Consider the following 57,671-nt stretch of genomic DNA (forward strand, 5'->3'; position numbering starts at 1 on the left):
GCGGCATAAAAACTGCCACCAGTTTCTCGTATCTGGTGGCAGAAATAGTTTTTATTTTTTTGATTGTCTACTTGACGGGAAGCAGTTCATATATACGGAAGAGTGTTTTTTGTGTTATAATCATCTTATTTGATATTCATAACAAAAAGTCAATGGGAGTTTATAGAATGCATTTAAAAAAGATAAAATCAGCAATGCTGATCGCAGCAATTATAAGCACAACGTGTTTTAACAGTGGTCTGGCATATGCATCAGAAATAGATAACAGCCAGCAGACAGAAGGCAGTCAGGAAGCTGGAAATCAAAGCGGTACGGGAGATGAAGATTCACAGGACAAGCCGGAAGATGATAAATCTGATGAATCGTCCGATGAGTCTGAAGATATAAGTGATAGTGAAGAGCAGCCAGATGACGAAGCTGACGAAACTATGCCGGAGCAGGGCGGGGAAGATGCCCCGTATGGCATGAAGATTAATCTGCTGGAAGAACCATTTGGTGTTACGAAAGAAAAGATGTCCTTCAGTTGGGTGGATGCATCCGTGAATGATATGGAGATACAGAGTGCGTATCGTATTGTAATATCTAAAAGAGAAAACGACGTGGCAGAAGGAACATATATGTATGATACTGACTGGGTAGAGAGCAGCCAGAATACAGCAGTACAGTATGATCTTTCGCAGGTTCTGGCAGATAATGAGCTGTATTACTGGCAGGTGCAGATTAAAAATGCAGAAGGTACAGAAAGTTCTTTGTCAGAAGCACAGGCATTCACGACATCCGTGGGTAATGCGTGGGCGAATAAAAATGCGGTCTGGGGTTCGAATGGCCAAAAAACAGTCATGCTGAGAAGCGAAGTTAACAGGCCTCAGAATGTTGAAAAGGCGGTTATTGCTGTGACTGCATCTCCATCAAGTAAAACGCGGCAGTACATTTATAATCTGTATGTGAATGGAGAAGAAATTGGTGTAGGACCGGCAAGACAGAATGATTCTATTTTGTACTATAGTACATACGATATTACAGATATCCTGCAGGAGGGAAACAATGTTATAGGATTGGTTAACTATTCTGAAGAAAATGCAGGAGTATTATGCCAGCTTACTTATTATTATGCTGACGGATCACAGCAGATTGTGAATAATTCCGGAAGGGACAGTGTAGCATGGAAAGCATTTAATGCGGATTCAGTATATATTGGTTCAGACACAGCTTCCATCGGTACGTCATATTATACGGCCAAAAAGGATAATATAGATATGACGCGTTATCCGGATGGCTGGAAGAGTACAGGATATAGCAATAAGAGCTGGACAGCAGTTTCTAAGAAGAATGTTTTGTCTGCATTAACACTGCAGCCTTCTCAGACGGATAATATGAAACACTATGAGGTTCAGCCGGTTTCGGTAACTGCTGTTGGAAATGGATCATATCTGGTTGATATGGGAAAAGAAATTGTTGGATCACTGAAACTGAACCTTACTGCCAGCAGAGAGTCTGTTGTATTAGAATATGGTGAAGAACTTCAGGCGGACGGCAGCGTAAAGTATAAGATGAACACAGGTAATCAATATCAGGAAAAATGGACATTGAAGTCAGGTGCTCAGAGTATTACAGGGATTGGAATGAAGACCTTTCGGTATGTACTGATCAAAGGATGCAGTACACCGCTTACTACAGACAATGTAAAAGGACTTCAATTAAGACAGGCATTTGACGAGGACGCTTCGTCATACACATCATCTAACAGTACTTTGAATGATGTATATGAATTCTCCAAGTATACGAGTAAGATTTCTAATCAGGACGTTTATGTGGATACACAAAGCAGAGAACGTAAGCCGTATGAAGGAGATGCGCTGATCACGGCTATGACAAGCTATTCGTATTCGGCGTCATCGACGCTTGCAGGATATTCAGCAAAATATTTGTTGACGCACACAACTTGGCCGGCAGAATATTCGTTATATAATATTATGATGGTATATGAAAATTACATGTATACCGGGGATAAAAGAGAACTGGAAAGCAATTATCAGATGCTGAAACAGAAAACACTGGAACAGTATTATGATCCATCAATGGGATTGATGGCAGAAGTAGTAGATGGAAGTGTTTCGGGACAGAAAATTATGGTGGACTGGCCTGAAACAGAGAGGGATGGATATAAAATTACGGATGCGTATTATAATACTGTGTTTAATGCGGTATGTGCAGGCGGCTATGATGATATGGCACGTATTGCAGAGGTGCTGGGCTATACTGGGGATGCGGAGTATTACCAGGGACTGGCAGATACAATTCGAAGTAATATGATACGGAAATTATATAATGCAGAGAGCGGAAAGTTCTATGACGGCTTAGATAATCAGGGGAATGTAGTAGAACACTCTGCACAGCATGCGACATCCTATGCACTTGCATTTGGTATTTATACAGATCAGAATATGGCAGATGCGATGGCAGAGTCTATTGAGAATGATGATGAAATACGAATGAGTATCTATAGTGTGTATTTTCTACTGCAGGGACTTTACAGAAGTAATCACGGTGATCTTGCACGAAAGATTATGAGTAATTCGGAAAGCCTGCTGGGAGTCCGCAGCTGGGGATATTTAATGTATGGACTGGGAGCTACTGCGACGACGGAGGCATGGAACAGTAAATTGAAATCAAATATGAGTCTGTGCCATGCATGGGGCAGTGCGCCGGGAAGTATGCTGGTACGTGGAATGTTTGGTATTCAGCCGACATCGGCAGGTTTTGATACATTTCAGGTAAAAGTCCAGCCGGGAGGCGTGAAAGACGGAAATGTCAAAGTCCCTACACTGAAAGGTACAATAGAAGCATCATATTCTTTAGATGGAGCCGGCGGAATAAGTGGTACGGTCACAGTTCCATCTAATTCTGTATGCGAGCTGGCAGTGCCGTCAGATAATTCTGAGAGCGGCATATATGTAGATGGTGAGGCGACTGAGAGTATATATGAAGATGGATATATCAAGTGTACGGTTCAGCCGGGAACACATAGTTTTTCTTCAAGTACCAGTGCAGTAATTGATGGTTCGGAATGGACGAAGACAGATGCAGTCTATAGCACATATGCAAAGTCAGAATGGTCAGAAAAGGTGACAAACGGCATAGAATCAGGAAAATTATCAAGTAAGATCGAGTCGGTCAAAGTCAGCCTGCGTAATCAGAAAGAATCGGGAAGCATTGAGTATGCGGTTTATGTTCAGGGAACAGGATGGCTTGATTGGACGGGAGAAGACAGCGAAAGCGGAGAACCGGGAAGCGGCAAGAGAGTAGAGGCTTATAAGATCAGGCTTACCGGCGGGCTGGCGGAACAATATGATGTCTATTACAGGGCGTATGTACAGAGTTCGGGATGGCTCGACTGGGCTTCAAATGGAGAACCGGCAGGTACATCCGGATATTCAAAAGAAATGTACATGATCCAGATAAAGCTGGTGAAAAAAGGAGAAGAGGCACCGGGCAGTACGGCATTTGCTTATAAAACAAAAGAGAAAGTACTTTCATATTCTACTCATGTACAGAGCTATGGATGGCAGGCGTCTTGTAGTGATGGTGAGGTATCAGGAACGGTAGGCAGTGCCAAACGATTGGAAGCAATTAAGATATCACTGGGCAATACCGGCGTGTCAGGAGGAATCAGTTACTGTACGCACGTGCAGAGTTATGGCTGGCAGGGATGGAAATCTGATGGTCAGATGTCGGGAACCAGCGGGCAGGCCAAGCGTCTGGAAGCTATTAAAATTAAGCTTACCGGAGAAATGGAAGAACAGTATGATGTATATTATCGTGTTCATGTGCAGAGTTTCGGATGGCTTGACTGGGCAAAGAATGGAGAAGCGTCTGGAAGCGAGGGGTACGGTAAACGTCTGGAAGCAATTCAGATTAAACTGGTGAAAAAGGGAAGCGCGGCACCAGGTGATGTGAAGGACGTATTCCGAAAAGCGGCAATAGGTTACCGCACGCATGTGCAGAGCATTGGATGGCAGAGTTACAGATATGATGGAGAGATGAGCGGAACCAGCGGGAAAGCGAAACGTCTGGAAGCAATTCAGATTAAGAAAATAAATACAGATATAAGCGGGAACATCGAATATCGTACTCATATACAGAGTTATGGCTGGGAAAAGAGCTGGAAGAAAAATGGTGCTATGAGTGGAACCAGTGGTCAGGCAAAACGTCTGGAAGCAATTCAGATCCGTCTGACCGGGGATATGGCAGAACAGTATGATGTATATTACCGTGTACACGCACAAAGTTACGGGTGGCTTGGATGGACGTCAAATGGTGAATCGGCAGGTACGGAAGGATTGAGCAAACGTCTGGAAGCGATAGAAATTGTGTTGGTGAAGAAAGGCGGTAAAGCACCGGGAAGTACAAAAGATGCGTTTATAAAGAAATAATAACAAAGAGAGGATGGGACATTAAAAGTAGTGTTGGATCCTCTTTTTGCGTATGAAAATGCCGGAAAAGACAGGAGCCGGTCTCGTACTTGCCTGTATCTGCAAACAATGTTATAATGACAAATAGCGTAAAAAAGATAGGAATAGTTTATATAAATGAAGACAAAACAGAAATCAATATCCATTAATCTAATAGCAAACAGTATTAAGACTTTGATGGGAATAATATTCCCGTTGATCACATTTCCGTATGCATCAAGAGTGCTGGGAGCAGCAGGAATTGGAAAAGTAAATTATGCAAGTTCGATTATTTCGTATTTTTCAATGTTTGCAGCCTTGGGAATATCAACGTATGCGGTACGTGAGGGAGCAAGAATACGGGATGATAAAGAAAAATTCAGTAAATTTGCGAAGGAAATGCTCAATATCAATCTGTGCACAACTGTCATTTCATATCTGGCACTGTTGATTTTTTTGTCGCTTCCAATATTGGGAAATTATAAGAAACTTCTGGTAATAAGCAGTGCTACGATTGTATTTACAACAATTGGTATGGAGTGGCTGTTTACTATTAAAGAAGAATATGCATATATAACGAAAAGAGCGATTCTGTTTCAATGTATTTCTTTGGTCTGTCTGTTTCTGCTGGTGAGAAGTAAAGAAGATTATTACTGGTATGCGGCGCTTACTGTGATCTCAGCGGGCGGCTCTGCTATTTTAAATTTGATTTATTCGCGTAAGCTGGTGAATTGGAGACAGTCAGGAAGATTAGAATATAAAAAGCATTTAAAACCAATACTGCTTATATTTGGAACCAGTGTTGCATCAAGTATTTATATGACAATGGATACTACAATGCTGGGAGCGATGCGGGGGGATCAGGCTACTGGTGTTTATACAGCGGCAGTGAAGATTAATACGGTTGTCAGTACGATGATCGGAACAATATCTGCAACAATACTTCCGAGAGTTTCTTATTACATAGGTAATGGCTTGAAAGAAGAATATAAAAAGCTGATGAAAGTATCGGTAGATATGCTGATGATGATAGCAGTCCCGGCAGTGATTGGAATGATGTGTACAAGTGATATTCTTATACTGCTGTTCAGCGGCAGGGAATTTTTATCCGGCAGTATGGCGGCAAAGATTTTATCAGCAAAAGTTATTGTCGGTGCAGTGAATCGTATTCTGGCTTATCAGATATGTATTCCGCACAAAAAGGATAAGGAAGTGCTGATTGCGACAGTCAGTGGAGCTGTGTTTAATCTGTTTGGGAATATGGTATTAATTACATATCTTGGGGTGACAGGTGCGTCAATCGCTACATTGTTATCAGAAGTGATCGTATTTATTGTGCTGACGTATTTTACCAGAAAAATATTTGCTATGAAATCTATGTATACACGCGGCTTTTATTATCTGCTGGCAAGTATTTGGTTCTTCGGTGTAAGATATCTGCTTGATAAAATGGTGTCCGGAGTGGTTGTAACTTTATTTGGAACGGTAGGAATATGTATAGCCGGATACGGTATAATCTTGCTCATCGCCAGAGATGCTTATCTGTTGGAAGTCATCAATCAGATTAAGAAAAAGATTAATAATTTTGTGGGGAAATAATAGAATGAAAATTGTTTTTGTGATATTGCATTACCATGCAAAAGAAGAAACGATAAAAAGTGTCGCATCTATTCAGGAGAAGACAGATGTCGAGGAATATAAGATTGTCATTGTTGATAATGCGTCAAAGGATGGCTCGGGAGAATATCTTAAGAAAAAGTATGAAGCTGATGAGCATATTACTGTGCTGTTGAATGAGCAGAATCTGGGATTTGCCAGAGGAAACAATGTGGGATTCCGATATGCAAAAAATACATGGGATCCTGATTATATTGTGCTGATGAACAATGATGTCTATTTGTTGGATGATGATACCGTGAGTAAGATTGAGCAGGAGTATCAGCGAAGTCAATTTGCGGTTCTGGGACCGATGATTTATACGGTAGATGGAAGATGTAATATCAATCCGATCCGTCTGCAGCCTATGACAAAAGCAGAAGTCGAAAAAGAAATCCGGATATATTCTAACAAACAGAAATTATATCATTATCATTTGGATACATTAAGAGATTTTTACAGGAGAATAAGGCCTGTAAAAAAGAAAAAGTCATATAAAGTATTTATAGAGCGTATGGAACATGTGCAGTTACATGGATGTTTTATGGTCTTTTCGCGTAAGTATACAGAAAAGTTTGATGGGCTGGATGACCGGACGTTTCTGTACAGGGAGGAAGCGATTCTGTATAAGCATATGTGTGAGAATTCATTGAATTGCGTGTATCTGCCGGATATTCATGTATTTCACAGGGAAGATGCATCGACAGATACAATTGTTAAGACTGACAGAGAACGGGTGATTTTTGAAATTTCTCATCATTTGAAATCACTAAATGTATTGAAAAAAGTATATGAATCTTATGAAGGATCAGGGGGAGGAAAATAAAGCAAATGTCTATGTTAGAGGAAGATCTGCTGAAGCTGGCAGATAGTGATATAGAATGGAAAAAATATGAGAACCAGTCTGCCCTGGTAACGGGAGCTACGGGAATGGTTGGATCGCTGCTGGTCAGAACGCTTGTATATCGCAACCGGAGACACGGCAGTAATATCAAAGTTATCGGTCTGATCAGAAATGAGGAAAAGGCAAGAAAGCTGTATGGAACATTGTATGGCACAGGAGAGATTACATTTGTGACAGGAGACGTGAATGAAAAGACTGATATTCCGTTTGAAGTTGATTATATTTTTCACACAGTCAGCGTCACCGCGTCTAAAATGATGGTGGAACATCCGGTAATGACAATAGAGACATCCTATACAGGTACGAAGAATATGCTGGATCTTGCGGCCCGCAAAAAGGTGAAAGGCATGGTTTATGTATCTTCTATGGAAGTGTACGGAAAGCCTGATCCGGAGCTGCAGTATGTTCATGAAGGGGATCTCGGATATATCGATCTGACAAATGTCAGGAGCAGTTATTCTGAAGGCAAGCGTATCTGTGAATGTCTGTGTACGGCATATGCGTCAGAATATAATGTCCCGGTAAGATCTGCAAGACTTGCGCAGACTTTTGGAGCGGGTATATTGGAAAATGACAACAGAGTATATGCACAGTTTGCCAGAAGTGCGATTCAGAAAGAAGATATTGTGTTGCATACAGATGGAACGTCTGAGGGCAATTACTGCTATACAAGGGATGTAGTGAAAGCGTTATTGATTCTTGGATATGCAGGAAGAGCAGGAGAGGCATATAATATCGTGAATGAAAAGTCACATATGCAGATCCGTGAAATGGCTGAAATGGTAACAGAGCAGATTGCGGGCGGAGAGATAAAAGTAGTATATGACATACCGGAATCTGCAAAGGTATATGGATACGCACCGCCAGTTAAGATGCATCTCAGTGCAGACAAAATGCGGGAACTCGGCTGGGAGGCTGAAGTTGATATGAAAGAAGCATATCTGCGGATGATGCATGATATGACTGAGTAAAGGAGATTACGGTGGATAAGATCAGTGTTATTATACCGATATATAAAATCAAAGAAGAATATTTAAGAGCATGCATTGAAAGCGTGCAGAAGCAGACATATTCGAATCTGGAAATTATTCTGGTAGATGACGGCTCTCCGGATCAGTGTGGAGAGATTTGTGATGAATATCAGAAAGCAGATAGTAGAATCGTGGTGATCCATCAGAAAAATCAGGGGGTTTCAGCAGCAAGAAATCATGGGATAGAAGAGGCTGCTGGAACGTGGATTGCATTTGTAGATGCAGATGACTGGATTGAGCCGGATATGTTAGAAAAAGCTTTGAGAAAAGCGGAAAATGAACAGGTAGATATGGTGGTCTGGAATCTGTTTTATAATCTTCCGGATGAACAGAAAGTCCGGCACAACTATTCCAAATCTATCACGGTGAAAGATCCGGAACTGCTTGAAAAGATTAATCTGAATTTCTTGAGAACGATTTCTTTAAATAAGAATGAGATTCGGATTCCAACGCTGGAAAGTCCGACCTGCCATATATTTAAAAGCGGAATCATCAAACAGCATATGATTCAGTATGATACAAGCTTAAAGCAGGGCGAGGACAAGCTGTTTAATTATGAATATCATATGCATATACAGTCATTTGCATATATCAATGAGCCGTTGTACCACTATCGTCAGTATATGGAATCAACAACGCATACATTTTTTGCGGGAAATGCAGATACTTCAACGAGAATTTTAAAGAAATATTATGCATTAGAACCAAGAATCAAAACAGATGCTAAATATCGGAATACGTACAATGTACGCGTGGGAATGATTGCATATTTTTTGATTGGGAAATATTTCCTGAATCCGAATAATACGCTTCCTGGTAATAAATTTCAGGAATTTAAAGCATTGATGAGAACTGAACCATGGAAGAGTGCTATTCCGCAGATGGATCTCAGGGAAATGTCATTGTCTGTGAATAAGGTGAAGTTCTGGATGTTGAAGCATGGACTTCACAGAGGCGTGTTTGCGTATTACAGACTGACCAAATTAGTGAAGAAGTTAGTGAGGATATAGTATGCTCGGACCGAAAGTTAGTGTTGTGATCCCGGTATACCGGGTAAAAAAAGAATATTTTGATAACTGTATATTAAGCCTGCTTCATCAGACGATGCAGGAAATAGAGATTATAATTGTCTGTGACGGGGCAAAAGCAGAATATGTAGATTACTGCAGAGAGTACCAGAAGAAAGATGACAGGATCATGGTACTTGAACAGCAGAACAGCGGTGCGGCGGTTGCAAGAAATAATGGTATCGCTCATGCCGGTGGAAAGTATATTACGTTCGTTGATGTGGATGACTGGGTTGAACCAGAATACTGCCAGTTCTTTTATGATACATTTGAAGCAAATGAAGATGTTCAGATTATTTCTTCAGCTGCTTTTCTGAACCGCAGTGAGAAGGAGGTTAAAAATCCATTTTGGCCGGGAAAACGTCATATTTTTGAAGGAAAAGAAAAAGAACAAGTGGAATTACAGGCAATTTATAAAGAAGCGGCGGAATTCGTACCGCCGTTTGCAACGTTTGGTACAACCTGGGCTAAAGCATATCGGCTTGAGTGGCTGAAGCAGGAGAATTTAAGATATGAACCGGAACTCCGCAGAGGACAGGATACAGTATTTAATCTATATGCGTTTGAAAGAGCAGAGAAGATACTTTACGTAGAGCAGTATCTATATCACTATCGAACAAACGAAGATTCTACAGTTAATAAGTATACGGATAATGTGATTGAGATACTGGATCGTATTGCGCGTCATATATATGGATATATTACCGAGTACCACAAAGATGAACGGTTCTATAAAGCATATTACAATAAAAAGATTCAGCTTTTAGTGCAGTCAATGAACTGTGATTATCTGCACAAAAATAATCCAAAATCATATTCTGCGAAGCGGAAAGAGTTAAAGGCTGTTATTTCTAAAAGAGAATATAAGAAGTTTTTCAAGAATGCTGATAAGTCAAAACTTCCGATCACGAGGAGAATATATTGGATGCTGATCAGATACAGAGTGGTTGATTTGATTTTTCTGGCAAATAAAATTTACAGTTAATTGTGGCCAAGGAGGTGCTTTTATGAATTATGCGGTAATATTTGCAGGCGGAACTGGAACGAGAATGAACACGAAGACAAAACCAAAGCAGTTTCTGACTTTGCATAACAAGGAAATTATTATTTATACACTGGAACATTTTCAGAATCATCCGGAGATTGAGGGAATATCCGTTGTATGTATAGAAGGATGGATCGATTATCTTAAGGGGCTTGTTCAGAAATATCAGCTGGATAAGGTGAAATGGATCGTGCCGGGAGGCACAACCGGACAGGAGTCAATATTTAATGGATTAAATGCGATGCGCGGGAAGATTGATGAAGATTCTTATGTGTTGATCCACGATGGCGTAAGACCGGTGATTGATGCAGAATTAATCTCGGAAAATATTGCGGTTGCAAAGGAAAAAGGGAATGCAGTAACTGTGGTTGCGGCTACAGAGACGGTTATGCTTGTAAATGAGGAAGGAGAACTTGCGTCGAGTGTTAACAGACATGACTGCCGGTTTGCAAGAGCGCCTCAGACCTATCGCTATAAAGAGCTTCTTGCAGCTCATGATCGTGCGCGGGAGGCAGGTATCAATACGTTTATAGATTCTGCAACTATGATGCAGAAAGAAGGATATGCATTATATCCTGTTATGGGAAGACCGGAGAATATTAAGATTACAACTCCGGTAGATTATTATACTTTCAGAGCAATTGTAGAAGCTCAGGAAAATTCACAGATATTAGGTCTTTAGACACAATAATGCCCTCTGTCATGAACGACAGAGGGCATTGTAATATCAAACATATTAATCACGGGCAAATATATCACGGGTATATACTTTCTCATGTACATCATTCAGTTCGCTGTTGTAACGGTTAGCAAGAATGACATCCGCATTTCTTTTAAATTCGTCCAGATTATTGATGACTTTTGAATTGTGAAATTCGGAGTCAGACAATGTTGGTTCGTATATAATGATTTCTATACCTTCGCCTTTTAACCGTTTCATAACGCCTTGAATGGAAGACTGTCTGAAGTTATCGGAATTGGATTTCATGGCCAGACGGTAAATGCCGACAGTTTTAGGATTCTTTCTTAATACCTGCTCTGCAATAAAATCCTTTCGGGTCCGGTTGGCATCGACGATCGCGTGCATGATCTCGTTTGGAATATCCTGATAGTTGGCCAGCAGCTGCTTGGTGTCTTTAGGAAGACAATAGCCGCCATATCCAAAGGAAGGATTATTGTAATGGGTTCCTATGCGGGGATCCAGACACACACCGTCAATGATCTGCTTGGTATCCAGGCCTTTCAATTCAGCGTAAGTATCCAGTTCGTTAAAATATGATACACGCAGTGCCAGATAAGTGTTAGCGAATAGTTTGATCGCTTCGGCTTCTGTACAGTTGGTTAAAAGAACAGGAATATCGGATTTGATGGCACCGCCTGCCAGAAGGCCGGCAAAAACTTTAGCTTTTTGCTGCAGAATGCTGTTACCTTTTGGTGATCCGACTACGATTCTTGAAGGGTACAGATTATCGTACAGCGCACGTCCTTCCCGTAAGAATTCAGGAGAGAACAGGAAACGGCAGTTTGGATAACGCTTGGTTATCTGTTCGGTATATCCTACAGGCACGGTTGATTTGATGACAATTACAGCTTCGGATGCGGAAATGTCAGCTTTCGCGATGACATCTTCTACGGAAGAGGTGTCAAAATAGTTTTTGTCCGGATCATAATTCGTAGGTGTCGATATAATAATATAGTCTGCATCGGATATTTCATCATTTAAGGAAGTACCGCATCTGAGATTTAATTCTTTATGTTGTAAAAAGTCTTCAATCTCAGGATCACGTATCGGCGAGATGTGATGATTCAGTGATTCTATGCGAGCTTCATTAATATCATATGCAACTACTTCGTTATGCTGTGCTAATAGAACAGCATTAGATATTCCGACATAACCCATTCCGGCTACGATTATTTTCATTTTTAACTCCATTCTCCACAATAATATGTGGTATCAGTATTATTTTAATGCTATAGATTATAGCATTTTTTTGATATAAGGGCAAATGCTTAGAGCTTTCCGGAGACAATATAGCGTGCGGTTTTCTCACAGGCATGTCCGGTTTCGTAACTTCCGAGATCCGTGAAATGCTTCCTGACATCCTTCAGGTATGTTTCTTCGTTGAAGGAATGGATATTCTGAATCAGTTCACTGCCGGATTCTGCCAGCGGGAACGGCCAGCTGTGGATGTCAGAATAGAAGCCGCGTTTCAGGTCATAATGGTCAAGGTCGGACGCGTATAAGAAACATGGCTTATTTGTCAGTGCGAAATCCCACATAGAAGAGGAATAGTCGGTCACCAGAATATCGGAGGCGTACAGCAGTTCCTGCATATCAGGATATTGTGAGGCATCGATATATTCAGAACTTTTTCCTAGCTGATTTAATACAAAATAGTGCATTCTGAGAAGAAAGAACCAGGAACCGCCAAAACGGTCTTCCAGAGCGGTTTTTACCTGCCGGAAGTCAAAAGCATAGTCAGATGCTGCCTTTGATGCGCGGTAAGTAGGTGCATACAAAAGGATATGGGAATCTTCCGGAAGATGATAGAAAGTCCTGATCTTCTGGATCAGTTCCGGATGATCCTGATTTACTAATATATCATTTCTCGGCATTCCGCAGGAAAGGATCTTTCCGGTGTGCTGAAAACTCTGGCGGATCGTCAGATCAGAAAATGCCTTTGAACTGGATATATAGGTGCATGGGATCCTGCGGGCAAGTGCAGCACGGGTCTGCTTACCGGCAGTTTCTTTGTTATAAGAAGCGCCAACCTTTTTATAAGCTCCGCCGCCGTGCCAGGTGTTGATATAGACCTGGCGTTTCATAACAGGAAACCAGGATGGTATCTCTGAATTGGTTATGATGTATTTGGAAGTGAGGCATGTCCTGAGAAACGGAAGTGACAGGTATTTTACTAATTTAATATTTTTTTTGTGAAGATATCGGAATTGTTCCGGGTTATTAAAAGCCCAGACAATATCGTACTCCGGGTAATGCGCCTGCATGTATTCTGAGATGTATTTGGGATTGCATGAATACTGTGCGCCAAAATAGCTGAAGAAAACGATTCTTTTTTTATGAAATGGTCCGATAGAAAGAACTTTTAAAACGGACCGAAGTTTGGGGGCTATAAAGGTTTGAAGCTGATCTAACATAATAATTCCTCCTCGTGTTCTGCGGTATTAATGATCATCCGCGTATAAGAACGCCAATATTTTAACATATTTTTAAGAGAAGAACTATAGAAAACGCTTTTAATTTGCTTTTTGTTATGTAGTTAGTTATAATGTTTGAGTAATATTAGAAAGATAAATAAAGAAGGTATAATATGAAAGTAGATCAATATTATGATGAAGATACATTAAAAAAAGTACAGGCAGTTCAAAAGCAGATTCTGAAGGATGTCCAGGCAGTGTGTGAAAAGAATGAGATTGATATATTTTTACTGTTTGGAAGTGCATTAGGAGTCGTAAGGCATCATGGATTTATTCCATGGGATGATGATATTGATGTCGGAGTGTTTAGGGAAGATTTCCCTAGATTGAAGCATGTACTGGAAGCAGAGCTTGGAGACAAGTACGAATTTCTGACATGTGAGACGAATGGATCATATGCATGTACAGTAACCCATTTTCAGAAAAAGGGGACTAAGTTTGTATCCAGAGATGCGGCGGATTGTGATTATGTTCCAGGGATTAATATTGACTTTTTTGTGTTTGATCATTTGGCAGATGGGTTCCTTGCAAGGAAGATCCAGTTTGCGGAAGCGTGGTTTTTAGGACGCCTTCTGTTCCTGAGTGGAAAGGGCACGCTGTTTATACCATATACCGGCAGGAAGAAGCAGATTGTAGAGGCAGTCTGTGGTTTTGTGCGCAGAAGTATGAGACTGTTTGGAATCACGCCGATCAAGGTTTATCATCAGTTTCAGAAAGTATCTCAGCGCTATAACTATAAACAGACAAAATACATTGCTTCTTTTGAGCCGCCAAAGTCATGGCTGAATGCATGTAGAAAAGAAGAGATGTATCCGCTGAAGAAGATGCCGTTTGATGAGTTTGAAGTGTATGTTCCGGGGAATGTACATGAACATCTGAAGACATTGTTTGGAGATTATATGAAGCTCCCGCCGAAAGAAAAAAGGATGAATCATCGTCCGCTGATCATAGATTTTGGAGAATAATATGGGTAAAAAATATTGCATATTTGCGGCTCAGTTTCTGCCACATATGGGCGGAATTGAGAATTACACGTATAACATATCAAAGGAATTAATACGAAGAGGGAATCAGGTCGTTGTTATTACTAACAATACAATAGACAGCCCGATACATGAAAATATCGAAGGAATAAAAGTACTTCGGTTTCCATGCTATAATTTTATAAATGGAAGATTTCCGGTTATGAAATTAAATAAAGATTTCTGGAAGATCCACCGATATCTGAAAAGACAGGAGTATGATATTGTTGTGATTAATGCAAGGTTCTATCTGCATTCTATTTATGCGGCGGTTTATGCGAAGTGCAAAGGCATCAAGAGTATCTGCATTGAACATGGCACCAGTCATCTGTCTGTGCATAATAAGTGCCTGGATTTTATCGGCGGAGTGTATGAGCATATGCATACATTTGTGTTAAAAAGAGTATGCAGAGATTATTATGGTGTATCGGAGGCATGCTGTGCATGGTCGAAGCATTTTCATATTACGTCCAAAGGCGTATTGTATAATGCGGTTGATCTTGAGAAGATTGAAAAGCTGAAAGCGCAGGCAGGCAGAGATTTCCGCACAGAATATAAGATAAAAGACGATGCTGTTGTGATTGCATTTACCGGAAGGCTTTTAAAGGAAAAAGGCATCTATGAATTGATAGAAGCGGTTGAACGGTATAATCATACACAGAATGAAAAAGTATATTTGCTGCTTGCCGGCGAAGGGGAAGAAATGGACTATGTAAAGCGGCACCAGTCAGAATACATTGTTCCATTGGGAAGACTGAAGTTTGAAGATATTATATCATTATTGGTTCAGTCGGACATTTTTTGCCTTCCATCGGTTTCGGAGGGCTTTTCTACGTCTGCATTAGAGGCGGCTGCATGCAGCTGTTATATTATAACAACAGAACGCGGCGGCACGAAGGAGCTTGTGGCAGGAGAAGAGTATGGCGCTGTAATGCCGGATAATTCTGTGGAGCATATATACCGGGCAGTTGACAGGGCGGTCCGGGATGCGGAATTAAGAAAAAAGGGACAGGAGCTGTGCTATAATAGGCTGAAAGACAAATTTACATGGCAGCATACAACGGATAACTTAGAGAGGATAGTTCAAGAGTAATTATGAAAAAATTGATCATTATTCCTGCTTATAATGAGGAAAGTAATATTGAAAAGACGGTCACATCGATCCAGCAGAATGCACAGGGATTTGATTATGTGATCATCAATGACTGTTCTGCGGATCGGACAAGACAGATCTGCGAAGAAAATGGTTATAATATTGTGAATCTTCCAATCAATCTTGGAATCGGCGGTGCAGTACAGACAGGATATAAATATGCACTGGAACACGGCTATGATGTGGCGGTACAGGTGGATGGAGACGGACAGCATGATCCGGAGTTCTTAAGTGTCATGGCAGAGCATTTGATGGACAATGGACTGGATATGGTAATAGGTTCCAGATTTATCGAAAAAGAAGGATTTCAGTCATCTAAGCTCCGCCGGATAGGAATTGTATTCTTTTCAGGATTGATCACGGTTCTTACAGGCACGAAGATCACAGATCCTACATCGGGACTGCGGATGATCGGACGCAATGTAATGGCACTTTTTGCATCGGATTATCCAAGAGATTATCCGGAACCGGAGAGTGTGGTAGCTGTGCTCCGAAGAAATATGAAAGTAGAAGAGATTCCTGTTGTGATGAAAGAGAGAACGGGCGGAGTTTCTTCTATTTCTATGAAAAAGTCGGTTTATTATATGATTAAAGTTACGCTTGCAATCCTGATCGAGCGTATCAGAAAGTACTAAAAGGTGAGGATATGAATATAAGAATTCAAATCATAATTGGAATTATCGTAGTGATGGCGTTATGCGTGATTGTTAATATGATTCGGAAGAAAAGGCTGGAACTCAGATATGCGCTTGCATGGCTGATCGTAGGCGTGGGAATATTCGTGCTAGACTGTTTCCCACAGCTGATCACATGGATGGCGAGAACACTGGGGATTGCCAGCCCGATCAATATGCTGTTTTTCCTGGGATTCTGTTTTTCGTTGATGATTATTTTTGTATTGACGGTGGCGGTGTCCAGAGCATCTATCCGCATTAAAGAACTGGCACAGGCACTGGCTTTATATGAGAAGCGGATGGACGAAAAGAACGATAGTAAAAACGACTAGAAAGGAATATACATGAAAGATTATTTGGTGTGTATATTATTTTGGACCATTTTTACGGTAATGCTTTATATGTTTGGAAAAGCTGTGAGCAGGGAAGAGAAGAGTGTGTCCGGTAATTTTATTTCAGGCTATCTAGTGTATAGTTTTTTTGTGGCTACGGGAGCAATTCCGATGCAGCTGGCAGATCTTCCATGGATGGTATTTGCAGTTTATATGGGTGTTTTGTGGATCGGAATAGCAGGAGTTATTCTATATACGGCTAAGAAAAAGAAATTTGGATTTTATTCCATCAGAGTGAAGGAATATATAGCGGAAAATTGGTTTTTATATGTAATGTGTGCCGTTGTGATCTTAATGATGGCATTTTATTATGCTGGATTCTGGCTTGGCAACCATCTGGATGACGGCTATTATATCACTAAAGTAGTGACAATGCCCTATACACGGATCGGTGGAAATTATAATTATTCAGCAGGAATACCGGGAACTGGGATCAGCAGTTATATTGTAAATACGTGGGAGATTGAAGCATCGGTATATGTGAAACTGCTGGGAGCTGCACCGACACTGTATCTGCGTCTGTTCCAGTCAGCATTTTATTACTTTTTGTTTGTTAATGTGATGAAATATCTGACAGAGCAGGTGGTTAAGACAGCCGGGATCAAAGTGTCCCGGAATACAGCACAGTATGTTGCTGCAATCTTACCGCTTATTTCTACATATTATCTGTATCTGACAAATTCCAAAATACTGGTTCTGCGGGATATGTTTTTTCTGCAGACAGGAATGTTTTTGGGCGCAACGATGGTACGGCTGTGCGGAATCAGCATATTCATGATCCTGTATTTAAAATACGGAACGAGAAAGAAGACGGTTCCTATGGTGATCGGTTATATAGCGGTATCCGTTGTGCTGGTCTCTAAATCGACGATTGCACTGCCGATTATTCTGGTATCAGCATTTTCGGCAGGACTGATATGGCTGGCGTGTGAGTATGGAAAGAAAGAACGGATTGCCGGGATCCTGCTGGGGATCGTATATATTGCGGCCGGTATAATCCTGCCGAATAACGAAGGCATTGCGCAGGTCGTTAAAAATGATATCACAAGTTCGCTGACATCAATCGCGCTGTATCCATTTATTTTGATCTTTGTATGCAGCTTCCTGTTGAAAAACAAGACGATATATAAGCTGAATGCACAGTTTGTACTGATGGTTCTGCTGATCATCACGCCGGAGTACAATGATGTATTTGAACTGTGTTCCGTGTATGGTTTTGTAGGCGGAAGAGCCTGGACTGCTGTTGTGTATTACTTTATTGTATTGAATATGGGTTATCTGTGCTATATACTGTACAGGGTTACGGAGAAGGATATGCTGCCGGGAGTTGTGAGCGTCTGTATGAGTGCAGTGCTTACAGTCGTGATGTTAGGCGGCTTTGTACAGAATGGAGGCGAAGTGCTTCCGGATAATCCGGTGAAAAAAGCGGATGTGGTAAACAGCCTCAGAGTGATGAAGAATAATAAATATTTTATTCCAAATTCAACAATCCTGCTTGGAGAGGAGTTGGAGAAACTCACAGATGAAACAGGAGATCAGTTGTGCGTGGTTATGCCGAAGCTCGTGGTTGATAATGATGCACTGCATTCATTAGCCGTTTCCATCAGAGCGTATGCACCGGATATCATTTCAGCATCAGCAATGGAGCGCTACACGATGAGTAATAATCCGGCGTTGTCGGAATATAAGCAGGTAAATTATGATGCCTTTGTGGCAGATCCGAATCAGGAAAATGCAGATAAATTAGAGAAGGAATTAGATGGAACCGGAGTGAACTGTATTGTTACACAGAGTCCAGATTATAAAGAGAGGTTTGATGGAATGGGTTATTCGTTGAAAGCATCAACGGAAGATGGAAGATATTTCATTTGGTATAAAGCTGAGTAAAGAGGGGTGTTGGAAAGACATTGTGTATAAAATGAAAGAACGATGGAAATGTTTTGTAAATAAAAAGAATCTGAGAAAATGGATCATTTGTATTGCGGGTGCCTTTTTGGGAGGCATGATCCTGTCCATGGGCTATGCAGGAGCGCAGTATCTGCGTGAAGGCGGTGCACATGAGCAGCGGACAGTTGAAGCATCGGATATCCAATGTGATAAGGTTACGGTTGAGGATGGAAATTATCATATCAGCGGCGATGAATCTAAATTGACGATAACTTTTCCGGAAAAAACCTATATATCGAAATTGAAATATGCATATGCTGTGCCGGAATACACGAAAAGTAAAGTAAAGGTGTATGTGTCCAACATTTATGGAGATACCGAAGAACGTGAGATTACAGATTGGTATAAAAATATACTGTCACATTCTACTATTAATATTCATGCAAGGGTAGAAAAGATTGAATTCGATTTCGCCGGGCTGGAATTTGGCATTGATGCTGCGGACTTTACTATTGATAATGGTTTTGACTGGAATCCTTTTTTGGCGTTATTTCTTATGGCTGTGATATTTCTGGGATTGTATCTGGCAATGTTTAAGAGAGAGAATGCAAAATATCCGGAAGCAGCATTGTTTGTCAGTATTTTGATCATATCAACGTGTATGCTGGTTATGGAGCCTCCGACAATTGTTGGATGGGATGAACAGATCCATATCATGAATACATATAAATTAAGCCCGGGAGAGATGACGGGTAATAAAGCACTGGATAATTTTCAGGTACATGCTAACTGGTTTTCACCGGAACAGATGGCAAGCTTTGATGAACATGTAGAAGAAATCCATCGTACGAATGAGATGGGAAGTATTGCGACGAGTGCGGTTGCGAAAAAGAATCGTTTCTTATCCAGTATAGGTTATGTTTTTCAGATTCTGTTTCTGAAAGCAGGGCTGGCGCTTCATCTGCCGTTTTATATCTGCTGGCTGCTGGGCAAGTTCTCAAATGTTTTATTATATGCGCTTGGCATGTCTGTGGCTGCGGCGATACTTCCAATTGGCAAAAAGATATTTTCAGTGATTGCCATGGCACCGACAGCGTTGTTTATCAGTATCTGTTACACATATGATGTGACGGTTACGGTATTTATAGCGATAGGGATTAGTATTTTTCTTAAAATGCTTTTGTCTAAAGAAAAAGCGTCCATGAAATGGAAAGTTTTATTTGTAGTCTGTATGGCTGTTGGATGCATGCCGAAGGCGGTATACGCACCGCTTATGTTACTTGGACTTATGATTCCGTGTGAAAAATATGAATCAAAGAAAAGCTGTCGTATATACCGGGGAGTATTGATTCTTGGATTTTTAATGTTGATGAGTTCATTTGTGCTTCCGGTGCTTCTTCCCCACAGCGGAGGAGGAACAGTAGTTGCCGGAGATGCAAGAGGCGGTGATACCAGCGTGACGAGACAGATGGCATATGTGTTGGGAAAGCCATTTGCATATGCAGTTGTTCTGATCAGAAATGTGTGGGATACGCTGGTAGATTATACAATTGGTACAGCAGTATTTGGCACAATGGGTTATGTTGGAACGATCACACCGCCAGTTATATTTTCAGTGATTGCTGTTGTGACAGCAGTAACGGACAGTTACCGTGAAGAAAGGCTGGATAAATTATCCGGCAGACATCGGGCGGGAATTGTGATTAGTATTGTGATTACGATTGCATTGATCTGGACAGCCCTCTATCTTTCGTTTACAGAAGTCGGCAAGACACAGATCGCGGGAGTCCAGGCAAGATACTATCTACCGTTTCTGTTTTTACTGTATGTTTGCCTGCAGAATAGTAAGATTAAATGTAAGGTGAAGGCAGAAAATTATCAGATGGCAGTTATGCTGCTAACCGGAGGATTTATGTTCTGGCAGATTTTTGTATATTTTATTTTGGCACGTATTGTCTGAGAATAATAAAAGATAAATGGAGATTAACATGGAAAAACGATTTGTTGTTACACAGTGCAGATTTCATGCAGTAGACAGAACAAAGCTTATCATCAGCGGATGGATGGGAGTGGAAGAGACAGATTCTGTTGGTATCAAGGTAATGTTGGATAAGGAACCGTTGGAATATCATATTGAGAAAAAGATTAATACTGGAATCGCGATGATGGAAATGGAGGAGGGCAGAACACGCCCGAAATATATCTATGCGGTTCATGTAACACTTCCGGAGGACTGGAAGAAGAAAAGAGAACTGCAACTGACTACAAAGGATTCTGCGGATGAGAATCCGGCTAAAGATTTTCAAATTTCGGTTATGAAGCTGAAGAAGAAAGTTAAAGAGCTGGAATACCGTGCCAAATGCAAAAAATATGAAGATCAGGGCTTTATGATCAAGGGTTGGTGCGTGTGCCTTGCCCATGTGGATATTACGGTTAAAGATGAAAAAGGAAGAACGCTTCCGGTCGAGATCAGAAGAAAGAAGAATGCGGATATCTTCAGCTATTATCCGGAATGTACAGAAGAGGATGTATATGGATTCGAGATCCTGTATAGGGGAGAGCTGCCGGGAGCAGTCTATGTGTCTATGAAGGATGGAGACAGAAGTTCGCGGTATGGTGTAACGCTTAAGAATACGCCTGTAAAGAAAGTTACACAGAAGATAAAGAAATACAGTGTTAAGAGTGTGACATATCTTGAAAAGTATGGTATTCAGGACGTCTACGAACGTGTGAAGATCAAACTCTCGAAGAAAGAATTTAATTTGTATGAACATTGGAGAAGAATTCATCTTCCGGATAGCAGAGAACTTCAGCAGCAGAGAATGACCAGCTTTGAATATGCGCCGAAATTTTCAATCGTGGTTCCGCTGTATAAGACGGATCATGTATTCTTGCAGGAAATGATCGATTCTGTAAAAGCACAGACTTATAGTAACTGGGAACTCTGTCTTTCTGATGGAAGCGGTAAGCCGTCACCATTGGAGGATGAGCTGAAGAGATATACAGCAGAGGATGCAAGGATCAAAGTGGTGAGCAATGAGACTCCGTTGCAGATTTCTGACAATACTAATAAGGCACTGGAAATAGTATCGGGAGACTGGATCGCATTTATGGATCATGATGATCTGCTGACACCGGATGCATTATATGAATGTGTAAAGATGATGAATGAAGTGCCTAGTACGGATATGATCTATACTGATGAAGATAAGATATCGATGGATGGATCAGATTTCTTCCAGCCTCATTTTAAATCAGATTTTAATATTGATATGCTGCGGGGAACGAATTATTTCTGCCATTTTACAACGGTACGCAGGGATCTGTTTGAAAAAGCAGGTGTGCTGAATGGAGAATTTGATGGTGCGCAGGATTATGATTTTGTGCTGCGGTGTGTGGAACACGCAGAATGTGTGAAGCATGTTCCAAAGGTGCTGTATCACTGGCGTGCGCATAAAGATTCAACGGCAGAAAATCCGGAAAGTAAATTATATGCATTTGAGGCAGGTGCAAGAGCAGTGCAGGCGCACTATGACAGAGTGGGAATTCCGGCGGATGTAGAGTCTACAAAATATCTTGGCATATATAGAAGTAAATACCGGGTAACGGAAAAGCCGTTAATTTCGATCATTATACCGAACAAAGATCATATTGACGATCTGGATAAATGTATCCGGTCGATTGAAGATAAATCTACGTATCAGAATGTCGAATATATCATTGTGGAAAATAATAGTACTGATAAGGCGACATTTACCTATTATGAGAAACTGCAGAAAGAAAATAAGAAGGTCAGAGTTGTCCGCTGGGATAAGGAATTCAATTATTCCGCGATTAATAATTACGGAGTATCGTTTGCAAAGGGAGATTATTATCTGTTCTTAAATAACGATACAGAGATTATCAATGAGAATTGCCTGGAAGAACTGATGGGATACTGTCAGCGGAAAGATGTGGGAATTGTCGGAGCAAGATTGTTCTATGAAGATGGAACAATCCAGCATGCAGGCGTGATTGTGGGTATCCAGGGAGTTGCAGGTCATGCATTTGCCGGCCAGGCACATGAATCACCGGGATATTTTGGAAGAGCGATCATTGCTCATGACTGCAGTGCAGTGACAGCGGCATGTATGCTGGTTAAGAAAGAAGCGTTTGACAAGGTACATGGATTTGATCCAAAATTAGCTGTGGCATTCAATGATATTGATTTCTGCCTGAAGGTAAGAGAAGCAGGATATCTGGTTGTATATAATCCATATGCAGAATTGTACCATTATGAATCCAAGTCAAGAGGTAAAGAAGACAGCGAGAAGAAGGTGCGCCGTTTTATGGGAGAGATCGAGACATTCCATGAGAAATGGTTTGATATTCTGGATCAGGGAGATCCGTACTATAATCCGAATCTGACGCTGAATGAGAATAATTTTGATTTGAGACAGTAAATGGACTGAGGATATTATCATGATTAAAAATGTATTTTATATCAAGAACTGCAGATTTCATTTATATGATGAGAATGTGCTGTTTCTGTGCGGAAGTTTCAGACTGGACACGATGGCAGGTGAACGGCTTGTTGCTACGCTGGATCGTCAGAAACTGGAGATAAAAGTGGAAGAACATGACCTTCCGTTTTCGCTTATGCAGCAGAAAGGGACGCTTACGAAGCAGTATTATGCGTGGGTGCAGCTCCCGGATGACTGGCAGCAGGGAAGCAGACTCAGGATCGTACAATATGGCAAAGACGGAAAGAGACTTGCAGGAATGTATGCGGTTTCTCGATTGAAGAAGATGCAGATGGAACTGGCGTATAAGATTGAGCAGGTTCAGATGCAGGATGGACAGGTGATTGTAAAAGGATGGTATGCGGAGCCTACACATACCGAGATTACGCTTACTAGTCATGGGAAGTATATTCCGGTGGAAGTAAAGAATGAAGCAAGACCGGATGTGAAAGCGGTTATCCCGGAAGCCTGTTTAACAGATATTAAAGGGTTCGAGGCAGCTGCATGCGTGGATAAAGCCGATGCATGGAAGCTGTATCTGAACGCTGGAAACAGACATGGAATGTCAAGATTGCATCCAGATGACAGTGCTGTGTTTGGCAGGCTGGCAAAGATAGAGCGGATTGCAGAAAAGACCAGTGATTCGATGCATCAGTATGGGATCCGGGGAACGTATGATAAGATTCAGAGAAAACTGCTGAAAAAGGATCAGATTACATATAAAAATTGGCGGAAGCTCTATACACCTGATAAAAAAGAACTGCAGAGACAGAGAGATGAATATCTGGAATATCAGCCGAAGATTTCCGTGCTGGTATCGGCAGAGGAATCCGGCGGGCTGTTGACAGACCTTATCCGGTCAATGCTGGAGCAGACCTATGCAGACTGGGAACTCTGTATCGCAGCGGCGATGGATACTAAGATTGAGCTTGGCACATGTGCTGACAGTAGGGTAAGAATCATACGTATGAGAGAACAGGAAAGTCTGGCAGAGATGCTGAACGGGGCAGTACGGGAAGCGTCTGGAGACTATATGGTACTTGCAGATGCAAAAGACTGTCTGGCACCGGATGCGCTTTATGAATGTGTGAAAAGACTGAATCAGGAACCGGAAGCTGTGATCCTGTATACAGATGAAGATAAGCTGGATCTGGGAAGACGCAGATATTACGCTCCGCAGTTTAAGACGGATTATAATCTGGATTTATTAAGGAGCTGTAACTATATTTCACATCTGTGTCTGGTTCGCTGTGATATAGCTGAAAATGCAGGATATTTGGATCCGTCATTTGATGATGCGCTGGAGTATGATTATATACTGCGCTGTACGGAATGCGCAGATCCGAAGCATATTGTTCATATTCCGAAAGTGTTATATCATGTGCGGAATACTGCGGATACAAATAAAGCAGACAAATACCATGCAGAGAAGCGTGCGCTGGAAGCGCATCTAAAGCGGCTGGGAATCTGTGCGGAGGTACTTCCGGCAGAAGCAAAAGGCTGTTTTCGTGTGAAGTACAGTGTGAAAGAGAAACCATTGGTTTCGGTTATCATACCGACCAAAGATCACATAGAGGATCTGGATAAGTGCCTGCGTTCGCTGGAAGAAATAAATACCTACCATAATATCGAGTATATTATTGTGGAGAATAATAGTGAAAAGGCAGAAACATTTGCGTATTACGAACAGCTTGCGGAGAAGATGCCGAGAGCAAAGGTTGTATACTGGAAAGAAAAGGGGTTCAATTATCCGGCAATCAATAATACCGGTGTCAGGCATGCCGGCGGAGATTACCTGTTGTTTCTGAATAATGACACGGAAATCGTGAACGCAGACTGTATTGAAGAAATGCTTGGACAGTGCCAGCGGAAGGAAGTCGGTGCGGTTGGAGCAAGACTGTATTATGAAGATGGAACGATTCAACATGCCGGCGTGATCGTAGGGCTTGGCGGCGTAGCAGGACATGCATTTGTAGGATATGAGCATGATGATCCGGGATACTGTGGCAGAATCATGTTGACCCAGGATTACAGTGCCGTTACGGCAGCGTGTATGATGGTGGATCGCAGAGTGTTTGAAGAAGCAGGAGGCTTTGATGAGCAGTATGCAGTGGCGTTTAATGATGTGGATCTGTGCCTTGCGATTCGGAAGGCCGGTTATCTGATCGTCTATGATCCGTACGCTGAACTGAAACATTATGAATCAAAATCCAGAGGAATGGAAGATACAGATGAAAAAGTGCGCCGGTTCAATTTAGAGATCGCGCTGTTTCAGGAACGCTGGAAAGAGGTACTGGAAACGGGAGATCCATATTATAGTCCGAATTTAACATTGGCGAAAAATGACTTCAGCCTGGCTGTTGATGTAAGATAAGCAAAGAAAAATTGCGGTGGTTTTCAGAAAACATGGAAACCGCTGTAATTTTTTGCTTTCGTTGACAGCAGATAGTCAGTTCTGTATAATAAAATAGATTCGTATTTATCAGGTATAATATGTCTTATCGTGGAGGAAATATAGTGTCGAAATATATACAAAATTTTAATAAGTTCCGTCCGCTGTTAAAAGAATTGATCATGCGAGATATCAAAACAAAATACCGCAAGTCGATTCTTGGTGTGTTCTGGACAATTTTAAATCCGCTGTTTATGATGGTGGTGCTGTCAATAGTGTTCTCGAATATGTTTAAATTTGATGTAGAATACTTTCCAGTGTATCTGCTAAGTGGTCAGTTGATTTTCAACTTTTTCAATGAAGCGACAACGAATGCAATGGGAGCTATTGTTATGAATGGTCCATTGATCAAGAAGATTTATGTTCCGAAGTATATGTTTGTATTGTCACGAATTTTTTCGAGTTCAATTAATCTGCTGGCATCATTTACGGCGATGATCTTTGTGATGCTTGCTATGCGTGTGGAATTACATTATACAGTTCTGCTTGCACCGATACCATTGCTTTTTATTGTGTTCTTTTCACTGGGAGTGGGACTTATCCTATCAGCGATCACAGTCAAATTCCGTGATATCATGCATTTGTATTCCGTATTTGTTACTGCTTTGATGTATTTGACACCGGTTATTTACCCGATGTCGATTCTTCCGGAATGGCTGAAGAAAATTGTATTATTGAATCCACTTACAAATATTCTGACTATGTTCAGAAATGTGATGATTAATAATATGCTGCCGAGCATTTCTTCGATTCTGCTTGCAGCAGTTGAAGTTGCAGTTGTGATGGTACTTGGTTTATATGTATTTTATAAGCGTCAGGATACATTTATACTGGATATATAGGAGAAGAGAAGAATGGATCATACAGATATTATCAGCGTAGAGCAGGTGTCTATGCGGTTTGCACTTGCATCTGAAAAAGTTGACAGCTTAAAAGAGTATTTTATTAAAACGTTGAAAAGCCAGATTTCGACAAATGAATTCTGGGCATTGAAGGATGTCTCTTTTAATATCCAGCGAGGAGATGCACTTGGACTGATCGGCTTAAATGGAAGTGGTAAAAGTACGATGCTGAAGATCATTGCAGGTGTTCTGAAGCCGACAAAGGGTTCTGTAGCGGTACGTGGTGAGGTTGCACCATTGATTGAGTTAGGAGCCGGATTTGATTTTGACCTTACTGCAGGAGAGAATATTTTTCTTAACGGAGCTTTAATGGGACGTTCTCATGAAGAGATGGAAGCTCATTATGAGGAAATTATAGATTTTTCGGAGTTGCGTGATTTTATAGACGTTCCGGTTAAGAATTTTTCATCTGGTATGGTTTCAAGACTTGCATTTGCAATTGCGACAATCGGCACTCCAGATATACTGATCTGTGATGAAGTTTTATCAGTTGGAGATTTCCGCTTTCAGGAAAAATGTCAGAAGAGAATACAGGAAATGCTGGATAAGGGTACTACTTTACTTTTTGTATCTCATAGTATTGAGCAGGTAGAAGAATTGTGTAATAAAGTAGTCTGGCTTGAAAAGGGTAATGTACGGATGTTTGGTGACTGTAAAGAAATTGCAGAAATCTACAGAACGTCATATTAGAGTATACAAGGAGCGTAGAAAATGAAGAAGAAATTAAGCTGGATAATTCTTGCTGTTATTCTGATTGTATTTACAGGTCTGTATGCGGTTGTGGATAAGAATAATGCAATCTATGACAGAGAAACGGATACCAGTAATTATGTATCACTTGGACTGGAACAGGGCGAGATGGTATCTCAGATATTTACTTCCAAAGAAGATAAACTGGATGGGATCAATGTAAAAATGTCGGTATCCGGACAGGCAAAGGGGAAGAAGATCAGCTATGTGCTGAAAGATGAAGATGGTAAAACAGTAGCATCTGGAAGTGCATCGCTGGATAAAATTAAAGCAGGCAAGTTCTTTAACCTGAAATTTGATGAACTTACAGGATGTAAAGGTAAAACATATACATTTGAGCTGACGACCGAAAAGTGTGAAAAGGATGCACAGGTGATTGTATATGCAGTTCCGGGAGCGGACAAAGAAGCACCGCTTACGGTAAAAGGAGAAAAAGGCGAGGGTGTGCTGGTACTGCGGACTGTGACACACCGGTTTGATATTGAGACTTTTGTTGTTACTGCAGTATTTATCATCTATGTGTTCCTGTTTATCAGATGGCTGGGCAGAGTATTTAAATAATTATAGTGTATTGAATAGGCTTCCCGGTTTTCCGTTGTGGAAAACAGGGAGTTGCTTTATTTGTTAAAGTAAATTGATACTGCGGAGACAATAGTGATGAAAAAACCAGGCTATTATTCCTCCGGGGAGTTTGCCCGCATGGCGGGTGTAACGCTTCGGACGATACGATATTATGATAAACAGAATATATTAAAGCCATCGTTAGTAAGTGAAGCAGGAGCCAGATTTTATACGGAAGAGGATTTCGCAAGACTTCAGCAGATACTACTTCTCAAGTATTTGGGATTTTCACTGGATGATATCCAGGAGATGACGATTGACGATGTGGATTATCATTTTCTTCTGAATTCACTAGGGATTCAGTTAAAACTTGTGAAAGACAGGCTGGAACAGATGCAGCTAGTGGAGCAGGCGATTCAGGATACAATGGATGTAATACAGACAGAGCGAACGGTGGACTGGAGCAATATGCTGAATTTGATCCACCTGACTGGTATGGAAAAGAGTCTGAAGAATCAGTATCAGGACGCATCGAATATTTCGGCGAGAATTAATCTTCATAGTCTTTATTCACAGAACCCGCAGGGATGGTTTCCGTGGATCTATGAGCAGTTAGATCTGAAGTCTAATATGAAAGTGCTGGAACTTGGCTGCGGTGATGGTGAACTATGGAAAGAAAATAAGGAGAAGCTTCCAAAGCAGATAGAATTGCATCTGACAGATATTTCAGAAGGAATGCTCAGAGATGCCAGACGAGAAATCGGTGTGAGAGATAAACGGTTTCATTTTCAGACGGCGGATGCGTGTGAGATTCCGTATGAGGATGATATGTTCGATGTTGTGACGGCGAATCATGTGTTGTTTTACTGTGAAGATATCGGACGGGCTTGCAGCGAAATACGCCGGGTATTAAAACCGGGCGGAATATTTGTGTGCGGAGCTTATGGCAGCAGTCATATGAAAGAGGTAAGCCAGTTGGTGCAGAAGTTCGATGAGCATATCATATTATCGGCAGAACATCTGTATGAAAGATTTGGAAAAGAAAATGGATTCGATATCCTGAAGCCATATTTTAATAAAATTGAGTGGAGACAGTACGAGGATTATCTGATTGTTCCGGAGCCGGAACCATTGATTGCATATGTATTATCCTGTCATGGTAATCAGGGACAGTATCTGCCGGATCGGTACAGTGAGTTTCGTAGTTATGTACGGAAGAGAACCAAAGATGGATTTCAGATAACCAAAGATGCAGGAGTATTTGTGTGCGTGATTAAAAAATAAATCTTAATATTTTCTAAAAAGGCTTGAAGGTGACCTAAGGTCACCTTTTATAATGCAATCATAAGATGACAAAAGACCGGGATGTTTGTATCCCACGATCGAAGCATGTAATATGCAGGAGGTTCAAATGAAAGGAATTATTTTGGCAGGAGGATCTGGTACAAGACTTTATCCTCTGACGATGGTTACATCCAAACAGTTATTACCGATTTATGACAAACCGATGATTTACTATCCGATGTCTGTGCTAATGAATGCAGGTATCCGTGATATTTTAATTATTTCTACACCACAGGATACACCGAGATTCAAAGAACTGCTGGGAAACGGACATCAGTTTGGCGTGAAGCTGTCTTATGCAGTACAGCCAAGCCCGGATGGACTGGCTCAGGCATTCATCATTGGAGAAGAATTCATTGGTGATGATACCGTTGCGATGGTATTGGGAGATAATATTTTTGCAGGACATGGTATGAAGAAACGTCTGACGACAGCTGTGGAGAATGCAGAGTCAGGTAAGGGCGCTACCGTATTTGGATATTACGTAGATGATCCGGAGAGATTCGGTATCGTAGAGTTCGATCAGAATGGCAAGGCTGTTTCTATTGAAGAGAAGCCAGAGCATCCGAAGAGCAATTATTGTGTAACGGGTCTGTACTTCTATGATAATAAGGTTGTAGAGTATGCGAAGAATCTGAAACCAAGTGCCAGAGGAGAGTTGGAGATTACCGACCTGAACCGTATTTATCTGGAGGAAGGCAATCTGAATGTAGAACTTCTCGGACAGGGATTCACATGGTTGGATACCGGTACACATGAGAGTCTGGTAGATGCTACAAACTTTGTAAAGACAGTAGAGACACATCAGCACCGTAAGATCGCGTGTCTGGAAGAGATTGGTTATCTGAATGGATGGATTTCCAAAGAAGAAGTGCTGAAGGTATATGAAGTACTGAAGAAGAATCAGTATGGTCAGTATCTGAAAGATGTATTAGATGGTAAGTATCAGGAAAACCTGTACTAAACGAGTGATTGCCCAGAACCCTTACTCACATGTAAAGCTGATGCGTCATGCTTGCATGGGAGATTCTGTGAGCAAATAATAATATAACAACAGAAGGAGAATTAGTATTATGAATATTATTGTGACCGGAGGAGCCGGATTTATTGGAAGTAACTTTGTATTTCACATGCTGAATAAGTACCCGGATTACAGAATCGTATGCCTGGACTGCCTGACATACGCAGGTAATCTGTCTACACTGGAGCCTGTAATGGATAACCCGAATTTCCGTTTTGTAAAGGCAAGCATTACAGATCGTGAAGCTGTATACAAACTATTTGAGGAAGAGAAGCCGGATATGGTAGTGAACTTCGCAGCAGAAAGTCACGTAGACCGTTCTATCGAGAATCCGGAAGTATTCCTGGATACCAATATCAAGGGTACAGCAGTGCTGATGGATGCCTGCAGAAAATACGGTATCAAGCGTTATCATCAGGTATCTACGGATGAAGTATACGGAGATCTTCCGTTAGACAGACCAGATCTGTTCTTTACAGAGGAGACACCAATCCACACCAGCAGCCCGTACAGCTCATCCAAGGCCGGTGCAGACCTTCTGGTACTTGCATACCACAGAACATATGGTCTGCCTGTGACTGTCAGCAGATGCTCAAATAACTACGGACCATATCATTTCCCAGAGAAGCTGATTCCGCTGATGATTGCGAATGCATTGAATGACAAACCACTTCCGGTATACGGAAAAGGTGAAAATGTCCGTGACTGGCTGTATGTAGAGGATCATTGTAAAGCAATCGATCTGATTATTCATAACGGACGTGTTGGCGAGGTATACAACATCGGTGGTCACAACGAAATGAAGAATATTGATATCGTAAAGATTATCTGCAAAGAACTTGGCAAACCGGAAAGCCTGATCACATATGTAGAGGATCGTAAGGGACACGATATGCGTTATGCAATCGACCCTACCAAGATTCACAATGAACTTGGATGGCTTCCAGAGACCATGTTTAAAGATGGAATCAAGAAGACCATTCAGTGGTACCTGGATAACAAAGAGTGGTGGGAAACTATTATCTCAGGTGAATACCAGAATTATTATGAGAAAATGTATGCACACCGTCAGGAGGTTAAATAAATGAAAGTATTAGTAACAGGAGTAGGCGGACAGCTTGGACATGATGTGATGAACGAGTTGGCACAGCGCGGCTATGAAGGTGTAGGTTCAGACATCAAGGAAGAATACAGCGGTATTCAGGACGGAACTCCGGTAACCACAATGCCATATGTTCCGATGGATATTACAGATGCTGCATCTGTAGAAAAGGTAATGCGCGAAGTGAATCCGGATGTTATGGTGCATTGTGCAGCATGGACAGCAGTAGATAATGCAGAGGATGAAGATAAACAGGCGATCGTACATGCGATTAATGCAGGTGGTACCGAAAATATCGCAAAGATGTGTAAAGAACTGAATTGCAAGATGGTATATATCAGTACGGATTATGTGTTTGATGGACAGGGCACAGAGCCATGGGAGCCAGATTGTAAGGATTACGCACCTCTGAATGTATATGGGCAGACAAAGCTGGATGGAGAGCTTGCTGTATCCGGTAATCTGGACAAATATTTTATCGTACGTATCGCATGGGTATTTGGCAAGAATGGCAAGAACTTTATTAAGACGATGCTGAATGTCGGTAAGACACACGATAAACTTACAGTTGTAAATGACCAGATTGGTACACCGACGTATACATTCGATCTTGCACGTCTTCTGGTAGATATGATAGAGACGGAAAAGTATGGATATTATCATGCAACTAACGAAGGCGGCTATATCAGCTGGTATGATTTCACTAAGGAGATTTTCCGTCAGGCAGTTGCTCTGGGTCATGAAGAATATTCAGAGGATCGTTTGAGCGTTGCGCCGGTAACGACAGAAGAGTATGGCGTATCAAAGGCTGCAAGACCATTCAACAGCCGTCTGGATAAGAGCAAACTGGTAGAGAATGGATTTGAACCATTGCCGACATGGCAGGATGCATTATCCAGATATCTGAAAGAAATCGAGTTTTAATTTTAATAAGTAAACAATAGAATCTGCCTGGTATAATCAACCGGGCAGATTTGGTGTATATAACTGGAGGAAGATAAAATGGGACAGATTAAAGTAGAGAAGAATGCAGGCGGTATTGAAGGACTGTGCGTAATCGAACCGGCAGTTCACGGAGATGCCAGAGGATATTTCATGGAGACTTACAATCAGAGAGATATGGAAGAAGCCGGATTGAATATGGTGTTCGTACAGGACAACCAGTCATGTTCGGTGAAAGGTGTGTTGCGTGGTCTTCATTTCCAGAAAGAATTTCCGCAAGGCAAACTTGTGAGAGTAGTAAAAGGTTCTGTATTTGATGTGGCAGTAGATTTGAGAAGCGGAAGTGAGACATATGGCAAATGGTTTGGCGTAGAGCTGACAGAAGAGAACAAGAAGCAGTTCTATATTCCGGAAGGATTTGCACATGGCTTCCTTGTGTTGAGCGATATCGCTGAATTCTGCTATAAGTGTACAGACTTTTATCATCCGGGTGATGAAGGTGGACTTGCGTGGAATGATCCGGAGATTGGCATTACATGGCCGGAACTTCAGGGTGAATACAACGGAACTCCGTCAGCAGAAGGATATCATCTTGCAGACGGAACAGCATTGAATCTGAGTGATAAAGACCAGAAATGGGCAGTATTAAAGGATACTTTTAAGTTCTAAGGTGCAGAGAATGAAGAAAATAGATAGTACTTTTATCAGATTTGCAATGGTAGGAGTTGCAAATACTATATTTGGTACTGCAATTATGTTCCTGTTTTATAATGTGTTCCATCTGAGTTACTGGGTATCTTCTGCAAGCAATTATATTTTTGGAAGTATTTTAAGTTATTTCCTGAATAAGAATTTCACGTTTCAGAATAAAGAACGCTCGTGGCAGGTGGTATTTCGGTTTGTGATTAATATTAGTATATGTTATGCTATAGCATATGGCATTGCCAAACCGCTGGTGCGCATGCTCCTGTCTGGACAGTCTGTCAAGATTCAGGATAATGGCGCGATGCTGGTAGGAATGGTACTGTTTGTAGTGATTAATTATCTGGGACAGAGACTTTTTGTGTTTAAGAAAGAAGTAGCAGGAGAGTAGCATGGATACGTATAAGATAGACTGGTTGAAAATCGTAAAAAGATTATCACCATATAACATAAAAAAAGGCTTGCTTTATATGAAGCATTTTGGACCGAAGGAGTTCTGGATTCGATTAACGGAACGCTTTCAGGCAGATGATGTGGATTATGAAGAATGGTATAAGAATCATAAGCCGACGATGGAAGAATTGCAGAGGCAGCGTGAGACAGAGTTTGAGTACGAACCACTGATCAGTATTCTTGTGCCCGTATACAATACACCGGAAGAATTTCTGAAGCAGATGATCCAGTCGGTGAGAAAGCAGACATATGGCAATTGGGAACTGTGCATTGCTAATGCCAATCCGACTAATGAAACGGTGGCGGAGATTTTACGTATTTCTTCTACAAAGGACACACGGATTAAGGTAAAGGATGTTCCGGAAAATGAAGGAATTGCACAGAACACGAATGCAGTACTGGCAGTTGCAACAGGAGATTATATCGGACTGCTGGATCACGATGATCTGTTGACACCGGATGCACTGTATGAAGTAGTAAAGGCAATTAATGAAAATGACAGACCGCAGGTATTGTATTCGGATGAGGATAAGGTGACTATGGATCTGTCAGAACATTTTCAGCCGCATATGAAGCCGGATTATAATAAGGATCTGCTTCGGTCTAACAATTATATTACCCATTTCTTTGTGGCAGATCGTATGCTGGTAGAAGAAGTTGGCGGAGAAGATGGTGAATATAATGGGGCACAGGATTATGATCTGATTCTTAAGTGTACGGAACGGGCAAAGGGAATTGCTCATATTCCAAGAATCTTGTATCACTGGCGAGTACACAAAGCATCAACAGCTGACAATCCGGCAAGCAAGATGTATGCATTTGATGCCGGAAAGAGAGCAATCGAAGATCATCTGAAACGGTGTGGTGAAATTGGCAAAGTGAGCCACGAGAAAGATCTGGGATTTTACCGGGTAAAATATCAGGTGCAGGGCAGTCCATTGATTTCGATCATCATCCCGAACAAGGATCAGGTGGAATCACTGGATAAGTGTCTGGAATCTATTGAGAAGTCTTCTTATAAGAATTATGAGATTATCATTGTGGAGAACAACAGTACAGAGGATGCAACCTTTGCATATTATAAGAAGATTGAGTCGGATACAATTCGCATCGTGTATTGGCCGGACGAATTTAATTATTCTGCAATTAATAATTTTGGCGTAAAACATGCCAGGGGTGACTATCTGCTTCTGCTGAATAACGATGTAGAAGTGATTACGACAGACTGGTTAGAAGAACTTACAGCCAATTGTCAGCGTAAAGATGTGGGGATAGTAGGCGCAAGGCTGTATTATCCGGATGATACGATCCAGCATGCCGGTATTGTGATTGGTATCGGAGGCGTGGCTGGAGCATTGTTTGTGGGAATGCCAAGGATGTTTACCGGATATCTCCACAAAGCAGCCATCCAGCAGGATTTGAGCGCAGTGACTGCGGCGTGTATGATGGTGAAGCGATCTGTGTATGAGGAGCTTGGCGGCTTGGAAGAAGAGCTGAAGGTTGCGTTTAATGATGTAGACTTCTGCCTGCGGGCAAGAGATAAGGGATATCTTGTGGTATATGACCCAAATGTGGAATTATACCATTTTGAATCCAAATCCAGAGGAACGGAAGATTCCAAAGAAAAGATACGCAGGTTCCAGAATGAGATTGAATATATGCGGAGTCATTGGCTGGAACTTCTGAAGAAGGGCGATCCAATGTACAATCCGAATCTGACATTGACCAAATGGGATTACAGTCTTCGCAATAATCAAAAAGAATAATCAAAATGATAAAAGCCACAGCGTTTTTCTTAAGTATCAGTTAAGAAAAACGCTGTGGCTTGCTCTTTATGTGAAAATATAGTATTATGAGGAATGAGAAATAATGGAAGTTGGTGACCCCTTGATTAAGAATAATCAGCAATTATTAAATAGAATTCACGTAGTGCTGGATGCGGTTGTAATGGTGATAGCATATATGCTTGCCTGGTTTTTTAGATTCCGCTCCGGCTTTTTTGCATTAGATGCCTGGTATCTGTCATTGCAGGCATATATGCGTGCACTCATTTTTGTGGTGCCGGGATATCTGATCTTATATTATGCATTTCAGCTATATACTCCGAAACGTGTGCAGGGAAGAAGACTGGAAGCCTGGCATGTAGTACAGGCCAATGTAACAGGTATCGCATGTTTTATTATGATCCTGTATCTGCGCCATCAGACCGATTATTCCAGAAAGATGCTGTTTGTGTTCTTATGTATTAATATCTTTCTGGATGTACTGATGCGTAATGTTATTCGGATATTTCTGCGGAAGATTCGGAAGAATGGATTGAATCAGAAGCAGATCCTGTTGATCGGTTACAGCCGTGCAGCAGAAGAGTATATTGATCGCATTATCCAGAATCCGGAATGGGGATATACGGTACGAGGCATTTTGGCTGACAATATGCCGAGAGGCACCATGTATCGGGGGTATAAAGTGATCGGAAGAATCGATAATTTATCCATTATCTTACCGGAAAATCGCCTGGATGAGATTGTGATCACACTTGGACTGGCAGAATATCACAAGCTGGAACGGATTGTAGGCATGTGCGAGAAGTCCGGAGTGCATACGAAATTTATTCCTGATTATAATAATGTCATACCGACGAAGCCTTATACGGAAGATATTCAGGGACTTCCTGTGATCAATATCCGTCGGGTTCCGCTTCATGATCCATTGAATCGATTCATGAAGCGTGGGGTGGATATCTTTGGCGCAACAGTAGCATTGATATTATTCTCGCCTGTGATGTTGGGAACTATGATCGCAATTAAGGTGAGTTCACCTGGACCTCTGATTTTTAAACAAGAGAGAGTAGGACTTAAGAATAAACCGTTTATGATGTACAAGTTCCGCTCAATGGTAGTACAGACAGAGGAAGAAGAAAAGAAAGGATGGACAACCAAGAACGATCCACGAGTGACCAGGGTTGGCAAATTCATCCGAAAAACAAGTATTGACGAGCTTCCACAGCTGTTTAATGTGTTTAAGGGAGATATGAGTCTGGTTGGGCCAAGACCGGAGCGGACACAGTTTGTAGAGCAGTTCAAAGAAGAGATACCGAGATATATGGTAAAACACCAGGTTCGTCCGGGACTGACCGGATGGGCACAGGTGAATGGGTACAGGGGAGATACATCCATTCGTAAGAGAATTGATTGTGATCTGTATTATGTAGAGAACTGGACATTAGGATTGGACTTTAAGATACTGATTATGACATTTTTTAAGGGGTTTGTAAATAAAAACGCATATTGATCGAAGGGGAGACAGAGATATGGGACAGAGAGACGACCGGAGACTGGCAAGAAAAAAACAGGAGATGCGCAGACAGAAGAGAAGAAAGAAGCGCAGAAGACGGATCGTGTTTCTGATAGCAGAGATATTGATATTATGCATTCTTGGTGTGATTGCCTATGGAATGTTTAAATTAGATAAGCTGAATGTGAATCCATTGAAGAATCTGACAAATAATGGAATCAGCCAGGACGGTTATATGAATGTGGCGATATTTGGTGATGACAGGCGACCGGAGGACACAGGTAATGCACGCAGCGACTGCATTATCATAGCAAGCATTAATAATGACACAAAAGAAGTGAAGCTGGTGTCTGTATATCGGGATACGCTCCTGAATACAGAAGATGATACGTATGATAAAGCTAATTCAGCATATGCCGTTGGTGGGGCAGAAGCTGCGGTTAATATGTTGAACCGCAATCTGGATCTGGATATTCAGGATTATGTCAGTGTGAATTTTCTGGCAGTTGCAGATGTAGTAGATCTGCTGGGCGGTATAGATCTGGATCTTACGGATGAAGAAGTGGTACACATGAATAACTATTGTGTAGAGACTTCTGAAATTACAGGTAAAGAATACAAGAAGATTGAGCCTGAAGTGGCAGGAACCTATCATTTGAATGGAGTGCAGGCGGTATCTTACAGTCGTATTCGTTATACAGAAGGTGGAGATTTTCAGAGGACATCCAGACAGCGCCTTGTGATTGAAAAGATTGCAGAGAAAGCAAAAAAGGCAGACTTAAGTACCATCAATAAAATTATCGATGCGGTCTTTCCTGAGATTACGACCAGTTTTACATCGGGGGAGATTGTGAAAATGAGTACCGGTCTTCTGCAGTATTCCATTGGTGATAATGAAGGATTTCCAATGGATAATGAGACACCGGATTCGATACCGGGGTATCAGGGGTCCTATGTTGTGCCGAAGGGATTAGAAGAAAATGTAATCAAGCTTCATAAGTTTCTGTTCCCTGATGAGGATTATGCACCGACAGATACTGTGAAAGAGATCAGTGATCACATTAAGGATGTGACGGGTATTTATCCTGATGATTCAGAAGATAGTACAGAGGATAATGGAGAATAAGGAGCAGTGCATGTGTAAAGTAACGGTAATAATACCGAATTATAATGGTGAAAAATATCTGGTGCCGTGTCTTGCGTCTTTGTATGAAGAGACCAGGACAGAGATAAAAGTAATTGTAGTGGACAATGGCTCAAAGGATGACAGTTTGAACAGAGCTATAAAGTTGTATCCACAGACTAGAATAATACGTCTGGATTGCAATTATGGATTCTGCGGGGCTGTGAATGAAGGCATTACAGCTTCGGATACGGAATATGTATTGTTACTGAATAATGATACGTTGGTGAGAAAAGGCTTTGTAGAAGCCCTTCTTCGCAGAATAGAACGGAGCGAAAAGATCTTTTCAGTAGAAGCGAAGATGCTTCAGTATCAGGATGAAGCCAGAATTGACAGTGCGGGTACGTATTATAATGCGCTTGGATGGGCATTTGCCAGAGGAAAAGATCAGTCAGCAAAGAAGTATAATTACTGTGTGAAGACATTTGCAGCATGTGGTGGTGCAGCAATATACCGTAGAAAAGTATTTGACGAAATCGGACTATTTGATGAACGCCATTTTGCATATCTGGAGGATATTGATATCGGATATCGTGCAAGATTATATGGATATGTGAATGTATATGAGCCAAAGGCTGAGGTCGTTCATGTGGGAAGTGCATCCAGCGGTTCCAGATATAATGAATTTAAAGTACAGTATTCGTCTAAGAACAATATTTATCTGATTTACAAAAATATGCCAACATGGCAGATTATATTAAACCTGCCGTTCCTGGCAGCAGGATTTGGAGTTAAGACTGCCTTTTTTATAAAGAAGGGATTAGGAGTTACATATCTGAAAGGTCTGGCAGAGGGTGTTCGGATGTGTGATAAGAAATATAAAGTACATACAGAAAAAGCGGACTGGCGACAATGCCTCGGGATTCAATGGGAATTATGGGTGAATGTGATTCGCAGGTTTTCTGATATGGGTGAAGAGGAATAGGATAATTATGAAGAGACTACTGTTGATTGCTCCGGTATTTTTTGGATATTATAAGGATATGATACTGGAGGCAGAAGAACTGGGATATCATGTGGATTATCTGTGCGATGCACCGAGCAATTCCAACATATCCAAAGCACTTGGCAGGATTAATAAAAAGCTGATCAGTGGATCAGCAAAAAGATATTACAACGAAAAAGCACTGCCGCTGGTTGAAAAAGAGCAATATGACAAGGTTCTTTTAGTAGCTGGCATGACTTGTGCGTTCACTTCAGATATGTTTTGTGAGATGCGGAGATTACAAAGACAGGCAGAATTTATTTTGTACCAGTGGGATTCAGAAGTGAATCTCCCATATTGTAAGAGTATACATCCATATTTTGACAGGATCTATACATTTGAAAAGGCAGATGCAGAACGGAATTCGACCTATCGGTTTATGCCGACGTTTTACACAAAAATTTATGAAAAAATCGGAAAAAAAGAGCGGCCGATGCCAAGGTATGACTGCTTCTATGTAGGAACCGCACATCCTAAGAAATATCTGGAAATCAATCGGATGGCGGAAGATTTGAAACCGGAACTGCCAAGGCAGTTTATATATCATTATATTCCGTCGGTCTTGAAATATGTATATCATAAAGTGACGGCGAAGGAATACCGGCATGCGAGATATCGAGACTTTCAGAAAGTTAAGCTGTCCGGTGCGGATATCATGAAGGGGATGGAAGTATCTACCTGCATTCTGGATGCTCCGCAGGGAGGACAGACTGGACTCACACTTCGTTGCTTTGAATGTATGGGGGCGAAGCGGAAATTGATTACGACGAATGTCGATATTGTGAATTATGATTTTTACAGAGCAAGTAACATTCTGGTGTATCCGGGGACAATAGAAGAACGGAAAGCTTTTTTCGAGAATTCTTATGAGGAGCTTCCAGAAGAATTGTACAGAAAATACAGCATGAACAGTTGGATGAAACGGCTGTTATCAGGCGAGGAATCTCAAAAACTACCGGAAAATCATTGAAATTTTACTGTAAATGGGGTAATATGTAAGGCGAGTTATTACGTTTGTTAACAAATTGTTACAAAAGAAAGGATGTTACGATGGCGAGAAGATCACACAGACGGAGAAGACATGGCTTGGCTTCCTGGTCAATCGGGAAGAAGCTGGGTGTGATTCTTGGTGGTACATTTGCAGCAGTTGCAGCGACGGGTGTTGTACTTGTAGCCAGTAAGATGACGAAGATAGAGACAACGGAACTTGATACAGATAAGTTGAATATAGCGGAGACCAGTGAAGAACAGGAGACTGGCTATCTGAATGTTGCATTGTTTGGCTTGGATTCCAGAGAAGGAGATCTTGGCAAGGGCAATCGGAGTGATACAATGATGATTGCCAGCCTGAATAAGGCGACCGGAGAGGTGAAACTGGTTTCAGTATACCGTGATACGTTACTGGAACTGGATGATGGCAGTTATAATAAGGCAAATGCAGCCTATGCATTTGGCGGACCGGAAGGTGCTATTTCGTTGATCAACCGTAATATGGATATGGATATTTCAAAGTATGTTGCGGTGAATTTTAATGCGCTTGTTGATGTAATCGATGCATTGGGTGGTCTTGATATTACACTGACAGATGCGGAAGTAGTGCATATGAATAACTATTGTGTAGAGACATCTAAAGTTACGGGTGCGGATTACACAAAGATTGAACCGGAAGTTGCAGGTACTTATCATTTGAATGGAGTGCAGGCAGTGTCTTACAGTCGTATTCGATATACAGGAGGAGGCGATTTTGAGCGTACCTCCAGACAGCGTCATGTACTGGAATTGATCGCTGAGAAAGCGCAGAGTGCAAGCTTCAGTACCTTGAATAAGATTATTGACAAAGTATTCCCACAGGTATCTACGAATTTCACGATTGCAGAGATGATCGCGTATGCTAAGGATATTGCAAAGTATAAACTGGGGGACAGCATGGGATTCCCGGATAACAACTCATTTGATATGTTGGATGTTGTTGGAAGTGTGGTAATTCCGGAGACGCTGACTTCGAATGTGGAGGATGTACATAAGTTCCTGTTCGGGGATGATGGTTATACCATTTCTTCGAATATTACAGATATAGAAGATGGCATTCGTGAGAAATGCACACATAAGGCAACCAGTGATTCTGTGATTGAGAGTGATGATGATTATGGATCCGGTTCTGGAACATCCAATGATTATAGTAATTCTGGCAGCTCGAATAGTAACTATAACAACAGCTATAATAATAGTTATAATAATTCGGGCAGTTCAAGTGGTACAGGCAGCGGATCAGGAACAGGCGATTCAGGCGGCGGAAGTGATTACGGAGACTACGGCGGAGGATCTGACGGAGATTATTCTGGGGAAGACTATGATTAATAAGTCGTGTGAGATACGGGAAAGGATAAAGTAAGTTATGAAGAAACTGAAAAAATTAGCTGCACTGATGCTTTGTACAGCTATGACATTTATGATGTGTGGTATAGTATCATCGGCAGCCAGTGGTCAGCTGAGATTTTCTGATCCGTCTACAACAGTAGGTGCAACGGTTGAGATTACTGCAAAGCTGAGTGCGGATGAAAGTCTGAGCGAAGCCAGTGCAACACTGACATATGATACAACAGCATTAAAGTTTATCAGTGGAGAGAATGCGACAGCATCTAATGGACAGATTGAACTGGAAGGATCTGGAAGCGGTAATACAGAGATGAGCTGGACATTGAAGTTTCAGGCATTATCTGAGGGGACTACGACAGTAAATATTTCCAAAGTAACAGCCAGTGCGTCTTCAGGAGACGATGTGACAGTTGTAGAGGGTAGCTCGACCGTTACAATCGGAGAAGGGGATCCGTCTCTGATCACAGATGATGAAGAGACTACAGAGTCATCTGGTAATGGTGGGGATATTGAGATTGACGGAGAGACTTATTCTGTTGTTACAGATATTCCGGAGGTATTGATCCCAGATGGATTTGTAACGGCTGATATGCCTTATAATGGTAATACTTATGCGGCTACCAAGCAGGAAAGTGGTAAGATGTATGCTATTTATCTGAAGGATGCCAATGAGGAAGAAGATTTCTGGCTGTATGATCCGGATAAAGATAAGTTTTCTCCATTTGAACAGGTAAGTATTTCCAGTGACCGTTACATTGTCCTGTTGTCCGAGGATAAGACCAAAGATCTGCCGGATACATTGCAGAAGACGACGATGACGGTAGAGGGAAAAGAGTTTCCAGCATGGCAGAATACGGATGACAGTTCTTATTATGTGGTATATGCAGTGAACAGTGATGGAGAAGAAGGCTTCTACCAGTATGATACGGTAGATGAAACCTATCAGAGATACACACCGGAGACGAAAGATAAAGAAGAAGACACAACAAAGCTTGGTGGTCTTCTGAATAAACTGCGCACAAATCTGGATAAGGTAATTCTGGTCGCATGGGGAATCTTCCTTGTGATGCTGATTATCCTGATCATTCTTGCAATCAAGCTACGCCATCGCAATCTGGAACTTGATGATCTGTACGAAGAATATGATATTGATGACGAGCCGGAACCGGTAAAAGAGAGCAAGAAAGAGAAAAAGGCAAGAAAGAAAGCGGAAAAAGAAGCGAAGAAGTCCAAGAAATCTAAAAAGAAGTCGGAAGATGATTTCTATGATTTTGATGACGAAGATGATGAATATGATCTGGATGACGATGATGAAGATGAGATGTATGAGGACGAGGATGACTATGACGAATACGATGAGTATGAAGAGGAGCCATTCAAAGAATACAATCCTTCCGACTATGAGGATGACAGTGATATCGATGATCTGGATGAAATTCTGAATGCACGTGTGCGTGTAAAGAAGAGTGCGCCACGAAGAACTGCACAGACTTCAGCAAGACCGAAAAGTAATCAGAGAAGAGTAGGTCACTCAGAAGCAGATGATACATTCAAAATGGATCTGATCGATCTTGATTAAAACATCAAAGGAGGATGCGGAATATTGTATCCTCCTTTTGTGTATATAATGAACCAACAGGGAGTATAAAACTTGAAAGGAGAACATTCATTATGTGTGGAATTGTAGGTTATGTAGGAGAGAGTCAGGCAGCACCAATCCTGCTTGAGGGACTGGAGAAGCTGGAGTACAGAGGATATGACTCTGCCGGTATTGCAGTTTATGACGGAAAGAAAATCAATATGAAAAAAGCAATGGGACGGCTGAAAGTGCTGAATGAACTGACTCATGGAGGCGAGCTGCTTCCGGGTAAGCTTGGAATCGGTCATACCCGTTGGGCAACGCATGGCGCACCGTCTGATATCAATGCTCATCCGCATTTTAATAAAGATCAGAGTATCGTAGTGGTACACAATGGTATTATTGAGAACTATCTGAAGTTAAAACATCGTCTGGAAAGCAAAGGATATGAGTTTGTATCAGAGACAGATACAGAGGTCATTGCACATCTTCTGGATTATTATTACGACAGAGATCCGCTGGAGGCAATCACGAAGGTTATGCACCGTATGGAAGGTTCTTATGCACTTGGAATTATCTTCGCAGATCACCCGGAAGAGATGTATGCAGTACGTAAGGACAGCCCGTTGATCGTTGGACACACCAAAGATGGAAGTATCATTGCATCGGATGTACCGGCAGTGTTGAAATATACCAGAGATGTTGTATTTATTCAGAATGAAGAGATTGTAAAGCTGACAGAGGATAAGCTGGAGTTCTACAATATTGATGAAGAAGTGATTGAAAAAGAGACCACTCACATTGACTGGGATGTGAATGCAGCTGAGAAGGGTGGATACGAGCACTTCATGCTGAAGGAGATGTATGAACAGCCGAAGGCTATTCTGGATACATTTTCACCAAGAATCAAAGGCAATGAAGTTGTTATTGATGAACTTGGTATGAGTGATGATGAGATTCGTGCAGTTAAGAAGATTATGATTGTTGCCTGCGGTTCTGCTTATCATGCAGGTGTGACTGGCAAGTATATTTTTGAAGGACTGACCAGAATTCCGGTGGAAGTGGATACGGCTTCTGAATTCCGTTACCGTGATCCGATCATTGAAGACGGAACGTTACTGATCGTGATCAGCCAGTCCGGTGAGACTGCAGATTCACTGGCTGCAATCCGTGAGGCGCATGCTAAGGGTGGTAAAGTGCTTGGTATTGTCAATGTAGTAGGAAGCTCTATTGCCAGAGAGGCAGATAATGTTATGTATACATGGGCAGGTCCGGAGATTGCAGTGGCAACTACCAAGGCATACAGCTGTCAGTTGATTGCAGAATATCTGCTTGCAATGAAGTTTGCTCATGTAAGAGGAAAGATCAGTGACGCAGAACTTGCTGATATGATTGAGGATATGAAAGAACTGCCGGCACAGGTAGAGATGCTGCTGAATAATAAGAAGAATATTCAGAAATTCGCTAACCGCTATCTGGCTGCAAAGGATATCTTCTATATCGGTCGTGGAATCGATTATGCGATCGCAATGGAAGGTTCTCTGAAGATGAAAGAGATTTCTTATGTACATTCGGATGCTTATGCAGCAGGAGAACTGAAGCATGGTACGATTTCTCTGGTTGAGGACGGTACATTGGTAACAGCCATCCTGACACAGGAGAATCTGTACAAGAAAATGATCAGTAACATGGAAGAGGTTAAGACCCGTGGAGCCTTTGTTATGGCAGTGACTAATGTGGATAATACAGAGGTTGAGAGAAACGCAGACTATGTAATGTACATTCCGAAGACGAATAAGTACTTTACCAATACACTTGCGATCATTCCGCTGCAGCTCTTCGGTTACTATGTAGCAGTTGGAAAAGGTTGTGACGTGGATAAGCCGAGAAATCTGGCGAAGTCTGTTACAGTAGAGTAGGAGTTACTATGCATTATGATTATCTGATCGTGGGCGCAGGACTGTTTGGTGCAGTGTTTGCCCACGAGGCTGCTGAACGTGGCAAAAAATGTCTGGTCATTGACAGACGAGACCATATCGGAGGAAATATTTATACAGAGGAAGTGGAAAAAATTCAGGTACACCGCTATGGTGCACATATTTTCCACACTTCCAATAAGCAGATCTGGGACTATGTGAATCAGTTTGCTGAATTTAATAATTATATTAATTCACCGGTGGCAGTGTATAAGAATGAACTGTATAATCTTCCGTTCAATATGAACACGTTCAGTAAGATGTGGAACATCCGTACACCGCAGGAGGCGAAGGATATTATTGCTGCACAGATTGCGGATCTGAATATTACAGATCCGTCCAATCTGGAAGAACAGGCACTTTCACTGGTAGGAAAAGATGTGTATGAGAAGCTCGTAAAGGGATATACAGAGAAGCAGTGGGGCAGAGACTGTAAGGAACTGCCGGCATTTATCATCCGCAGACTTCCGCTTCGATTTACTTATGATAATAATTATTTTAATGATCGTTATCAGGGAATACCGATCGGAGGCTATACTGCGATTGTGGAGAAGCTTCTGAAAGGTTCAGATGTGCGGACAGGTGTGGACTTCCTGAAAAATCGGGGTGAATATGAAGCACTGGCTGATAAAATTATTTACACAGGTATGATTGACGAGTATTATGATTATAAACTGGGAGCGTTGGAATACCGCAGTGTGCGTTTTGAAACAGAGACACTGGACTGTGAGAACTATCAGGGCAATGCAGTTGTGAATTATACAGAGCGCGAGGTACCGTATACCAGAATTATTGAGCATAAGCACTTTGAATTTGGTAAGCAGGAGAAAACAGTTATTTCCAGAGAGTATTCTTCCGAGTGGAAAGTGGGAGATGAACCGTATTATCCGGTAAATGATGAGAAAAACGGAGCATTGTATGCCCGTTATCAGGAACTGGCAGCGCAGGAAGATAAGGTGATCTTCGGTGGACGACTGGGCGCATATCGGTATTATGATATGGATAAGGTGATAGAGGCTGCGTTAGAACTGGTTTTCAACATTTTTTGATGATTTGGTCACACTTTCAACACAATTTACGACTAGACTTACAGATATAGAAAAGATAAGGTATCCGTGGTCTGATAGTAGATTACGGTTAAGGAAGGAGACTTAGATATGGATAACCAGTATAATTATTATGATCCGAATAAAGAGGATAAGAACAACATATTTGATGAACAGCCGCAGGGAATGAATGGCGGGCAGCCGGGGATGAACGGTCAGCCGCCAAAGAAGCACCATAAGTGTCCAAGATGGGCGAAGCTGGCAGGATCGGCAGTTGCATTTGGTGTGATCGCAAGCTGTACCTTTATGGGAGTGAATGCGGTGGCAGGTAAGTATTTCGGTACGAATACCACACAACAGACATCCAACAGTAAGGCTACAACTTCCAAGAACTCTGACAGTTCATCCACATTGAAGTTGAGCCAGTCATCCAGTACAGTGACTTCGGATGTGTCTGATATTGTAAATAGTGCAATGCCATCAGTAGTAGCTATCACGAATATGAGTGTACAGGAAGTACAGAGTTACTTTGGAGGCACACAGCAGCAGGAGAGCACAAGCTGTGGCTCTGGTATTATTATCGGTAAAAATGACAGTGAGCTGCTGATCGTTACCAATAATCATGTGGTGGAAGGCGCTGAGACGTTGACTGTATCCTTTGCAAATGAAACTTCAGTAGAAGCAAGCATCAAAGGTACAGATTCCAGCAAAGATCTGGCAGTTGTTGCAGTTCCATTGGATTCCATTGATGATGATACCATGAATGCAATTTCAATCATCACATTAGGTGATTCTGATCAATTGCAGGTGGGTGAGCCGGTAATCGCAATCGGTAATGCTCTTGGTTATGGACAGTCAGTTACAACCGGTATCGTATCTGCACTGGACAGAAATCTTGACATGGAAGGTTTTGACAGCAAACTGATCCAGACAGATGCAGCAATCAACCCTGGTAACAGTGGTGGTGCACTTCTGAATGCCAACGGTGAGTTGATTGGCATCAATACAGCAAAGGTAAATGCCAATGCAGTCGAGGGAATGGGTTATGCAATTCCTATTTCGGATGCTACATCTGTGATTGAGAATCTGATGAACCGCGAGACGCGTACGAAAGTGGACGAAAGCGAGCAGGGATTCCTTGGTATCGAAGGATATGACGTTACTTCTGAGAAAGCGGAGATGTATTCAATCCCGACCGGTGTATTTGTAAGATCCGTAGAGGATGGAAGCGCAGCAGATAAAGCTGGTATTACAGCAGAGTGTATTATTACCAAATTTGACGGAATTACTATTGACAGCATGTCCACATTGCAGTCACAGATGCAGTATTTCAAAGCTGGTGACAAAGTGGAAGTAGTCATTGAAGTCCCGAACAAGAGCGGTACAAAATACGAAGAGAAGACGGTAACGGTCACTCTTGGTGAACGTTCCAAATAAATAAAACTAAACAAAGGAGAGAAAGCATGTATTCATTTGACGAGGTAAGAGAGGTTGACAATGAGATTGCAGAAGCAATCGAGAGTGAGATGAGCAGACAGAATTCACATATTGAACTGATTGCTTCTGAGAACTGGGTGAGCAAGGCTGTTATGGCAGCAATGGGAAGCCCGTTGACCAACAAGTATGCAGAAGGGTATCCGGGAAAGCGCTATTACGGTGGATGCCAGTGCGTCGATGTAGTAGAAAATCTGGCAATCGAACGTGCAAAGGAGCTGTTTGGCTGTGATTATGCCAATGTACAGCCACATTCCGGAGCACAGGCTAATCTGGCGGTATTTTTTGCAATGCTGGAGCCGGGAGACAAAGTCCTGAGTATGAATCTGGATCAGGGTGGACATTTGAGCCACGGTTCACCGGTGAATATTTCCGGTAAATATTTTGACATCGTATCTTATGGAGTCAATGATGAAGGCTTTATCGATTATGATAATGTGCGGGAGATCGCACTGGCTGAGAAGCCGAAGATGATTATTGCGGGAGCAAGCGCTTATGCCAGAACGATTGATTTCAAGAAATTCCGTGAGATTGCTGATGAGGTAGGAGCATATCTGATGGCAGATATTGCACACATTGCAGGTCTGGTAGCAACAGGACTGCATCCGAGTCCGATTCCGTACGCTGATGTAGTAACAACTACAACACACAAGACACTGCGTGGACCAAGAGGCGGTATGATCCTGTGCAATGAAGAAGCTGCTAAGAAGTTCAACTTCAATAAAGCAGTATTTCCAGGTATTCAGGGAGGTCCTCTGGAACATGTGATCGCTGCAAAAGCGGTATGCTTTAAAGAAGCACTTCAGCCGGAATTCAAGACTTATCAGGAGCAGATTTTGAAGAATGCAAAAGCACTCAGCAAAGGTCTGATGGACAGAGGCGTGAAGATCGTATCCGGTGGTACAGATAACCATCTGATGTTGGTAGATCTGAGAGGTCTGGAGCTTACCGGTAAAGAACTGGAGAAGCTTTTGGACGAGGCGCATATTACATGTAACAAGAACACCGTTCCAAATGATCCAAGATCACCATTTGTAACCAGCGGTGTGCGTCTGGGAACACCGGCAGTAACATCCAGAGGAATGGTAGAAGAAGATATGGATAGGATTGCAGAGGCGATTGCTCTGGTTGTGAAAGAGCCGGAGAAGATTGGAATGGCAAGATCCATCGTAAAAGAACTTACAGAAAAATATCCATTAGTATAATGATGATACTGACAACAGGTCTGGCGTGTGCCAGACCTGTTGTTTTAGATATAACAGAGACTTTCATTCACCTTTCATTCGAATTTCCCATAGTATGATACTGTAAATATTCTGAAAGGAGTAAATGAAAATGCCGAATTACCGTTATCATACACCGGAATCAAACAGGCGTAGTTACTGTGGATGTTCATCCAGCATGAACGGATGTAATCAACAGCAGTCAAATGTCCGCCCCCAGCGGGAATCCTGCGAAGTCCCTTACTGCGATTGCGATACTGCCGGAGAAATGTCCTGTGCAGTAAAGGGTCGCTACGATACTTTGGGCGATATGGCAGTTGCCATGGCTTATGTCCCTTGGCAGATGTGGCGAAATGTCTTGGATGTAGAGAAAGGTCTCTGCTGTGGAACTATTTTCGAAGACTTAAACAAACCATTCTGTGGAACAGGAGGTGTCCGTAGATGAATGACAATAAGCCTTGCAGACAGGAGTTGATGAATCGAATCAACGCCGCCAGTTTCGCTGTAGACGATGTAAAGTTATTTCTGGATACCCATCCCTGCGACAAGGATGCCATGGAATATTTTGAAAAATATCAGGAAATGCGCAAATGTGCTCTGCGCGAATATGCCAAATACTACAGTCCGCTCACCATCGACACTGTGCGCACAGACTCCTGTGAAAACTGGAACTGGATTGATGAGCCATGGCCGTGGCAGGAAGGGGGATGCTAGTATATGTGGAATTATGAGAAACGACTGCAATATCCGGTAAGAATCAGCCAGACTAATCCACAGATGGCACAAGTGATTATTAGTCAGTTTGGTGGACCTGATGGCGAGCTTAGTGCATCTATGCGTTATCTGTCACAGAGATATACCATGCCATATAAAGAAGTGACAGGAATACTCACAGATATTGGAACGGAAGAACTTGCCCATATGGAAATGATCTGCGCCATTGTCTATCAGCTCACCCGTAATCTTACAGTCGAACAGTTGAAGGAATCCGGTTTCGACAAATACTATGTGGATCACACGCTTGCTCTGTGGCCACAGTCGGCCGGTGGTGTGCCATGGAGTGCCACAACATTCCAGTCCAAAGGTGATCCAATTACCGATTTGCACGAGGATATGGCAGCCGAGCAGAAAGCCCGCACGACCTATGACAATATCCTCCGTTTGGTAAAGGATCCGGAAGTTGCTGATCCGATCCGATTCCTTCGGGAACGTGAAATTGTGCATTACCAGAGATTTGGTGAAAGTCTCAGAATCGTACAGGATCGTCTTGACAGCAAGAATTTCTACGCATTCAATCCGGAATTCGATAACAGACGCTCTGGAAAATGCTGTGATTAATTGGGAGGATTGTGGGAGTGCAAAGCACGGAACAATCCGTAGGCATCATAGTTGGGGCTTTTGGCCCCAACATCTTTTTATATTAAAATAGGGGGAATCGGCATGCTGATTCCCCCTAAAATATTGCTTGATAACAATTAAAACGTGAATGAAACGGTTGTATTTGAGGTTTGATATCGTTATAATATGGAGTTAGTATAGCGTGAGTCTGTGCTTGCAGGACACGTATGGATAGGAGAGTGTAGATATTTATGGGAGAAATCAGACATATGTCCGAAGCCAGGAGAAGAAAGAAACGGACGTCTGCCAGACCTGCACCTGCAAAAAAGAGAAGACCTGCGGTGAGGTATTTTGATTACAGTATGTTGGCAGTTTTGGTGTTTCTGGTGTGCTTTGGACTGATCATGCTGTACAGCAGCAGTTCATATAGTGCTCTGGTAAAATATAGTGACAGTATGTATTTTCTGAAAAGGCAGGTGCTTTTCTGTGGCATGGGATTTTTTGCAATGTATTGGATTTCACAGATTGATTATCATATTTATGCGAAATATGCAGAAAAGCTTTACTGGTTTTCGATTGTTCTGTTATTTCTTGTGAGATTGACACCTCTTGGAAAAGAGGTAAATGGTGCGAAGCGTTGGATTCGTCTGCCGATGAACCAGCAGCTTCAGCCGGCAGAGATTGTGAAGCTGGCAGTGATTCTGTTAATCCCGATTATTTTGTGCCAGCTTGGAAATCGGGCACATAAAAAGGACGGAATTGTAAAAGTGATTATCTGGGGCTTTGGAGCAGCGGCGGGTGTGTATTTTCTGACCAGTAATTTGAGTTCTGCGATAATCGTAGCAGGGATTACGGTGTGTCTTTTGTTTGTAGTTCATCCGAAGACAAAGCCGTTTATGGTGCTTGCGGGTAGTGGACTTACGGCAGCGATAATTGTTGTAGCGGTGTTGAACCGTATGATTCAGGATGCCGGTTCCAGTGGAAGCTTCCGTTTGCGTCGTGTACTGGTATGGCTGCAGCCGGAACAGTATGCGTCAGGCTCTGGTTATCAGACGCTGCAGGGTTTGTATGCGATCGGTTCTGGCGGATTTTTCGGGAAAGGACTTGGTAACAGCGCGCAGAAGATGATCATTCCGGAGGTACAGAACGATATGATCCTTTCGGTTATCTGTGAAGAATTGGGAGTGTGTGGTGTGATTATTGTACTGGTGCTTTTTGGACTGTTATTGTACCGGTTGATGTTTATTGCACAGAATGCACCGGATATGTACGGAGCATTGGTTGCCAGTGGCATTTTCGCCCATATTGCGATCCAGGTGATTTTGAATATAGCGGTTGTGACCAACACAATACCAAATACGGGTGTTACACTTCCATTTATCAGTTACGGAGGTACGTCGATCCTGTTCCTGATGGCGGAAATGGGAATTGCGCTCAGTATATCGAGACAGATACGTGTGGAAGAATAGTGCAAAAACACTCTTTTCAATCCTTGTATAATGTGCTATCATATATTAAGTGGTTTTTGATACTACATATAATAGAAGCGAATGACGAACATCGACGCTTGCGGGAGGAAATGAAATGAGTTATAAGATTATCGTTGACAGTTGTGGAGAATTATCCCCGGAGATGAAGGCTTCCGGATATTTCGCAACAGCATCTTTGTCGATTGATGTGGACGATTATCATGTGATAGATGATGAGACATTTAATCAGAAAGAATTTTTGGAGAAAGTGGCGGCCAGTCCCAATTGCCCGAAGTCTTCCTGTCCGTCTCCGGATACTTATATGGAGAAGTACCACTGTGATGCAGCTCATGTGTATGCGGTGACATTGTCGGCAGAATTGAGTGGCTCATATAATAGTGCAGTGCTGGGAGTGGAGTTATATAAGGAAGAGTATGGCGAGAAGAAGATCCATGTATTTAATTCCAAGTCAGCATCTATCGGAGAGACTTTGATCGCAATGAAGATCGCAGAGTGTGAAGATAAAGGAATGACATTTGAAGAGGTTATTGATACGGTAGAGACGTATATTGAGGATCAACGTACGTACTTTTTATTGGAATCGCTTGAGGCGCTTCGTAAGAACGGTCGTCTGACCGGATTGAAAGCGATGGTAGCTACAGCACTTAGTATCAAGCCTGTCATGGGTGCTACGCCAGAGGGAACAATCTGTCAGTTGGGACAGGCACGAGGTATGAAGAAAGCCCTGGTGAAGATGGCGGATGAGATTGCCGCTCATGAGGAGCATGCAGAGGATAAGATCCTTGCGATCAGCCATTGTAACTGTCCGGCAAGAGCTGAAGAACTGAAGAAACTGCTGTTGGCCCGTCTGCAGCCGAAAGATGTGATTATTCTGGATACAGCCGGAATCAGCAGTCTGTATGCATCAGATGGCGGCGTGATCGCAGTTATTTAACATTGTTCTGTCGATAATTCTATGATATACTATAGGAAGCAGTTGTCAGACAGGAAGTGTGTGACAGCAGCCAGATCAGAAGTATAAGGAGTACATGAATATGAGTCAGGCAAAGGTTGATCAGTATAAAAAGGATAAAATGAATCGTAAGAAGAATATGCAGAAGGACAAGATGAAGCGTGCATTTCGTCGTATTGCAGTCGGAGTTGTCAGCCTTGCGCTGGTAGGATGGCTTGGATATTCTGTATATAATGTGTATGATTCTAATAAGCCGCAGCAGACAGCAGAGATTGATTACAGTGCGATCACGAATTATCAGCAGAGCCTTGTAACAACAGATGGTGAATAGTAAGTGGCAGATAAGCCCAATAATTTCATAAAAGTGTAACAAAGTGGAGGATTCCCTGTGAATCAGATGAAACAATCTGGTTTGCAGGGATTTTTTTACTTTACAGGAAATTGCTTTCCTGTAAAGTAAAAAACGCTCCGCGGGGATGCGCACTGCGGCGGATAAGGTAGATGTCGCAAGCGACCGCCGCAGGCGCGAGAATGTGCCAAGGCACATTCTTTGTTCTGCTGGTAAGAGACTGATGAAGAGGGAATTTTTCAAAAATGGGGGTTGAAATGACCTAAAATATGGGTTACAATGGTTTCAAGTGGTAGAAAGTGGTGAAAAGTGGTATAAAGTGGTTCGAAAGTGGAAGAGAATCCTTTGTACGTTTCAGGAAGGCTGCTGGGGAGCGGCCGAATGAAAGAGGGTGAGTTCCAATGACGTTGAAAGGAGAATACAGTCATAACATCGATCCGAAAGGTCGATTGATCATTCCAGCTAAGTTGCGTGACGGATTAGGGGAGCATTTCGTCATCACAAAAGGAATGGAAAATTGCCTGTACGTCTACCCGGAAGCTGAATGGAACGCCTTTGAAGAAAAACTTAACGCCTTACCAACCACCACAGATAAAAATGCCCGCAAGTTTGCATACTTCTTTCAGGGGTCTGCAACTGACGGCGAACTTGACAAACAAGGAAGAACACTGATCCCTGCGGTCTTAAGAGATTATGCGATGCTCGGCAAAGAGGTCGTATTTATCGGTATGGGGAAGCGTGCCGAGATATGGGACAAGACCAGATGGGATGCGAAGAATGCTGAAGTGGAAGCTGATATTGAGGATATCGCATCTGAGATGGAAGCAAGCGGATTCAGTATCTAGGGGAGAAAGATATGGAATTCAAACATGTATCAGTATTATTGCAGGAAACGGTTGACGGATTGAACGTTAAACCGGATGGCATCTATGTGGATGGCACACTGGGCGGTGGAGGACACAGCTATGAAGTGTGCACCAGATTGGGTGTGAAGGGGAGTATTATAGGAATAGACCAGGATGAGGCGGCGATCGAAGCTGCGAGCATCCGATTAAAGGACTTCGGGGAGAAAGTCACAATAGTCCGAAGCAACTACTGTGATATGAAGTCCAGGCTTCATGAATTGGGAATTGACAAGGTCGATGGGATCATGCTGGATCTGGGCGTATCATCTTATCAGTTAGATACGGCAGATCGGGGATTCTCCTATCGCGAAGATGCACCTCTGGATATGCGGATGGATCAAAGGTCAGAGATGACAGCCAGAGACATCGTCAATGACTACAGTGAGATGGATCTCTATCGCGTGATCCGCGATTACGGGGAGGACAAGTTCGCAAAGAATATTGCCAGACATATCGTCCGGGAACGCGCGAAGAGACCTATCGAAACGACTGGAGAACTGACAGAGGTAATCCGCCATGCAATCCCAATGAAATTTCAAAAGAAAACAGGTCATCCGGCTAAGCGGACGTTTCAGGCGATTCGTATTGAGCTGAACAGAGAATTGGATGTACTCAGGGATTCTCTGGATGACATGATCGATATGCTGAATCCGGGAGGAAGGTTATGTATCATTACTTTCCATTCTTTGGAAGACCGGATCGTGAAGAGTGCATTTAAGAAAAATGAAAATCCATGTACCTGTCCGAGTGATTTTCCGGTATGCGTATGTGGTAAAGTCTCAAAAGGACGGGTAATTACCAGAAAGCCAATCCTTCCAAGTGAGGAAGAGATGGAGGTTAACAGCAGATCCAAGAGCGCCAAGCTAAGGATCTTCGAACGGAGTTAAATGATTAATTAATTAGAAAGGGGAGAGGGGTATGGCAGCAAGAACATCTGCAAGAAGACGAGTTCGGAATCAGCGTGTATCTGGTTCGGCAGGAATGTATGTATACGGCAATGCTGTTCCAAAGCCTGCCTACGAACCGCAGCGCAGAACTGCAGAGCCGGAGAGACGTCAGCATGTAAGTCGTCAGGTGAAGCAGAATCGCAAGAAAGCCATGGGGATCAACAAAGCTTACGTGGTTTTTCTTTCAGTTGCAGCAATTTTAATGCTGGTAGTCTGCGTACAGTATGTACAGTTACGTGCAGAGCTTACTAACCGCTCCAAGAATATTACAGCGCTTCAGGAAGAACTTGCGAATCTGAATGAAGCGAATACGACAAAGTACAATGCAGTGATGGATTCCGTGAATCTGGAAGAGGTTCGTGAGAAAGCCATGGATGATCTGGGAATGGTATATGCCAATGAGAACCAGGTGGTAGAATACGATAATCCTGATGGAGATTATATCAAGCAGTATGAGCAGATTCCGGATGAAGGAGTTGTTGCCAGTTCTGCAAAAACGAATGAATAAGGTGGAAATATGATCAGAAAAGTAAAATCCTATTTGATAAAGAAATTTCCCAAATTTATGCAAAAAAAGCTGGTATTGCTCTATGGAGTTATTATACTGGCTTTTGTTGTTCTTGTGGGAAGGGTAACTTATATCAATGCCAGTTCCGGTGATGAGTACACCAGGGTGGTGCTGGAACAGCAGCAGTATGACAGCCAGACGATTCCTTATAAGAGAGGAGATATCACAGACCGTAACGGGACAAAGCTTGCGACCAGTGAACGTGTGTATAATGTAATCCTGGATGTGAAAGCATTAAAGAGTGATGATGCGTATGAGTCTCCGACGATTGCAGCACTGGTGGATTGTTTCGATCTGAAAGAAAGTGATATTCAGAAAGTGATCGAGGATAATCCGGACAGCAGATATCAGATCCTGAAAAAAGGGGTGGAATATGCAACTGCCCAGAAGTTTGAGAAGCTGACAGCGGATACGGAGAATAACCCTGATATCAAAGGTGTATGGCTGGAAGAAGATTATGTGAGAAAATACCCATATAATACACTGGCAAGTGATGTGATTGGGTTTACTTCTGATGGAAATGTGGGAAATAATGGTATCGAGGGATATTATAATTCTACGTTAAATGGAAGTGACGGACGCAGATACGGATATCTGGATTCGGATTCGACGGTAGAGAGAACGGTGAAAGAGCCAACCAATGGAGATACCGTAGTGTCTACGATTGATCTTCAGGTGCAGAGTATCGTAGAAAAACATATTCTTGCATTCAACGAAGAACATAAGAATTATGCCTATGACGGCGAAGGTAGTAAAAACACGGCGGTAATCGTAATGAATCCACAGAATGGAGAGATCATTGCAGAAGCGAGTTATCCGAATTATGATCTGAATAATCCAAGAGATCTTTCCGGTTATTATACGGAAGAGGAATTAAAGGCAATGTCAGATGATGATAAACTGGAAGCATTGAACTCTCTGTGGAAGAATTTCTGTATCAGCGATACGTATGAGCCTGGATCAACTATTAAACCATTTACGGTAGCAACAGCACTGGAGACCGGAGCATTGAAAGGTGACGAGACCTTCTACTGCGGTGGTATGCTGCATGTGGGAGATCACGATATTCACTGTATCAATCGGGAAGGACATGGCACACAGACCATCAAAGAGGCTGTGCAGAATTCCTGCAACGTGGCATTGATGCAGATCGGAGCACTGATCGGTAAAGACAACCTTAGCAAGTATCAGCATGTATTTGGATTTGGTGAGTTGACAGGTATTGATCTTCCGGGAGATGCTTCTACAGAAGGTCTGCTGTATACGCCGGAAAACATGGATGATGCCAGCCTGGCAACCAACTCATTCGGACAGAACTTTAACGTAACTATGACTCAGCTGGTATCTGGTTTCTGTTCTCTGATTAATGGTGGCGATTATTATGAGCCACATGTGGTAAAACAGATCCAGAATGAGAATGGTAATGTGATCGAGACGAAGAATCCGGTGCTTGTAAAACGGACTGTTTCCCAGGAAACCAGCACTATGGTCAAGGATTACATGCGTGGTGTGGTTGAAAATGGTAGTGGTAAGAAGGCTAACCTGGAAGGTTACGAAGTAGGAGGTAAGACAGGTACAGCCGAGAAGCTTCCTCGTGATAACGGTAAGTATCTGGTATCCTTTATCGGCTATGCGCCACAGGAGAATCCGGAAGTAGTTGTGTATGTGGTTATTGATGAGGTCAATGATTATGACCAGGCGCAGAGCTCTTATGCAGTACAGATGGCGGCTGATATCATGAAAGAGATCTTTCCATATCTCGGAATTACAACGGTGGAAGGATATGAGCCGACAACGGATGATGCATCAACAGCTGACAGTACATCAACAGACACTGCTGCGGAAAGTACAACTACAGACAGTACTTCTACAGGAACTGCATATACCAATGGTACATCGGGAAGTTCAGACAGTCCGTATGAAGGATATGAACTTGCATCGGATGGATACTACTATGGTAATGATGGATATTACGATAAATATGGTAATTTCTATACCTATTAAACAGAAAAAAGAATAAATAAGCATAACCCCGCAAGACGAACCGTAAACTGTATGGAATCGTATTGTGGGGTTTTTCTGATTGAAGAACAGAACATATAACAGAAAAAAGATATGTGTAGTATTCCTTGCGGCTCTTGGAATTATACTTTTTCTGATAGGGAGAATGGTGTATCTGATGATCTTTGAAGCAGAATATTACCAGAAAAAGGCAGAGACACTTCATGAGCGGGAGCGGGATATCAAAGCGGCAAGAGGGGAGATCATTGACTGCAATGGAACGGTACTTGCTACGAATAAAACAGTCTGTACGATTTCGGTCATTCACAGTCAGATCAAAGATCCGGAGCGGGTGATCCGTTCTCTTTCAGAACTTCTTGATATGGATGAAGAAGCAGTTCGGAAACGGGTAGAGAAGGTTTCATCTATTGAAAGGATTCAGACCAATGTGGAAAAAGAAACGGGAGATGAGATCCGGGATCTGGAACTTGCGGGAGTAAAAGTGGACGAAGATTTCAAACGGTATTATCCGTATCATGAGCTGGCATCTACAGTGCTTGGATTTACCGGAGGAGATAATCAGGGAATCGTTGGTCTGGAAGTGAAGTACGAGGACTGGCTGGCGGGAACGGATGGCAAGATCCTGACCGTGACGGATGCCAGGGGTGTGGAGCTAGATAAGATCGCAGAGGACCGATTGGAACCGGTGCCGGGAAAAACATTGCAGCTCAGTATG

At 42.1% G+C, this 57,671-nt stretch carries 48 protein-coding genes (1 of these 48 running past the window's edge); 46 read left to right on the forward strand and 2 right to left on the reverse strand.

Annotation, left to right across the window (positions count from 1 at the left end; genetic code table 11):
* The first annotated feature begins 167 nt into the window (after positions 1-167).
* The 7 genes from OCV65_RS08070 to OCV65_RS08100 all read left to right on the forward strand — a co-directional run bounded on the left by OCV65_RS08070 (position 168) and on the right by OCV65_RS08100 (position 10,836).
* A complete protein-coding gene (locus OCV65_RS08070) occupies positions 168-4,433 on the forward strand; it encodes a family 78 glycoside hydrolase catalytic domain (protein ID WP_262581628.1) in 4,266 nt (1,421 codons plus the stop codon).
* 156 nt (positions 4,434-4,589) lie between these two features.
* On the forward strand, positions 4,590-6,050 hold the full coding sequence (locus OCV65_RS08075) for a flippase (RefSeq protein WP_262581629.1): 1,461 nt from the start codon (positions 4,590-4,592) through the stop codon (positions 6,048-6,050).
* 4 nt (positions 6,051-6,054) lie between these two features.
* Complete coding sequence (locus OCV65_RS08080) at positions 6,055-6,933, forward strand: glycosyltransferase family 2 protein (protein ID WP_262581630.1); 879 nt, start codon at positions 6,055-6,057, stop codon at positions 6,931-6,933.
* A gap of 5 nt (positions 6,934-6,938) precedes the next feature.
* On the forward strand, positions 6,939-7,982 hold the full coding sequence (locus OCV65_RS08085; RefSeq protein ID WP_262581631.1) for an NAD-dependent epimerase/dehydratase family protein: 1,044 nt from the start codon (positions 6,939-6,941) through the stop codon (positions 7,980-7,982).
* Positions 7,983-7,993: 11 nt separating this feature from the next.
* Positions 7,994-9,052, forward strand: coding sequence for a glycosyltransferase (locus tag OCV65_RS08090; RefSeq protein ID WP_262581632.1), 1,059 nt, complete (start codon positions 7,994-7,996; stop codon positions 9,050-9,052).
* 1 nt (position 9,053) lies between these two features.
* Positions 9,054-10,094 carry a glycosyltransferase gene (locus OCV65_RS08095; RefSeq protein WP_262581633.1) on the forward strand — a complete coding sequence of 347 codons (1,041 nt, stop codon included), beginning with the start codon at positions 9,054-9,056 and terminating at the stop codon, positions 10,092-10,094.
* A 22-nt stretch (positions 10,095-10,116) separates the two neighbouring features.
* Positions 10,117-10,836 (forward strand): IspD/TarI family cytidylyltransferase, encoded by a 720-nt coding sequence (locus OCV65_RS08100; RefSeq protein WP_262581634.1) that lies wholly within the window; start codon positions 10,117-10,119, stop codon positions 10,834-10,836.
* Positions 10,837-10,890: 54 nt separating this feature from the next.
* Here OCV65_RS08100 and OCV65_RS08105 read toward each other — a convergent pair whose 3' ends face one another.
* Positions 10,891-12,075 (reverse strand): nucleotide sugar dehydrogenase, encoded by a 1,185-nt coding sequence (locus OCV65_RS08105; protein WP_262581635.1) that lies wholly within the window; start codon positions 12,073-12,075, stop codon positions 10,891-10,893.
* A gap of 89 nt (positions 12,076-12,164) precedes the next feature.
* The gene (locus OCV65_RS08110; protein ID WP_262581636.1) at positions 12,165-13,310 is read right to left on the reverse strand and encodes a CDP-glycerol glycerophosphotransferase family protein; all 1,146 of its coding nucleotides are present in this window, start codon (positions 13,308-13,310) and stop codon (positions 12,165-12,167) included.
* Between the two features lie 173 nt (positions 13,311-13,483).
* On the opposite strand from OCV65_RS08110, the gene OCV65_RS08115 reads away from it, so the two are divergent.
* The 39 genes from OCV65_RS08115 to OCV65_RS08305 form a co-directional block, all read left to right on the forward strand.
* Positions 13,484-14,335, forward strand: a complete 852-nt coding sequence (locus tag OCV65_RS08115) for a LicD family protein (protein ID WP_262581637.1) — start codon at positions 13,484-13,486, stop codon at positions 14,333-14,335.
* 1 nt (position 14,336) lies between these two features.
* Entirely contained in the window at positions 14,337-15,485 is a 1,149-nt protein-coding gene (locus OCV65_RS08120; protein ID WP_262581638.1) for a glycosyltransferase family 4 protein, read from the forward strand.
* Between the two features lie 2 nt (positions 15,486-15,487).
* Positions 15,488-16,180 carry a glycosyltransferase family 2 protein gene (locus OCV65_RS08125; RefSeq protein WP_262581639.1) on the forward strand — a complete coding sequence of 231 codons (693 nt, stop codon included), beginning with the start codon at positions 15,488-15,490 and terminating at the stop codon, positions 16,178-16,180.
* A gap of 11 nt (positions 16,181-16,191) precedes the next feature.
* Positions 16,192-16,551: a DUF2304 domain-containing protein gene (locus OCV65_RS08130; RefSeq protein ID WP_262581640.1), complete on the forward strand. Its 360-nt coding sequence runs from the start codon at positions 16,192-16,194 to the stop codon at positions 16,549-16,551.
* 12 nt (positions 16,552-16,563) lie between these two features.
* The gene (locus OCV65_RS08135) at positions 16,564-18,498 is read left to right on the forward strand and encodes a DUF6077 domain-containing protein (RefSeq protein WP_262581641.1); all 1,935 of its coding nucleotides are present in this window, start codon (positions 16,564-16,566) and stop codon (positions 18,496-18,498) included.
* A gap of 31 nt (positions 18,499-18,529) precedes the next feature.
* A complete protein-coding gene (locus tag OCV65_RS08140; protein ID WP_262581695.1) occupies positions 18,530-20,458 on the forward strand; it encodes a DUF2142 domain-containing protein in 1,929 nt (642 codons plus the stop codon).
* 28 nt (positions 20,459-20,486) lie between these two features.
* Positions 20,487-22,940, forward strand: a complete 2,454-nt coding sequence (locus tag OCV65_RS08145; protein ID WP_262581642.1) for a glycosyltransferase family 2 protein — start codon at positions 20,487-20,489, stop codon at positions 22,938-22,940.
* Between the two features lie 19 nt (positions 22,941-22,959).
* On the forward strand, positions 22,960-25,374 hold the full coding sequence (locus OCV65_RS08150) for a glycosyltransferase family 2 protein (protein WP_262581643.1): 2,415 nt from the start codon (positions 22,960-22,962) through the stop codon (positions 25,372-25,374).
* A 143-nt stretch (positions 25,375-25,517) separates the two neighbouring features.
* A complete protein-coding gene (locus OCV65_RS08155) occupies positions 25,518-26,294 on the forward strand; it encodes an ABC transporter permease (protein ID WP_262581644.1) in 777 nt (258 codons plus the stop codon).
* A gap of 12 nt (positions 26,295-26,306) precedes the next feature.
* Positions 26,307-27,044 carry an ABC transporter ATP-binding protein gene (locus OCV65_RS08160; protein WP_262581645.1) on the forward strand — a complete coding sequence of 246 codons (738 nt, stop codon included), beginning with the start codon at positions 26,307-26,309 and terminating at the stop codon, positions 27,042-27,044.
* Between the two features lie 21 nt (positions 27,045-27,065).
* Positions 27,066-27,665, forward strand: coding sequence for a hypothetical protein (locus OCV65_RS08165; RefSeq protein ID WP_262581646.1), 600 nt, complete (start codon positions 27,066-27,068; stop codon positions 27,663-27,665).
* Positions 27,666-27,761: 96 nt separating this feature from the next.
* Positions 27,762-28,949 carry a MerR family transcriptional regulator gene (locus tag OCV65_RS08170; protein ID WP_262581647.1) on the forward strand — a complete coding sequence of 396 codons (1,188 nt, stop codon included), beginning with the start codon at positions 27,762-27,764 and terminating at the stop codon, positions 28,947-28,949.
* A gap of 127 nt (positions 28,950-29,076) precedes the next feature.
* Entirely contained in the window at positions 29,077-29,973 is an 897-nt protein-coding gene (gene rfbA, locus OCV65_RS08175) for a glucose-1-phosphate thymidylyltransferase RfbA (protein ID WP_262581648.1), read from the forward strand.
* A gap of 109 nt (positions 29,974-30,082) precedes the next feature.
* Positions 30,083-31,114, forward strand: a complete 1,032-nt coding sequence (rfbB, locus tag OCV65_RS08180; protein ID WP_262581649.1) for a dTDP-glucose 4,6-dehydratase — start codon at positions 30,083-30,085, stop codon at positions 31,112-31,114.
* Complete coding sequence (gene rfbD / locus OCV65_RS08185) at positions 31,115-32,056, forward strand: dTDP-4-dehydrorhamnose reductase (RefSeq protein WP_262581650.1); 942 nt, start codon at positions 31,115-31,117, stop codon at positions 32,054-32,056.
* 78 nt (positions 32,057-32,134) lie between these two features.
* Positions 32,135-32,743 (forward strand): dTDP-4-dehydrorhamnose 3,5-epimerase, encoded by a 609-nt coding sequence (gene rfbC / locus OCV65_RS08190; RefSeq protein ID WP_262581651.1) that lies wholly within the window; start codon positions 32,135-32,137, stop codon positions 32,741-32,743.
* A gap of 10 nt (positions 32,744-32,753) precedes the next feature.
* Positions 32,754-33,167, forward strand: a complete 414-nt coding sequence (locus OCV65_RS08195) for a GtrA family protein (RefSeq protein ID WP_262581652.1) — start codon at positions 32,754-32,756, stop codon at positions 33,165-33,167.
* A 1-nt stretch (position 33,168) separates the two neighbouring features.
* On the forward strand, positions 33,169-34,995 hold the full coding sequence (locus OCV65_RS08200; RefSeq protein WP_262581653.1) for a glycosyltransferase family 2 protein: 1,827 nt from the start codon (positions 33,169-33,171) through the stop codon (positions 34,993-34,995).
* Between the two features lie 121 nt (positions 34,996-35,116).
* The gene (locus tag OCV65_RS08205) at positions 35,117-36,520 is read left to right on the forward strand and encodes an undecaprenyl-phosphate glucose phosphotransferase (RefSeq protein WP_262581696.1); all 1,404 of its coding nucleotides are present in this window, start codon (positions 35,117-35,119) and stop codon (positions 36,518-36,520) included.
* A 19-nt stretch (positions 36,521-36,539) separates the two neighbouring features.
* The gene (locus OCV65_RS08210; protein ID WP_262581654.1) at positions 36,540-37,649 is read left to right on the forward strand and encodes an LCP family protein; all 1,110 of its coding nucleotides are present in this window, start codon (positions 36,540-36,542) and stop codon (positions 37,647-37,649) included.
* 10 nt (positions 37,650-37,659) lie between these two features.
* Entirely contained in the window at positions 37,660-38,631 is a 972-nt protein-coding gene (locus OCV65_RS08215; RefSeq protein ID WP_262581655.1) for a glycosyltransferase family 2 protein, read from the forward strand.
* A 7-nt stretch (positions 38,632-38,638) separates the two neighbouring features.
* Positions 38,639-39,661, forward strand: coding sequence for a WaaS/CpsH family glycosyltransferase (locus tag OCV65_RS08220; RefSeq protein ID WP_262581656.1), 1,023 nt, complete (start codon positions 38,639-38,641; stop codon positions 39,659-39,661).
* Between the two features lie 80 nt (positions 39,662-39,741).
* Positions 39,742-41,049, forward strand: coding sequence for an LCP family protein (locus OCV65_RS08225; protein WP_262581657.1), 1,308 nt, complete (start codon positions 39,742-39,744; stop codon positions 41,047-41,049).
* Between the two features lie 37 nt (positions 41,050-41,086).
* Entirely contained in the window at positions 41,087-42,646 is a 1,560-nt protein-coding gene (locus OCV65_RS08230) for a cohesin domain-containing protein (protein ID WP_262581658.1), read from the forward strand.
* Positions 42,647-42,738: 92 nt separating this feature from the next.
* Positions 42,739-44,565 (forward strand): glutamine--fructose-6-phosphate transaminase (isomerizing), encoded by a 1,827-nt coding sequence (gene glmS / locus OCV65_RS08235; protein ID WP_262581659.1) that lies wholly within the window; start codon positions 42,739-42,741, stop codon positions 44,563-44,565.
* An 8-nt stretch (positions 44,566-44,573) separates the two neighbouring features.
* Positions 44,574-45,671: a UDP-galactopyranose mutase gene (gene glf, locus OCV65_RS08240; protein WP_262581660.1), complete on the forward strand. Its 1,098-nt coding sequence runs from the start codon at positions 44,574-44,576 to the stop codon at positions 45,669-45,671.
* A gap of 108 nt (positions 45,672-45,779) precedes the next feature.
* Positions 45,780-47,105: a S1C family serine protease gene (locus OCV65_RS08245; protein ID WP_262581661.1), complete on the forward strand. Its 1,326-nt coding sequence runs from the start codon at positions 45,780-45,782 to the stop codon at positions 47,103-47,105.
* A 26-nt stretch (positions 47,106-47,131) separates the two neighbouring features.
* The gene (gene glyA, locus OCV65_RS08250; RefSeq protein ID WP_262581662.1) at positions 47,132-48,367 is read left to right on the forward strand and encodes a serine hydroxymethyltransferase; all 1,236 of its coding nucleotides are present in this window, start codon (positions 47,132-47,134) and stop codon (positions 48,365-48,367) included.
* 130 nt (positions 48,368-48,497) lie between these two features.
* Complete coding sequence (locus tag OCV65_RS08255) at positions 48,498-48,830, forward strand: spore coat associated protein CotJA (RefSeq protein ID WP_262581663.1); 333 nt, start codon at positions 48,498-48,500, stop codon at positions 48,828-48,830.
* Positions 48,827-49,099 carry a spore coat protein CotJB gene (locus tag OCV65_RS08260; RefSeq protein WP_262581664.1) on the forward strand — a complete coding sequence of 91 codons (273 nt, stop codon included), beginning with the start codon at positions 48,827-48,829 and terminating at the stop codon, positions 49,097-49,099. The genes OCV65_RS08255 and OCV65_RS08260 overlap by 4 nt, the downstream gene beginning before the upstream one ends.
* Positions 49,100-49,102: 3 nt before the next feature.
* On the forward strand, positions 49,103-49,723 hold the full coding sequence (locus OCV65_RS08265; protein WP_262581665.1) for a manganese catalase family protein: 621 nt from the start codon (positions 49,103-49,105) through the stop codon (positions 49,721-49,723).
* A 251-nt stretch (positions 49,724-49,974) separates the two neighbouring features.
* On the forward strand, positions 49,975-51,192 hold the full coding sequence (locus OCV65_RS08270; RefSeq protein ID WP_330666906.1) for an FtsW/RodA/SpoVE family cell cycle protein: 1,218 nt from the start codon (positions 49,975-49,977) through the stop codon (positions 51,190-51,192).
* A 115-nt stretch (positions 51,193-51,307) separates the two neighbouring features.
* Positions 51,308-52,147, forward strand: coding sequence for a DegV family protein (locus OCV65_RS08275; protein WP_262581666.1), 840 nt, complete (start codon positions 51,308-51,310; stop codon positions 52,145-52,147).
* A gap of 100 nt (positions 52,148-52,247) precedes the next feature.
* Positions 52,248-52,496, forward strand: a complete 249-nt coding sequence (locus tag OCV65_RS08280) for a hypothetical protein (protein ID WP_262581667.1) — start codon at positions 52,248-52,250, stop codon at positions 52,494-52,496.
* Positions 52,497-52,915: 419 nt separating this feature from the next.
* Complete coding sequence (mraZ, locus tag OCV65_RS08285) at positions 52,916-53,359, forward strand: division/cell wall cluster transcriptional repressor MraZ (protein WP_262581668.1); 444 nt, start codon at positions 52,916-52,918, stop codon at positions 53,357-53,359.
* A gap of 11 nt (positions 53,360-53,370) precedes the next feature.
* Positions 53,371-54,306, forward strand: a complete 936-nt coding sequence (gene rsmH / locus OCV65_RS08290) for a 16S rRNA (cytosine(1402)-N(4))-methyltransferase RsmH (protein WP_262581669.1) — start codon at positions 53,371-53,373, stop codon at positions 54,304-54,306.
* Between the two features lie 31 nt (positions 54,307-54,337).
* The gene (locus tag OCV65_RS08295) at positions 54,338-54,874 is read left to right on the forward strand and encodes a hypothetical protein (RefSeq protein WP_262581670.1); all 537 of its coding nucleotides are present in this window, start codon (positions 54,338-54,340) and stop codon (positions 54,872-54,874) included.
* A gap of 9 nt (positions 54,875-54,883) precedes the next feature.
* Positions 54,884-56,938, forward strand: coding sequence for a peptidoglycan D,D-transpeptidase FtsI family protein (locus OCV65_RS08300; protein WP_262581671.1), 2,055 nt, complete (start codon positions 54,884-54,886; stop codon positions 56,936-56,938).
* A gap of 79 nt (positions 56,939-57,017) precedes the next feature.
* On the forward strand, positions 57,018-57,671 hold the 5' end (the start) of the coding sequence (locus tag OCV65_RS08305; protein ID WP_262581672.1) for a peptidoglycan D,D-transpeptidase FtsI family protein. 1,065 nt of this gene lie beyond the right edge of the window; 654 of the gene's 1,719 nt are visible here — the first part of the coding sequence; its start codon is at positions 57,018-57,020; its stop codon lies off the right edge, out of view.

The sequence above is a fragment of the Dorea ammoniilytica genome (assembly GCF_025567415.1).
Classification (GTDB): domain Bacteria; phylum Bacillota; class Clostridia; order Lachnospirales; family Lachnospiraceae; genus Claveliimonas; species Claveliimonas ammoniilytica.

Excerpts from the sequence above, each read along its gene's own strand:
- OCV65_RS08070 (WP_262581628.1), top strand. The coding sequence starts at position 168 with ATGCATTTAAAAAAGATAAAATCAGCAATGCTGATCGCAGCAATTATA.
- OCV65_RS08075 (WP_262581629.1), top strand. The coding sequence starts at position 4,590 with ATGAAGACAAAACAGAAATCAATATCCATTAATCTAATAGCAAACAGT.
- OCV65_RS08080 (WP_262581630.1), top strand. The coding sequence starts at position 6,055 with ATGAAAATTGTTTTTGTGATATTGCATTACCATGCAAAAGAAGAAACG.
- OCV65_RS08085 (WP_262581631.1), top strand. The coding sequence starts at position 6,939 with ATGTCTATGTTAGAGGAAGATCTGCTGAAGCTGGCAGATAGTGATATA.
- OCV65_RS08095 (WP_262581633.1), top strand. The coding sequence starts at position 9,054 with ATGCTCGGACCGAAAGTTAGTGTTGTGATCCCGGTATACCGGGTAAAA.
- OCV65_RS08100 (WP_262581634.1), top strand. The coding sequence starts at position 10,117 with ATGAATTATGCGGTAATATTTGCAGGCGGAACTGGAACGAGAATGAAC.
- OCV65_RS08105 (WP_262581635.1), bottom strand. The coding sequence starts at position 12,075 with ATGAAAATAATCGTAGCCGGAATGGGTTATGTCGGAATATCTAATGCT.
- OCV65_RS08110 (WP_262581636.1), bottom strand. The coding sequence starts at position 13,310 with ATGTTAGATCAGCTTCAAACCTTTATAGCCCCCAAACTTCGGTCCGTT.
- OCV65_RS08115 (WP_262581637.1), top strand. The coding sequence starts at position 13,484 with ATGAAAGTAGATCAATATTATGATGAAGATACATTAAAAAAAGTACAG.
- OCV65_RS08120 (WP_262581638.1), top strand. The coding sequence starts at position 14,337 with ATGGGTAAAAAATATTGCATATTTGCGGCTCAGTTTCTGCCACATATG.
- OCV65_RS08125 (WP_262581639.1), top strand. The coding sequence starts at position 15,488 with ATGAAAAAATTGATCATTATTCCTGCTTATAATGAGGAAAGTAATATT.
- OCV65_RS08130 (WP_262581640.1), top strand. The coding sequence starts at position 16,192 with ATGAATATAAGAATTCAAATCATAATTGGAATTATCGTAGTGATGGCG.
- OCV65_RS08135 (WP_262581641.1), top strand. The coding sequence starts at position 16,564 with ATGAAAGATTATTTGGTGTGTATATTATTTTGGACCATTTTTACGGTA.
- OCV65_RS08140 (WP_262581695.1), top strand. The coding sequence starts at position 18,530 with ATGAAAGAACGATGGAAATGTTTTGTAAATAAAAAGAATCTGAGAAAA.
- OCV65_RS08145 (WP_262581642.1), top strand. The coding sequence starts at position 20,487 with ATGGAAAAACGATTTGTTGTTACACAGTGCAGATTTCATGCAGTAGAC.
- OCV65_RS08150 (WP_262581643.1), top strand. The coding sequence starts at position 22,960 with ATGATTAAAAATGTATTTTATATCAAGAACTGCAGATTTCATTTATAT.
- OCV65_RS08160 (WP_262581645.1), top strand. The coding sequence starts at position 26,307 with ATGGATCATACAGATATTATCAGCGTAGAGCAGGTGTCTATGCGGTTT.
- OCV65_RS08165 (WP_262581646.1), top strand. The coding sequence starts at position 27,066 with ATGAAGAAGAAATTAAGCTGGATAATTCTTGCTGTTATTCTGATTGTA.
- OCV65_RS08170 (WP_262581647.1), top strand. The coding sequence starts at position 27,762 with ATGAAAAAACCAGGCTATTATTCCTCCGGGGAGTTTGCCCGCATGGCG.
- rfbA (WP_262581648.1), top strand. The coding sequence starts at position 29,077 with ATGAAAGGAATTATTTTGGCAGGAGGATCTGGTACAAGACTTTATCCT.
- rfbB (WP_262581649.1), top strand. The coding sequence starts at position 30,083 with ATGAATATTATTGTGACCGGAGGAGCCGGATTTATTGGAAGTAACTTT.
- rfbD (WP_262581650.1), top strand. The coding sequence starts at position 31,115 with ATGAAAGTATTAGTAACAGGAGTAGGCGGACAGCTTGGACATGATGTG.
- rfbC (WP_262581651.1), top strand. The coding sequence starts at position 32,135 with ATGGGACAGATTAAAGTAGAGAAGAATGCAGGCGGTATTGAAGGACTG.
- OCV65_RS08195 (WP_262581652.1), top strand. The coding sequence starts at position 32,754 with ATGAAGAAAATAGATAGTACTTTTATCAGATTTGCAATGGTAGGAGTT.
- OCV65_RS08200 (WP_262581653.1), top strand. The coding sequence starts at position 33,169 with ATGGATACGTATAAGATAGACTGGTTGAAAATCGTAAAAAGATTATCA.
- OCV65_RS08210 (WP_262581654.1), top strand. The coding sequence starts at position 36,540 with ATGGGACAGAGAGACGACCGGAGACTGGCAAGAAAAAAACAGGAGATG.
- OCV65_RS08215 (WP_262581655.1), top strand. The coding sequence starts at position 37,660 with ATGTGTAAAGTAACGGTAATAATACCGAATTATAATGGTGAAAAATAT.
- OCV65_RS08220 (WP_262581656.1), top strand. The coding sequence starts at position 38,639 with ATGAAGAGACTACTGTTGATTGCTCCGGTATTTTTTGGATATTATAAG.
- OCV65_RS08225 (WP_262581657.1), top strand. The coding sequence starts at position 39,742 with ATGGCGAGAAGATCACACAGACGGAGAAGACATGGCTTGGCTTCCTGG.
- OCV65_RS08230 (WP_262581658.1), top strand. The coding sequence starts at position 41,087 with ATGAAGAAACTGAAAAAATTAGCTGCACTGATGCTTTGTACAGCTATG.
- glmS (WP_262581659.1), top strand. The coding sequence starts at position 42,739 with ATGTGTGGAATTGTAGGTTATGTAGGAGAGAGTCAGGCAGCACCAATC.
- glf (WP_262581660.1), top strand. The coding sequence starts at position 44,574 with ATGCATTATGATTATCTGATCGTGGGCGCAGGACTGTTTGGTGCAGTG.
- OCV65_RS08245 (WP_262581661.1), top strand. The coding sequence starts at position 45,780 with ATGGATAACCAGTATAATTATTATGATCCGAATAAAGAGGATAAGAAC.
- glyA (WP_262581662.1), top strand. The coding sequence starts at position 47,132 with ATGTATTCATTTGACGAGGTAAGAGAGGTTGACAATGAGATTGCAGAA.
- OCV65_RS08255 (WP_262581663.1), top strand. The coding sequence starts at position 48,498 with ATGCCGAATTACCGTTATCATACACCGGAATCAAACAGGCGTAGTTAC.
- OCV65_RS08260 (WP_262581664.1), top strand. The coding sequence starts at position 48,827 with ATGAATGACAATAAGCCTTGCAGACAGGAGTTGATGAATCGAATCAAC.
- OCV65_RS08265 (WP_262581665.1), top strand. The coding sequence starts at position 49,103 with ATGTGGAATTATGAGAAACGACTGCAATATCCGGTAAGAATCAGCCAG.
- OCV65_RS08270 (WP_330666906.1), top strand. The coding sequence starts at position 49,975 with ATGGGAGAAATCAGACATATGTCCGAAGCCAGGAGAAGAAAGAAACGG.
- OCV65_RS08275 (WP_262581666.1), top strand. The coding sequence starts at position 51,308 with ATGAGTTATAAGATTATCGTTGACAGTTGTGGAGAATTATCCCCGGAG.
- OCV65_RS08280 (WP_262581667.1), top strand. The coding sequence starts at position 52,248 with ATGAGTCAGGCAAAGGTTGATCAGTATAAAAAGGATAAAATGAATCGT.
- mraZ (WP_262581668.1), top strand. The coding sequence starts at position 52,916 with ATGACGTTGAAAGGAGAATACAGTCATAACATCGATCCGAAAGGTCGA.
- rsmH (WP_262581669.1), top strand. The coding sequence starts at position 53,371 with ATGGAATTCAAACATGTATCAGTATTATTGCAGGAAACGGTTGACGGA.
- OCV65_RS08295 (WP_262581670.1), top strand. The coding sequence starts at position 54,338 with ATGGCAGCAAGAACATCTGCAAGAAGACGAGTTCGGAATCAGCGTGTA.
- OCV65_RS08300 (WP_262581671.1), top strand. The coding sequence starts at position 54,884 with ATGATCAGAAAAGTAAAATCCTATTTGATAAAGAAATTTCCCAAATTT.